This window comes from Pseudomonas sp. NPDC012596 (assembly GCF_042902325.1).
Classification (GTDB): domain Bacteria; phylum Pseudomonadota; class Gammaproteobacteria; order Pseudomonadales; family Pseudomonadaceae; genus Aquipseudomonas.
This window is the reverse complement of sequence record NZ_JBIBEB010000018.1, coordinates 1-55,361: the sequence shown is the minus strand read 5'-3', so window position 1 is coordinate 55,361 and position 55,361 is coordinate 1. Positions and strand designations below refer to the sequence as shown.

The window sequence follows — 55,361 nt, the reverse complement described above, 5'->3', positions numbered from 1 at the left end:
GTTTTATTGCTGTTATGCCTCACCCTGCTGCCGGCCCTTGGCCAGGCGGCGGGCAAGACCGTATACGGTCTCAACGAATACGCCCGCCTTGGCGACCTGGACCTCGAGGTGGCCGCCAAGCTCGACACCGGCGCCAAGACCGCGTCCTTGAGTGCCCGCGACATCAAGCGCTTCAAGCGCAACGGTGAGAGCTGGGTGCGCTTCTACCTGGCCATCGACGCCGCCCATTCGCACCCGATCGAACGCCCGCTGGCCAGGGTCAGCAAGATCAAGCGCCGCGCCAGCGACTATGATTCGGAATCGGGCAAGGCCTATACCGCCCGGCCGGTCATCGAACTCGAAATCTGCATGGGCCAGGCCTTGCGCACCATCGAAGTCAACCTCACCGACCGCAGCGCGTTCCAGTTCCCGCTGCTGATCGGTTCCGAGGCGCTCAAGCACTTCGACGCGCTGGTCGACCCAAGCCTTAAATACGCGGCCGGCAAACCTGCCTGTGCCACCGACGCTCCTAAAGCAGAGTAATCCCGATGCGCTCTCTTACCCTCCATCTGAAAGTCCTGATCACCGTCCTGGTGTTGCTGGGCGTGGCGGTCACGGCTTATCAGATCTTCTTCCTCGGCATCCCGGTGACCGAGGATGAAACCGACGACCTGTGGAACATCGACGCCAAGGTCGAGTTCGTCGCCAGCACCAAGGACCCGGTCAAGGTACAGATGTTCGTGCCGCCGCTGAACCGTGACTACGTCAGCCTCAACGAGAGCTTCATCTCCAACAACTACGGGGTCAGCGTCAACCGGGCCGATGGCAACCGCAAGGTGACCTGGTCGGCCCGCCGCGCCAGCGGCAACCAGACCCTCTACTACCGCCTGGTGCTGACCAAGCGGTACAGCAACGAAAAGACTACCGTCAAAGGCCCGACCTTCCGTGACAGCCTGGCGGTCGAAGGCCCCGAGAAGATCGCTGCCGAAGCCCTGATGGCGCCTATCCGCCAGCATTCGGCCGACGTCGAAACCTTTGTCAGCGAGACCATCAAGCGGGTCAACAACCTCAACGACGACAACGTCAAGCTGCTGCTGGCCGGCGACACTTCGTCGATGAAAAAAGCCCAGGTCATCGACCTGCTGCTGTCGATTGCCCACGTGCCGATGGAGAAAGTCCACACCATCCGCCTGGTCGCCGATACGCCGCAAACCCCTGAGCTGTGGCTGCGCAGCTTCAACGGCAACGACTGGCTGTACTTCAACCCGGACACCGGCGAGCAGGGCCTGCCCAGCGACCGCCTGCTGTGGTGGACTGGTGACGATAACCTGATCACCGTCGATGGCGGCAAGAAAGCCAACGTCACCTTCAGCATGAACAACAGCGAGATGAACGCCATCCGCCTGGCCAAGCTGACCGACGAGAACACCGACGCCGACTTCCTCGAATACTCGCTGTACGGCTTGCCGCTGCAGACCCAGCAGACCTTCATGATCATGGTGATGATCCCGATCGGCGTGCTGGTGATCCTGGTGCTGCGCAACCTGATCGGCATCCAGACGCTGGGCACGTTCACCCCCGTTCTGATCGCCCTGGCCTTCCGTGAGACGCAACTGGGCTTCGGCATCGTGTTGTTCACGGTGATCACGGCGTTGGGCCTGTCGTTACGTTCCTACCTCGAGCACCTCAAACTGCAGATGCTGCCACGCCTGTCGGTGGTGCTGACCTTCGTCGTGGTCCTCATTGCCGCCATCAGCCTGTTCAGCCACAAGCTGGGCCTGGAGCGCGGCCTGTCGGTGGCGCTGTTCCCGATGGTGATTCTGACCATGACCATCGAACGCCTGTCGATCACCTGGGAAGAACGTGGCGGCGGCCATGCCATGAAAGTGGCCATCGGCACCCTGTTCGCTGCGTCGCTCGCGCACCTGCTGATGATGGTGCCGGAGCTGGTGTACTTCGTCTTCACCTTCCCGGCGGTGCTGCTGATTCTGGTGGGCTTCATGCTGGCGATGGGCCGTTACCGCGGCTACCGCCTGACCGAGCTGGTGCGCTTCAAGGCATTCCTGAAGAAGGCTGACGCCTGATGTTTGGCCTGATCAAGACGTGGAAAGCCCTGGAGGCCCGGGGCATCATGGGGATCAACCGGCGCAACGCGGACTATGTACTGAAGTACAACAAGCGCAGCCTGTACCCGATCGTCGACGACAAGATCATCACTAAGGAGCGCGCACTGGCCGCCGGCATTCACGTGCCGGAAATGTACGGCGTGATCGAGACCGAGAAGCAGATCGACAAGCTTCACGAGATCATCGGTGGGCGCAACGACTTCGTCATCAAGCCGGCCCAAGGCGCCGGCGGTGACGGCATTCTGGTGATTGCCGACCGCTTCGAGGATCGTTACCGCACCGTCTCGGGCAAGATCATCAGCCACGAGGAAATCGAGCACCAGGTCTCGAGCATCCTCACCGGCCTGTACTCGCTGGGCGGGCACCGCGACCGCGCGCTGATCGAATACCGGGTAACCCCCGATCAGATCTTCAAGAGCATCAGTTACGAAGGCGTGCCGGATATCCGCATCATCGTGCTGATGGGCTACCCGGTCATGGCCATGCTGCGCCTGCCGACCCGCCAGTCCGGCGGCAAGGCCAACCTGCACCAAGGCGCCATCGGCGTGGGTGTGGACCTGGCCACTGGCGTGACCCTGCGCGGCACCTGGCTGAACAACATCATCAGCAAGCACCCGGACACCACCAATGCGGTGGACGGCGTGCAACTGCCGAACTGGGACGGCTTCATGAAGCTGGCAGCCGGCTGCTATGAGCTGTGCGGCCTGGGCTACATCGGCGTGGACATGGTGCTGGACCAGGACAAAGGGCCGCTGATTCTCGAACTCAACGCCCGCCCCGGCCTGAACATCCAGATCGCCAACGACACTGGGCTGACCCAGCGCACCCATGCCATCGAAGCGCACATCGAGGCGCTGGCCAAAGAGGGTGTGACCGAGGATGCCGAGCAGCGCGTACGCGTGACACAGAGCCTGTTCGGCCACGTGCATCCGCGCTGAGCCAGTAACGACGGGGCCCGCTTCGCGGGGCAAGCCCGCTCCCACAGGTACAGTGTTGCGCTCAAGGGGCACGCTGTAGCTGTGGGAGCGGGCTTGCCCCGCGAATGGGCTGCAAAGCAGCCCCGGGCCGCAACCCAATGGTTGAATGTCGCGCCCAGTGCTAGGCGCATTTCCTGCACAGGTCTACAATCGCCCTCCTCGCTTTTACATCGCCGTCCACACTGATGCCGACCTGCACGCTTTATCCCCTGCCCTACCAGCCCGACCCTGCCGCCTATTTCGCCCGCCTGCGCCAGGCGCCCGGGGCGATCTTGCTCGACAGCGCCCGCCCCGGCGCCGAGCGAGGCCGCTTCGACCTGCTTAGCGCCTGGCCACTGCAACACCTGCAGGCCCAGCCCGGCGAAGCGGGCCGCGCCTTCCTGCAGCGCCTGCGTGACGGCCTGCATCAACTGGGCGAGGCGCAGTTGCCCGACGGTATCGAGCTGCCGTTTGCCGGCGGCCTGATCGGCTACCTTAGCTACGACTTCGGCCGCCGCCTGGAGCATCTGCCCAGCCTGGCCGTGGATGACCTGGGCCTGCCCGACGCCCAACTTGGGCTGTACGCCTGGGCGCTGGTAACCGACCATCTTCTGGGTACCAGCCAACTGGTGCTCCACCCTGGCCTTGCCACTGAAGAACGCGAACGCCTGATCGCCCTGTTCGAAGCACCCGACAGCGCTACGGCTGGCGATTTCAACTTGCTCGCCCCGATGCACGGCGATCTGCAGCCCGAGCACTATCAGGCGGCATTCGATCACGTACAGCGCTACATCCAGGCCGGTGACTGCTACCAGATCAACCTGACGCAACGCTTCCGCGCCCCCTGCAAAGGTGACCCGTGGCGCGCCTACCAGGCCCTGCGCAAAGCCTGCCCGACGCCGTTCTCCGGCTACCAGCAACTGGCCGACGGCAGCGCACTGCTCAGCTTCTCCCCCGAACGCTTCATCCGCGTCAGCCAAGGCCAGGTCGAAACCCGGCCGATCAAGGGCACTCGCCCGCGCTCGGCCGACCCAGCCATCGATGCGCGCAACGCCGAAGAGCTGCGCCACAGCCCCAAGGATCGTTCGGAAAACCTGATGATCGTCGACCTGCTGCGCAACGACCTCGGCCGCACCTGCCAGATCGGTTCGGTGAAAGTGCCCGAGCTGTTCAGCCTGGAAAGCTACCCCAACGTGCATCACCTGGTCAGCAGCATCACCGGCCAACTGGCCAGCGACAAAGACGCACTGGACCTGATCGGCGACAGCTTCCCCGGTGGCTCGATCACCGGGGCGCCGAAAATCCGCGCCATGCAGATCATCGATGAACTGGAGCCCAGCCGCCGCGCGCTGTATTGCGGCTCGCTGCTGTACGTGGATGTGCGTGGCGAAATGGACAGCTCCATCGCCATCCGCAGCTTACTGGTCAAGGATGGCCAGGTCAGTTGCTGGGGCGGCGGCGCAGTTGTGGCGGACTCCGACTGGCAGTCGGAATACGAGGAGTCGATTGCCAAGGTGCGGGTGCTGATGGAAACCCTGCAAAGCCTTTGAGGCGGCGTCTACTCCGCCATTTTTTGTTACCATCACCTCATTACGAGCGCACAGCGCCACAGCCTAGATGGAAACCGCCTGATGAGCCAACCCTTCGACGTCGCCGCCCTGGCCGCGACCTACGCCAGCAAGTCCCCCCAGGACATCCTCAAGCTCGCCTTCGAACATTTCGGCGACGATCTATGGATCTCGTTCAGTGGTGCCGAGGACGTGGTGCTGGTCGACATGGCCTGGAAGCTGAACAAGCAGGTCAAGGTATTCAGCCTCGACACTGGCCGCCTGCACCCCGAGACCTACCGTTTCATCGACCAGGTGCGCGAGCAATATAACCTGCCGATCGAAATCCTCAGCCCTGACCGCGCCAAGCTCGACCCGTTCGTCAAGGAAAAAGGCCTGTTCAGCTTCTACAAGGACGGCCACGGCGAGTGCTGCGGCATCCGCAAGATCGAGCCACTGCGGCGCAAACTCGCCACCGTCAGCGCCTGGGCCACCGGCCAGCGCCGCGACCAGAGCCCGGGTACCCGCAGCCAGGTCGCCGCACTGGAAATCGACAGCGCATTCTCCACACCCGATCACACCCTGTACAAATTCAACCCCTTGGCGCAGATGACCAGCGCGGAAGTCTGGGGCTACATCCGCATGCTCGAGCTGCCGTACAACAGCCTGCACGAACGCGGCTTCATCAGCATCGGCTGCGAACCGTGCACACGCCCGGTGCTGCCGAACCAGCACGAGCGCGAGGGCCGCTGGTGGTGGGAAGAGGCGACCCAGAAGGAATGCGGCCTGCACGCCGGCAACCTGATCAGCAAGGCCTGATTCGCAGGCAAACAAAAACCGGCCCTTGGGCCGGTTTTTTCATGCGCTACGTACTCAGTGCACCGGCAACTCTACGCCTTCGAACAGCTCTTCGAGTTCCTGCTTGTTGTGGCACTGGATGGCCTTGGCCATCACTTCACGGGTCAGGTGCGGGGCGAACTTCTCGATGAAATCGCACATGAAGCCGCGCAGGAAGGTGCCGCGACGGAAGCCGATCTTGGTGATGCTGGCTTCGAACAGCTCGCTGGCATCCAGGGCGACCAGGTCACTGTCGAGTTTGGTATCGACCGCCATCTTGGCCACGATGCCCACGCCCAGGCCCAGGCGCACGTAGGTCTTGATCACGTCGGCGTCGGCGGCAGTGAATACCACCTTCGGCGTCAGGCCGCGATGGTTGAACGCTTCGTCCAGCTTGGAGCGGCCGGTAAAACCGAACACGTAAGTGACGATCGGGTATTCGGCAACCGCCTCCAGGGTGAGCTTCGGCAGTTTGGTCAGCGGGTGGCCCTGCGGCACTACCACGCAGCGGTTCCACTTGTAGCACGGCATCATGATCAAGTCGCCGAACAGCTCCAGCGCCTCGGTGGCGATGGCGAAATCGACGGTGCCGTCAGCGGCCATTTCGGCGATCTGCATGGGCGAGCCCTGGTGCATGTGCAGGGCCACTTCCGGGTACTGCTTGATGAAGCTGCTGATCACCGGCGGCAGTGCGTAGCGCGCCTGAGTGTGAGTGGTGGCGATGGACAGCGTGCCCTTCTTCTCGTTGGAAAACTCCTGGGCGATCTGCTTGATGCTCTCGACCTTGCGCAGGATTTCGCCAGCCGTATTGATGATGCGCTCACCCGCCGGCGTCACGCGAGTCAGGTGTTTGCCGCTGCGGGCAAAGACTTCAACACCCAGTTCATCCTCGAGTAGGCGGATCTGCTTGCTGATCCCCGGCTGAGAGGTATACAGACTCTGCGCCGTCGCGGAGACGTTGAGGTCGTGGTGCGCCACTTCCCAGATGTAGCGCAGTTGTTGAAGCTTCATAGGTTTCCCTCGAATCAGCGGTAAGTCAGCGGCAGCAGGCAGCGACGAGATATAACTATATTAGTGGTTAACGAAATAAAACTAGAACTATTTTGTTACACGCCACGCCGAAATAGCCTACTGCCAGCTTCACGTTTTCCTACGGCCGAGATGCTGCGAGAGCGGCACCATGTACACCGGCACCGGTGACAACTGCAGCAAACGCACCGCCGTGCGGCCGATCGGCACATCCACCCCGGCGCCCGCACTGTGGCTACCAAAGATCAGCAGGTCGACACTCAGCCGCTGCGCCTGCTCGAGGATCACCTGCGCGGGGTCACCCTGACGCACCCGTACCGCCTTGATCACTGCAAGGTCCGCGTCCTCGCCCAACTCTTCGCGAAAGTTCTCCAGCACCCGCTGCTCGATGTTGGCCATCACGGTATTGACGCCCTCGCTGTGCAGTTCATCCAGCGTCTGTTCGTCGAGGTAGCTTTGCAGGAGGGATTCGGCGAACTGGCCCATCGGTTCCACCGCGTGAATCACGTACAGCTCCGCGCCAAAGGTGCGGGCCAAGGCCAGGGCATGTTGCATCACGAAAGGGGCATAGACACCGAGGTCGGTGGCGTACAGCATGGAGCGGATCATTCGACCTCCTCGACTGCCGTTGCGGCAGAGCAAGCTACAGCTTAGCAGCGCGCCGCAGCCTCGCCTGGCCGTCTGGCGCACTGCTGCCGCGGGCTGCAGGAGGGTTCAGCCAGCGCGATTGGCGCGGTCGATGAAGGCCAGCGCCTGGTAAAGCATCTGCATGCGCGGCAGGCTGCAACCCGCCGCGCGTGCCCGGGCCAACGGCTCGGCATAAATGGCCTGCAGTTCCAGAGGGCGTTGCCCAGCGTGATCGTGGTACATGCTCGGCCAGTAGTCAGGCATCTGCTCGGTGACACGGAACAGGTGGTCGGCATAGCCCTCGGGCAGTTCATGGCCACAGGCTGCAGCACCCTGTACCACTTCAGCCATCAAGGCCTGGATGAGTTCGCGCGTGTCGGTGTCAGCCATCAACGGCGTGGTGCTGGCACCCAATAACACCGACAGGCCATTGTAAGGCACGTTCCACACCAGCTTCTGCCAGCGTGCCTGGCCAAGGTTGTCCATGGCCTGCGAGTCGACACCGGCGGCACGGAACAGCGCGGCCCCTTCCTCGACAATCGCAGCACCGCCGTCATCGGCCGGCCCACTGTGATACCCCAGGTTGACCGCACCCAGCGCCTGATGGCGGATCACACCCGGGCTCAGGCGGTTGACACAGATAAAGCACAGGCCGCCCAGCAGGTGCAGGCTGCCCGGCAAGGCCGGCCGCAACTGTTCTTCCACCCCCAGCCCGTTCTGCAGCAGCACCACCTTGGCATCAGCTGCGGCTGCCTTTGCAATCAGCGGTGCAAGCTCGGCATTGCTGGTGGCCTTGGCGCCCACCAGCAGCCAATCGCACGGCGGCATGTCGGCGGCACTGGCATAGGCCTGCACCGCTATTTGTACATCCCCATGCAGCGCGCTTTCCAGCTTCAAGCCTTGCTCGCGAACCACGGCGTATTCGCTTCGCAACAGAAAATGCACATCGAAACCGGCGCGCGCCAACATCAGCCCATAGAAGCCTCCGATGGCACCACTGCCAATAATGCCGATGCGCGGTTTGCGAGGGCTCATGCGGAACTCCTGATTAGATGTCGGTGCGCTTTTTTACACCTTTTTGGGCGTTTAGCGCACCCTAATGGCAGCACAGGGCTGTTGCAGCAGGGAAAAACCCTGTACGGCCGCGGCATAGACCATTGTCGCGCCACCTGTAACGCGCTAAGGTTCGGCTCCCCGCTGCGAACATTCTTGCTGCTGGGCCGCACGGGGATTGCTGGCGGCCGGCACCGTGACCTGACGAGTAACACGATGGCTGATTTACCGATCGACGACCTTAACGTTGCCTCCAACGAGACCTTGATCACCCCCGATCAGCTCAAGAAGGAAATCCCCCTCAGCGCCAAAGCCCTGCAGACCGTGACTGCCGGCCGCGAAGTGGTGCGCAATATCCTCGACGGCAAGGACCATCGCCTGTTCGTCGTAGTCGGCCCGTGCTCCATCCACGACATCAAGGCCGCGCACGAATATGCCGATCGCCTGAAGGTGCTGGCTGAGGAAGTTTCCGACACGCTGTATCTGGTGATGCGCGTGTATTTCGAGAAGCCGCGCACCACGGTCGGCTGGAAAGGCTTGATCAACGACCCGTACCTGGATGACTCGTTCAAGATCCAGGATGGCCTGCACATTGGCCGCCAGCTGCTGCTGGACCTGGCCGAAAAAGGCCTGCCGACTGCCACCGAAGCGCTCGACCCGATCTCCCCGCAGTACCTGCAGGACCTGATCAGCTGGTCGGCGATTGGCGCCCGCACCACCGAGTCCCAGACCCACCGTGAAATGGCATCGGGGCTGTCCTCGGCGGTCGGCTTCAAGAACGGCACCGATGGCGGCCTGACCGTGGCCATCAACGCATTGCAATCGGTGTCCAAGCCGCATCGCTTCCTCGGTATCAATCAGGAAGGCGGCGTGTCCATCGTCACCACCAAGGGCAACCCTTACGGCCATGTAGTGCTGCGCGGTGGCAACGGCAAACCTAACTACGACTCGGTCAGTGTCGCCCTGTGCGAACAGGACCTGGCCAAGGCGAAGATCAAGGCCAACATCATGGTCGACTGCAGCCACGCCAACTCCAACAAGGACCCAGCCCTGCAGCCGCTGGTCATGGAGAACGTCGCCAACCAGATCCTCGAAGGCAACCAGTCGATTATCGGCCTGATGGTCGAAAGCCACCTGAACTGGGGTTGCCAATCGATCCCGAAAAACCTGGAAGAACTGCAATACGGTGTATCGGTCACCGACGCCTGCATCGACTGGGCCGCCACCGAGAAGACCCTGCGCAGCATGCACGCCAAGCTCAAGGGTGTACTGCCCAAGCGCCAGCGCGCCTGAGCTTCGCTTTAAACCAAAACGCCGGGGCCGCTTTGCGGCCCCGGCGTTTATAGATGTGCGGCTTGTGCTGCAGCGCTCAAGCCTTGCTCGAGTGGCGCTGCTGGCGCTCCATGTAACGCTCTACATAAGAGCACGAAGGGATCACCGTGTAGCCCATCTGGTCGGCGTACTCCAGGGCCTTTTCGGTCAGCGCTGCAGCAATACCACGGCCGCGCAGGGCGTTGGGTACGAAGGTGCGATAGATATCCAGCGTCTGCTTGCCCAGGTCCATGTACGTCAGGTAGGCACGATGACCGTCCACGTTGGTCTCGAACTGATGACCGGCCTGGTCATGGTGGATGGTCAGCGCTTCAGTCATCACTACTCCTCGCAGGTCATTTCGGCTGACCCTTACCTTAACCGACAGTGGTTTTATCCGGCGAAGGAACCTCTACGCCACCTCATGCCCCTTGGACCGCGGGCGGTTTGCAATGGTTCTACCGGGCCGGGCCCCCAAATAGTAGGCGCGACAGGCGGGATTGCTCAAGGTGGCGGCTGTTAAAAAGTAGCAGTAACAGGGGAATCCCATGCCCTGCGCGCCCCGCAACAACAGCCGGATGTTCATGGGCTTAAGACGCTGACGGACCGTTTAAGTCACCCTTAGTTCAACAAAAAAGTTCCCGTACTACAAATGCTTGCGACACCTGGACGGTTTTCTCAAAAACCGCCTGCAAATCGTGACGGCAACGCCATCAGCAACAATTTTTTTGCAGTTCTTGCGCTCAGTCAGTTTACTTACTACAAGTAATGGGTACTATGTACGCCGGCCAGTTTCTCTTTCCTGAGAGATGGCTATTTAATAGAAAGTCCTTGAAGGGGAACACGATGAACAACGTTCTGAAATTCTCTGCTCTGGCTCTGGCCGCAGTTCTGGCTACCGGTTGCAGCAGCGTATCCAAAGAAACCGAAGCTCGTCTGACTGCGACTGAAGACGCAGCAGCTCGCGCTCAAGCTCGTGCTGACGAAGCCTACCGTAAGGCTGACGACGCACTGGCAGCCGCTCAGAAGGCTCAGCAGACCGCTGACGAAGCCAACGAGCGCGCTCTGCGTATGCTGGACAAAGCCAGCCGCAAGTAATAATCCTCACGGATTGTTAAGAAGCCGATCCACTTGTGGGTCGGCTTTTTTATTGCCGTAACAAAAGCATATGGCGCACATGAAAAAGCCTGCGCCAAGGGTTAACCTGGCGCAGGCTCCGGATGTGTCGCTTAAGGCTTACTGCAACTCTGGTGGGATGCTCGACACCATCGGTGCTGCACCCTGATTATCGACCGGCACGGCAATTTCAACCGGCATGCCATCTTCGGCGGCGACCACATCGCGCACCATGTCCCAGTTCATGCGCAGGTTGTTCGCCAGGTCTTCACGCTTGAGCAGGGCATTGATGACCGCAGTGTGCTTGTCCACCACCGACGGGTTGCCTTGGTCATCAAGCGGTGTGTGCGCCTCGAGATATACCTTGCCGCCACTGATGCCGAACTTGTAGGGCTCGTTGATGATACGCACCGGCGTACCCACCGGGACCATCTTCGACAGTTCAAGCACATTGTTGTTGAGCATGCGGAAGCAACCATGGCTAGTGCGCATGCCGATGCCGAACTTCTTGTTGGAACCGTGGATCAGGTAACCGGGCACACCCAGGGTGAACTTGAACGGCCCCAACGGGTTGTCCGGGCCTGCTGGCACCACAGTGGGCAGGATGTCACCGTCGGCGGCGTGCTCGGCACGGATCGAGGCTGGCGGGGTCCAGGTCGGGTTCGGGGTCTTGGCGGTGATCTTGGTGTTGGCGATGGGCGAGCCCCAGCCTTCACGGCCGATGCCCAAGGGGTAGGTGTGCACTACGTTCTGCCCTTTCGGGAAGTAGTACAGACGGTATTCGGCAAGGTTGATGACCACCCCTTCACGCGGCCCGGGCGGCAACACGTAACGGGTCGGCAGGATGATCTCGGTACCGGCGCCCGGCAGCCAGGGGTCGACACCCGGGTTGGCGGCGATCATTTCCAGATAGCCGAGGTCGTTGGCGGTGCCGATGTCGGCGAAGGTGTCCTCGTACTTGGCCTTGATCACCTGCACCTGGCCGACGACGTCTTCACCGGGCGGCGGCAGCGGCAGCTCCAGTGCAACGGCGGGGCCAGCTACCAGCAGGCTGGCCAGGGTCAGGCAACGGGTGACGGCGGGAAAGCGCGGCAACATCCGGTAAATCCTTCGAAAGGTGGGACAAGAGGATCGATTGTACACCCGCCCCGAGCCAAGCGGGAGGCATTGGCGGCCTTCAAGCGTTTCAGATGATGAAAGGCGCGAGGAGTTCCTGTGCCAATGGCCCCTTCAGAGCTCTGGCCAAACCGGGCGCATGCCACGCCGCTGGGCGTCGAGGATCGCCCGGCACAGGTCGCACAGGCGGCCATCCCGGTAGATCGAGCGCTGCACGCCAGACCAGCGCGGTTGTGCCGGCAGCAGCCCGCCGCACAGGGTACGATCGACCGGCACTCCCAACTCGAGTTGGCGGGCGGCCAGATGGACGCGGATTTCCTGGCAAGCGAACAGGTCGAGCTGCTCATCGGGCTCGATCAGTTGGTAGGCATACAAGGACCAGGCAGGGCGCGGCATTGGGGGCTCTCGAAACGGGGGGCGCAACATTATCCGAAAGCCGGCCCCGTTTAAAGCGTCACAGCAAGGGTTTTATCGCCGGCCAGGCATTTTCCAGCAACCGCTGCTGCGCGCCTTGTGCCGGGTGGATGCCGTCGGCCTGCATCAGCTCGGGCACACCCCCTACGCCCTCAAGGAAAAACGGCACCAACGGCACCTGCTTCTCCGCCGCCAGCTGTTCATACACCTTGGCAAAGGCCGTGGTATAGCGCACCCCGTAATTGGGCGGCAGGCGCATCCCCAGCAGCACCACCTTGGCACCCGATTTGCGCGAGCGCTCGATCATCGAAGCAAGATTTTGTTGCAATTGCTCTGGCGGCTGCCCCCGCAGGCCATCGTTGCCGCCCAGCTCCAGCACCACAAGGCTTGGCTTGTGCGCTGCAAGCAGCGCCGGCAGCCGCGCCTGGCCACCTGCACTGGTGTCGCCGCTGATCGACGCATTGATCACCTTGTCGTCGAAACCTTCGTCCTTGAGCCGGGTCTGCAACAAAGAGACCCACCCTTGGCGGGTATCCAGGCCAAAACCGGCGCTGATACTATCGCCAACAATCAGCAGTGTTCCCGCCGCCGCGCTCTGGGCCAGGCAATACAGAGCCAGACCGGCACTCAACCACCACACTCGCATTGGATTCTCCATGGGCCCCAGCATTCTCGTTGCGCAGAACCTTAGCAAAGTGGTCCCCAGTGCGGAAGGTGACCTGACCATCCTGCACGCGCTCTCCCTCGACCTTGCCCAAGGCGACAGCCTGGCCATTGTCGGCGCTTCAGGCTCGGGCAAGTCGACCCTGCTGGGGCTGCTCGCCGGCCTCGACCGCCCAAGCGCCGGGCAGGTGACCCTCGCCGGCCATGACCTGGGCCCGCTGGATGAGGACCAGCGCGCCCGCGTGCGCGCCGAACACGTCGGTTTCGTGTTCCAGTCGTTCCAGTTGCTCGACAGCCTCGACGCGCTGGAAAACGTCATGCTGCCGCTGGAGCTGGATGGCCGCCGCGATGCCCGCGAACAGGCGCGTACCCTGCTCGAGCGTGTTGGCCTGGGCAAGCGCCTGACCCACACGCCACGCCAGCTGTCCGGCGGCGAGCAACAACGGGTGGCGATCGCCCGCGCCTTCGCCGCCCACCCTGCGGTGCTGTTTGCCGACGAACCCACCGGCAACCTCGACAGCCACACCGGTGAGCGCATCAGCGACCTATTGTTCGAACTGAACAAGGAACGCGGTACCACGCTAGTGCTGGTGACCCATGACGAACGCCTGGCCAGGCGCTGCCGGCGTCTGATCCGCCTGGAGGCCGGCCACCTGGTCGCGCCGGTGGAGGCCTGATGACACACATGCCGTTGTCTCGCCTGTGCGGCCTGGCCTTGCGCCAGCTGCTGCGCGATATCCGCGCCAGCGAAGTACGCGTGCTGTTCTTCGCCCTGCTGGTGGCCGTAGCGGCCAGCACCGCCATCGGGTATTTTGGTGCCCGCCTGAACGGCGCCATGCAGTTGCGCGCCAGCGAGTTCCTCGGCGCCGACCTGGTATTGCAAGGCAGCGCCCCGGCGCGTGACGATCAGGTCAACGCCGGCAAGGCGCTGGGGCTGCGCCACGCCCAGGTCGTGGAGTTCACCAGCGTGGTCGGTGGCGACAGCGGCATTCAGCTGTCGAGCATCAAGGCCGCCGATGGCGCCTACCCCTTGCGCGGGCAGGTCCGCAGCGCCGCCGCACCCTATGCCGAGGAAACACCGGGCGGCGGCCCGGCACCAGGCGAGGTGTGGATCGAGCCGCGCCTGCTGGCGGCCCTCGGGCTGAACATTGGCGACAGCATCGACGTCGGCATGAAAACCCTGCGCATGAGCCGCGTGCTGACCTACGAGCCGGACCGCGCCAACAACTTCTACAGCCTGACCCCGCGGGTGATGATGAACCTGGCCGATTTGCAGGCCACGGGGGTCATTCAACCGGGTAGCCGGGTCAGCTATCGCGACCTGTGGCGCGGCGATGCACAAGCCTTGGCGCACTACCGCGAAGGGCTGGAAAAGAACCTGGCAGCCAACCAGCGCCTGCTCGACACCCGCGATGGCAACCGCCAGATAGGCGGTGCCCTGGGCAAGGCCGAACGCTACCTGAACATGGCCAGCCTGGTGGCGGTGCTGCTGGCGGGCGTCGCCGTGGCCATGTCGGCCAGCCGGTATGCGACGCGCCGCCTCGACGCCAGCGCCCTGCTGCGCTGCCTTGGGCTTTCCCGCCACCAGGCGCTGGGGCTCTACTGCCTGCAACTGGCGATGCTCGGGCTGGTAGCCGCATTGGCGGGTGCCCTGCTCGGCTGGCTGGCGCAACTGGGCTTGTTCCGCCTGCTACACGGGCTGCTGCCGAGCGTGGTGCCACCGGGCGGGGTCGCGCCAGCACTGGCAGGCATCGCCACTGGCCTGGTCGCCCTGGCCGGCTTCGCCCTCCCCCCGCTTGCGGCCCTCGGCCAGGTGCCGCCGCTGCGCGTACTGCGCCGTGACCTGCTGCCGGTGCCAACCAGCAGTTGGCTGGTGTATGGCGCCGCCCTTTTCGCGCTGGGGCTGATCATGTGGCGCCTCAGCCTCGACCTGCTGCTGACCTTCGCCCTGCTCGGTGGCGGGCTGATTGCCGCGCTGGTACTGGGCGGCCTGTTGCTGCTTGGCCTGCGCAGCCTGCGTAAACTGCTGGCCGGCGCCCCACTGACCTGGCGCCTGGGCCTGGGCCAGCTGCTGCGCCACCCCCTGGCGGCCGCTGGCCAGGCACTGGCGTTTGGCCTGATCCTGCTGGCGATGGCACTGGTCGCGTTGCTCCGCGCAGAGCTGCTGGACACCTGGCAGGCACAGCTACCCAAGGATGCTCCCAACCATTTCGCCCTGAATATTCTGCCCGACGACCGCGAGCCTTTCGCCCAGCGCCTGCGTGATGTCAATGCGGCCTCGGCACCGCTCTACCCGGTGACACCTGGCCGGCTTGTGCAGATCAACGAGCAACCCGTCCAGCAGATCGTCAGCAAAGACTCCGCCGGCGAGCGTGCGGTGCAGCGCGACCTCAGCCTGACCTGGGCTGCCGACCTGCCGACAGGCAATGCCCTGACGGCGGGAAACTGGTGGCAGGCACTGCCCTCCGCTGATGAAGTACCAGGTGTTTCGGTGGAGGCTGAACTTGCCGCCAGCCTGAAGGTGCAACTGGGCGACCTGTTGACCTTCGACATTGGGGGCGAGCAACGCCAGGCACGAGTCAGCAGCTTGCGCAGCGTGCACTGGGACAGCTTCCAGCCAAACTTCTACATGATCTTCCAGCCCGGCACCTTGCAGGGCTTGCCCACCACCTACCTGACCAGCTTCTACCTGGCGCCGGGTCATGACCTGGACGTTGTCGCGCTGTCGCGGGCGTTCCCGGCAGTGACCATTCTGCAGGTCGATGCCTTGCTGGAGCAGTTGCGCAGCATCCTCGCCCAAGTCACCCTGGCGGTCGAATACGTGCTGCTGTTCGTCCTGGCGGCGGGGCTGGCGGTATTGTTCGCGGGCTTGCAGGCAACACTGGACGAGCGCATCCGCCAAGGCGCCCTGCTGCGCGCACTGGGGGCGGCGCGGCCGCTGCTGGTGAAGGCGCGGCGTATCGAGTTCGGGTTGCTGGGGGCGGCCAGTGGTGCACTGGCGGCACTGGGTTGCGAGCTGATCACCCTGGTGTTGTACCGCTACGCATTCGCCCTGCAGTGGAGCCCGCACCCATGGCTGCTGGTGCTGCCCCTGGCGGGTGCACTGCTGGTGGGCGCGGCTGGGGTGCTGGGGACGCGGCGGGCGCTGAATGCCAGCCCGTTGGCGGTGCTGCGGGAAGGGTAGTCGCTGAGCTGCAAGCAAACTCAGATCTGCTTTAGCTTGCAGCTCAGTGGCCGTATGTGATGCTGTTCACGTACCAGTTGGCCTCGCCCGTGGGCGTGTGCACCACTACTTCATCGCCCTCCTCTTTCTTGAGCAGGGCACGTGCCATGGGCGAATCGATCGAGATGTAGTCGTTACGCCCATAGATCTCGTCGTAGCCGACGATGCGAAACTTCATGGTTTCGCCATCATCGTTCTCGATCTCCACCCAGGCACCAAAGAACACCTTGCCCTCTTGCTGGGGCGAATAAGCCACCACCCGTACGTCCTCGAGGCGCTTGCGCAGGTAACGGACACGGCGGTCGATTTCGCGCAGCAACTTTTTGTTGTACTGATAATCGGCGTTTTCGCTGCGGTCGCCGAGCGAGGCGGCCCAGGCCACCTTCTGGGTGATTTCCGGACGATACACCCGCCACAGATGGTCGAGCTCTTTCTTCAGCGCCTCATGGCCTTCAGTGGTGATGATGTTGGTGCTCAACAGCGCGCTCCTCAGCGTCGGGTAATCAAGCCCTGGCGCGCGATGCGAGTGAGGTGGCCAATGACCTCGGCGGCATCGCCCGGCGCTGGCGCCTGGATGACGGCCAAGTCGAAACGGTCGTTGCCGAACTGCTCCAGGCGGCACGTGGTTTCGGCAAACTGGATCAGAAAAGCGCGGGCCTGGCCCTTGCGGCGCGACAAGCCTTCGAGGTGACGCAAGAGGGTAGGCTGATGCTGGCCACCGAGCAGGATGCGCGGTGTGCGGGCCGCCTGGCTGGCAGGCAGTGGGCTCAAACAGACACTGGTACGTGGACAACTCATGGAGTATTTCTCCGCCTCGCGAATCCCGCTGGGCAGCGGTGGGAGGCGTCACCGAACCAGCGCTTTAGCGGTATTTCGGAGGGCCCGGAGCTGGGCTGTCCTGCGCCCCGCAAGTAGCTGTTTAAATCGGCGCAAGCGGTATGCTAGAGCTACAAGCGGCAAGCTGCAAGCCCCAAGCTGAAAGTGATCAACTTGAGGCCTGCAGCTTGTCTGCTATCAGCGGGCGATCAACCGGTCGACGGAGAAGCGGCCGGCGCCTTCGATCAGCACTGCGACGGTGCCGGCCAGCAGCGCCAGGGCGAACTCATAGCCATTGTTGGACATGAACAGGCCATTGCCGATGTGCACCGAGAAAATCGCCACTACCAGGGTTACGCTCAGTGCCAGTGCCGCGGGGCGGGCCAGCAGGCCGATCACCAGGGCCAGGCCGCCGAAGAACTCGGCGCTGCCGGACAGCAGGGCCATCAGGTAGCCAGGCGCCAGGCCGATACTCTCCATCCATTGCCCTGTGCCTTCCAGGCCGTAGCCACCGAACAGCCCGAACAGCTTCTGCGCACCGTGCGCCATGAAGATCAGACCGACCAGAATACGGACCACGCTCAGGCCCAGGCCGGCGCGGGTGGAGAGCAGTTGGGTGATTGCGTTGTTCATTGGGTGACTTCCTTGAAACTGGGATGTGGTGTTGGGATGGGCGCCATCATAATCAATCTGGTAGATATGAAAATCGCAAAAAACCCAACATAACAATCGACAGAATCGATTTGTCAGCGCTTGACTACGCGCTCCAGTGCAGCGCGCTCACGGTTGAACGCCAGGAAGTACTTGTTCACGCTGTTGACGAAGTTGACCGGCCCCATGCCTACCTGCTCCATGGCCACACGCTCGGTCTGGAAGAACCACTGGTTGCCATTGAGGCCTCGCTTGCGCGCTTCGGCGCGCATCGCCTGTACCCGCTCCGGGCCAAGGTTGTAGGCCGCCAGCACAAAGGCCATGCGCTCGCGCTCGTTGATTTGCGGGCTGGCAAAGAACTTGCGGCGGATCAGCGCCAGGTAGCGAGCGCTGGCCTGGACATTACCGTCGACCGTCGCGGTATTGCTGACCCCAACCCGCTGGGCAGCCGAGGGTGTGATCTGCATCAGGCCATGCGCCCCGCCACTGCCGCGCGCCGTCGGGTTGAGGGTTGATTCCTTGAAGGCCAACGCAGCCAGGTTGAGCCAGTCGATCTGCTGCGCCGCACCGTGCTTCTGCAGCACCGCGCGCACCGAGGTCAGCCGCTGCCGGTCCTTTTGCGCCAGTGGGTTGTGCACGCGGTACTGGCGCCGGTAGATACGCTCGAACGCTGCATCCTGGTTCTCGGGCGCGCGGTAGCCCTGCAGGAAGCGGTCGACGGTGGCCAGCAGCATCGGTGCATCACGTCGCACATACCAGCGCATGGCTTGCGGCTGGCCCAGTTGCAGCCGGGTGTCCAGGCGCAGCCGCGGCATCACCCTGGCCCAGCGTTGGGCGATTGGCCGCTCCACCACGGTCAGGTGATAAATGCCGGCCTGGACCATCTCCAGCACGTCTTCCACCGCCAAGGTCGAATCGACCCACTCGATCTTGACCGGTGGCCGCTTGCGCAGGGCCAGCTGCTGATTCACCTGCTGGATCAGTGCGCCGGCAGCGCTGGCACTGGTCAGGGCGACAGTGCGCCCGGACAACTGCTCGACACGGCTGAAACTGCGCTCGCCCTTGCGCCCGACCAGCCACAATGGCACCTGGTCCAGTACCGGGGCACTGCTGTTCACGCCACCGACCACCGCCGGGTCGAGCAATTCGCCGGGCGCGGCAAGGTCCCCTTCACCGCGCTGGAGGGCCCCGAGCAGTTGCTCCTTGGCCCGCGGAATGAGCTTGATGCGTATCTGTTGACCGTCGCCGGCTCGGGCATTGAGGTAATGCTCGAGCGCACGCAGGCGGTAGTACTCGATGCCGACGGGCTCGCCCTTGACCTCACCGGAACTGTTGCGGCTCTGGTTCACCAGCACCCGCAATACCTTGCTGCTACGCACCTGTTCCAGGTCGCGGGCCTTGCTCACCGGCACGTTCTGCTGCGGCCCCGGCACGCGTGCATAAGCGGGGCCGACGGTAATCAGCCCAAGCATCAGCAACAGGGTGAGCAGGTATCGCAGCATGCGAAAACGTGTCCAGGGTCGGTAGGCAGCGTCCATGAGGTACGAGCAGTTCGTGATAAATGACCGTAAAAGACCACGGCAACAGCCTGAAGTTCTTGGCTTTTTTCCGATTATCGCGCTTTTTGCTATGCTGGCCGTCCCGCGGCACGAGGTAGCACCATGCAACTGATCGATATCGGCGTCAACCTGACCAACAGCAGTTTCCACGACCAGCAGGCAGCCATCGTCGAGCGCGCCATCGAAGCTGGCGTGGTGCAGATGGTCCTTACCGGCACCAACCTTGCGGTCAGCGAACAGGCGCTGGAGCTGTGCCAGCAGCTCGACCCCGACAGCGGGCACCTGTTCGCCACCGCCGGTGTGCACCCGCACGACGCCAAGGCCTGGGATGCAAACAGCGAGCGGCAGCTGCGCCAGCTGTTGAATGAAGAACGTGTACGCGCCGTAGGCGAATGCGGCCTGGACTTCAACCGTGACTTCTCCCCTCGCCCACTCCAGGAAAAAGCCCTGGAGGCCCAGCTTGCGTTGGCTGCCGAGTTGCGCCTGCCGGTGTTCCTGCACGAGCGCGATGCCAGCGAGCGCTTGCTGGCGATTCTGAAGGGTTACCGTGATCACCTGCCGGCCGCCGTGGTGCACTGTTTTACCGGCGAGCGCGAAGCGCTGTTCGCCTACCTGGACATGGACCTGCACATTGGTATCACCGGTTGGATTTGCGATGAGCGCCGCGGCATGCACCTGCATCCGCTAGTCGGCAACATTGCACAAGGGCGCCTGATGCTGGAAAGCGATGCCCCGTACCTGCTGCCACGCAGCCTGCGGCCAAAACCCAAGAGCGGGCGCAACGAGCCAGCGTTTCTGCCCGAGGTGCTGCGCGAGGTCGCGCTGCACCGCAATGAAAGCGTTGAACTGACCGCGGCGCACACCACCGCTACCGCCAAGGCGTTCTTCCAGCTTCCCTGAGCGGCGCCGCACATAAACCATTTGTTGATACACATCAAAACCTCCCTGATGCGAGCGGGCACAATGATGGCACCTTGCCAATGCTGTTTCCGCTCAACTCAGAGAAGACCTACCCATGGGTGCCTGGCTTAGCAATATTTCCCTGAAATACAAATTCTGGGCCGTCAACGCGGTGGCCTTTGTCACGACTTTGATGCTGGTGCTCTATGCCGTGCACCTGGAGCAGCGAGCCCGCGCCGACGCCGCGCAGGCCCAGGCGCATTCCCAGGCCGAGCTGTTGAGCGCCTGGCCCGCAGGGCCTGCCCTGCCCCGCCAAGCCAACGTGATCGCCTGGCAGCCCGGCCAGACGCCGAGCTTTGCCGGCCAAAGCCTGGATGCCCTGCGGGATGCGCAAGGCTGGGTAGCCTTGCCAGCCGCCTGGGTCCTCGGCGACAACCCGTTGCGCGGCGCCGTGGTACTGCGCCATGGCGACCAGCAGGTGGCAGTCCTTGCCCAGGCCCCGAGCGTGCGCCAGGTATTCTTCGAGCGCTTCGTCAATTACGCCGTGTGCGTGCTGGTGCTGATGCTGGCAATGCTGTGTGCCTCGCAGTTGCTGATCCGCTTCCTGCTGAGCCAGCTCAACACCCTCAAGGACGTCATGCTGCACGTGGAAAAGACCGGTGACCTTGCGGCACGCGTGCCGTTGGCCTGCGGGGACGAAGTGGGCCAGATGGCCGGCGCCTTCAATGCCATGCAGTGCACCTACCACCGCGTGGTCAGCACCGTGGCACGTACCGCCGCGCAGCTCGACTCGGGCGCCGCGCGCCTGGCAACGAGCATGAACGACGTGCGCCACGGCATGCTCGGCCAGCAGAGCGAGACTGATCAGGCAGCCACGGCGATCAACCAGATGTCCGCCACCGTGCACCATATCGCCCAGCATGCCGGCGCCACTCGCGACCTGTCGCAGACCGCCGACACCCTCGCCGGCAGCGGCAAGGAGGTAGTCAACCGGGTGCAGGGCTCGATTGCCGGGCTGTCCAGCGGCGTGCAGCAGACCGCCGAAATGATCCGCCAGCTGGCCGAAGACAGCCAGAAGATCAATGGTGTGGTCAACGTCATCCACAGCATTGCCGAACAGACCAACTTGCTGGCACTCAATGCCGCCATCGAAGCCGCCCGCGCCGGTGACCTGGGCCGCGGCTTTGCCGTGGTTGCTGATGAGGTACGCAGCCTGGCCAAGCGCGTGCAGGCCTCCACCGACGAGATCACCGGCATGGTAGCCGACCTGCAGGCCGGTACCCGCGATGCGGTGGAATTCATGCAGGAGAGCTCCTACAAGGCGGACGATTGCGTGCGCCAGGCCCAGGAAGCCGGCGTGGCCCTGGCAGACATCACCGGCGCCGTGGCACAGATGCGCGAAAGCAACACACAAATTGCCGTCGCCGCCGAGCAGCAGAGCCAAGTGGCTGAAGAAATGAACCGCGCCGTGGTGAGCATCCGCGATGTCACCGAGCAGACCGTGCAGCAGACCGTCGATTCTGCCACCACCAGCAGCGAACTGGCGACCCTGGCCGGCGAGCTGAACAAAGCCATCGGCCAGCTCAAGCTATAGTCACCATAGCCAGCCTCGATTGGCTGTGATCACAGCGCCGCACTAAGCTTTGGGCATGACCGCGAGGAAATGCCCATGAGCAAACGACTGCCTAACTTGCCCGCCTGGCAATGGCGCGGCTACCACCACAACCATCGTCACCCGACCAACCTGGTGCTGCACCTGATTGCCGTGCCGCTGTTCATCCTCGGCGCGCTGCTGGTGCTGTCAGGCCTGTTCGCTCTGGACCTGAGCCAGATCGCCGTAGGCGTCATTGCCTTGATCGCCGGGTTAGGCCTGCAGCGCCACGGCCACCGCCTGGAGGCCGAGCAGCCAGAACCGTTCGCCAATCGCAAGGACGCCATGCAGCGCCTGCTGGCCGAACAATTCATCACCTTCCCACGCTTCGTGCTCAGTGGTGCCTGGTGGCGCGCCTGGCGGGAGCGGCACAAGCATCGTCGCTAGGCAAACACCGTTACCGTCTGCCGGCTCAAGGCCAGCAACGCTCCTTCTGCGGTCCACAGGGCGGCCGCTGCATGCCCGTAGCCGTCCCGGGCATGCTCGGTCTCGACGCAGTAGCGGCACCAGTCCAGCGTCGAAAGGCGCGCTACCGGCTGGATGAATTCGATGGTCCAGGTCAGCGTGCTGCCAGCCGCGGGTTGCTTCAGGTAAGGCATCAGGCTGGGTGGCCAGGCGTCCACCAAGGCCAGCAAGTGGGCTTCGTTGACCTGCTCCTCGGCAACATCGCGCAAGCGCACCCAGCCGCCCATGTGCCGTGATTGATTGCCGCTGAACGGCAGCCCGCCAACCGCCCAGCGCAAAGCGACGTGACGCATGAACTCCGGCGTGATGCCCTTGATGTACGGCAGCTCCGGGGCAGCATCCTCTAGCGCCTTCATCTCCATGGCGGGCACCGCCGGAACATCCACCACCGATGCCCGGCCAGCTCCGAAATTGCCCTGCACCAACGTCACCACCTGGCCATCCTGCACAGCGCGGCCCAGCAGCGTGCTGACCGCTTTGCCCTCGCGCAGCACCTCGACTTCAAAACGGGTGGGCACGTCGGGCGCCGCCGGGGCGACGAAACTGATGGCCAGGGAACGCACTGGGCGGTCATCGGAGAGTTTCAGGCGCATGGCCTCGTAGACCATGGCAGCCATCAGGCCACCGAAGGCAGCACGCCCCTGGGCCCAATTGGCCGGGATGCTGACCGCGTCCGGGTTTGCTCGCACGGCGTCGAGCAGTTGGTTGAAATTCATGGGCCGGCTCCTGCGTAAGGTGTCAGCCCATACTATCCAGCAAACTGCTCTCGATCAGCCCGCATATCGGTCATTTGCCGGGCTTGCGCCGCTCAAGCGCAGCCAGCAAGGCATCCAGCGTACCGTCGGCGGTGCGTTCGGCTTCGTGCAGCTCCTGCTCCCAATCCACCTTGCAGGGCGCAAGGTCCGCCTGCGCTTGAGCCTGCAGCAACCACTGCAGGTGGTCATGCCAGACACCCAGGTCGCCCTGGGCTTTCTTCAGCAAGCCCTGCAGCCGCTTGCCGGCATGGTCAAGCTGGGGATAGGCCTGGTCGCCGTAGCGCACGCGCTTGATCAGCAAGCGCAGGCGATGACGGTCATGGGCGGGGTCCTGCAAGGCTTCATGCAACTTGCGCCACTGCTTGACCAGGCGCTTGTCGACGCGCTTGCCCAGCGCCTTGGCCAGCCCCTCACGCCCCGCTGCACGCAGAAACAACGGGAACGCATCGAGAATAGACAGTACGCGGCCCAGTTGCGGGCTGGCGGCGACGCTGGCGAACGTTGCAGTGCGCCCCTGCAGGCGCCGTTGCCCGGCATCTGCCAAGCCCCGACGCAGCAGCTCGCCCGCCAGCACCTCGCGGTCACGCAACGGCGTGGTCAGCGTGCCAAGCGCCTTTGCAGCGGCCTCCAGCTGCTCTACCCCAGGCAAACCCGCAAGCGGGCGCAGCAGGCTGCGTAGCCGCCGCACGCCTATGCGCAGGTCGTGCAGCGCCTCGCTGTCGGTATCGGCAGCCAGGCGCTCGCGACACGCCAACAGGCGCACCTGCAAGGCCAGTACCTGGGCAACCACATGGTCGAGCATGGCAGACATACAGCGCTCCTTGGTCAGCGCCCGGCGCGCGACTCACGAATGTAGAAACGCGCCTTTTCGGCTTTCTTGCTGCAACCTTCAAAGCCCTCGAACTGCTGCTGGGTCTTGGCCCCGGTCAGCAGCGACAAGGCCTTGGAATAGCTGACAGTACCGGCAAACCCTTCTGCCTTGGCCAGGTCGAGCTCCTTCCAGGCGGCATCCAGCTGCGTCGCGCAGCTGTCACGGTAGGCCGTCTTGCCCGCACAGCCAGCAAGGGCCAGGGCAATCAGAGGAAGGCAGATCCAGGCTTTCATCGGTGGTACCTCAACAGGTTGAAATAGAGTGGCTGTTCGACGCCCGGGCACCTGAAAAGTGCCGCGCTCGGCGTGTTTTGCCTAGAGTCTACATTGAAGCACAGGCGGCGCTCGGTGCATTGTAGGACCATTGTTGCAAAGGCCCGGGGATGATCATGAGCAAACGTGTAGCACTGGTGTTGGGATCGGGGGGCGCTCGGGGTTATGCCCATATCGGCGTGATCGAAGAAATCGAACGGCGCGGCTACGACATTGCCTGCATCGCCGGCTGCTCCATGGGCGCGGTAATCGGGGGAATCTACGCAGCGGGCAAGCTGGACGAATACCGCAACTGGATCGAAAGCCTGGATTACCTGGATGTGCTGCGCCTGGTCGACGTCAGCTTCCGCCTTGGCGCCATCCGCGGCGACAAGGTGTTCGGGCAGATCCGCAAGATCGTTGGCGAAATCAACATCGAGCAACTGCGCATCCCCTATACGGCCGTGGCCACCGACCTGACCCACCAGCAGGAAATCTGGTTTCAGGAAGGCTGCCTGCACCAGGCCATGCGCGCCTCGGCAGCCATTCCCAGCCTGTTCACGCCGGTGATGCAGGGCAACCGCATGCTGGTCGACGGCGGCATCCTCAACCCACTGCCGATCGTGCCGGTGGTGTCGAGCCACTGCGACATGATCATCGCGGTGAACCTCAACTCCACCAACCAGAAGCAGTACCAGTTGCCGGTGATCGAACGGCCGGCAGCGTTCAAGATGCGCTTTGACTCGCTGCTCAGTTCGCTGGGCTCGCACCTGCCGTTCCGGCGCAAGCCGGCCGAAGAGCTAATGCGCATTGAGCAGGAAATTACCGCCGAAGGCTTGGTACCGCCCAACCCCTGGCTGGCCGATGCAGCCTCCCCGGAAGCACAGCAACCGGCGGCGGCACCGGAGAGCGAAGGCGCGCCCAAGTCGGCAACCGGGTCATTCATCATTGACAACGTTGGGCCCGCATCACTGCTTGACCTGATCAACCAGAGCTTCGAGGTGATGCAGACCTCGCTGGCGCAGTACAAGATCGCCGGATATCCACCGGATGTGCTGATCAACGTACCCAAGCGGGTATGCCGATTCTTCGAGTTCTACAAAGCGCCGGAGCTGATTGCGCTGGGCAGGGAGATTGCGCGGGATACGCTGGATAACTACGAGGGGGAAAAGCGCTAGCGTTGGTTCTGACACCACAAACGAAACAGGCCGCATTACGCGGCCTGTTTCGTTACACGGCATCCACTCAGTAGCGAGTGATGTCTGCACTGCCTTCCAGCTGCTTGCGGTACGCCGCGAAGTCCTGCTGGCCAGCGCGCGAAGCGAGGTAGCGGCGAATCTGCTGCTTCTCTTCGTCGCTAGCGGCGGCGCCTTCGTTGACGCCCTTGAGCTGCAGCACAACCAGGCTGCCATCAGCCAGGACGACACTGCCGTATTCCGGCTTGTCCTTGGCTTCTGGCTTGGCGAGGCGGAACAGCGCCTGCAGCTCGGCCGGGTCGATACCGTCCTGGCCGCGGGTGACTGCCTCGTAGGCCTTCCAGCTCTGCCCGTCGTGGGCGGTGCCGGCGGCGATCGAGCCGTCTTTCAGGCCAGCGATCAGCTTGTCCGCCTTGGTCTTGAGTTCGGCAGTCGCCTTCTCCTTGGCCAGGTGTTCGCTGATGTTCTTGGCCACGGCTTCCAGCGGCATCTGCTCAGGCTTGCGATGCTCCTTGACGCGCAGCACCACGGTGGTTTCCGGGTCCAGCTCGATGGCGGTGCTGTTGGCAGCCTCCTCCAGCACTTCCTCGGAGAACGCAGCCTGGATCACCGCACGGTTGGCAGTGATACCTTCGCCACCTTCACGGCCGAATGGCGCCGAGGTATGCACCTTGAGGTTCAGGTCCTGGGCCGGCTGGGCCAGGTCGGCAGCCTCGTAGGCGGCATCCTGCAGCTGCTTGCTGGCATCGACGTAACGCTGCTCGACCAGTGGAGTCTTCAGGTCACGCGTGAGCTTGTCCTTCAAGCTGGCAAAGCTCGGCACTTCAGGCGCCTGCTTGCCCAGCAGCTTGATCAGGTGGTAACCGAACTCGGTACGTACCGGGGCCGAGACCTGGCCATCGTCGAGCTTGTAAAGGGCCTCTTCGAAGGCTGGGTCATACACCCCAGGGCCGGCGAAGCCGAGGTCACCGCCGGTGTTGGCGGAACCTGGGTCCTGGGAGAACTCTTTCGCCAGCTTGGCGAAGTCTTCACCCTTGGCCAGACGCTGCTCGACTTCTTCGACGCGGGCTTTGGCCTGGGCATCGCTGACCTTGTCGTTGACCTCGATGAGGATGTGCGCGGCATGGCGCTGCTCGGCAAGGTTGGCGATGTCTTTTTCGTACTGCGCCTTGAGCTCGTCGTCGGTGACCTTGACCTGGTCGAAGAACGCCGACTTCTTCAGCTCGACGTAATCGATGACCACTTGATCAGGGGTCATGAACTCCTTGGCGTGCTGCTCGTAGTGCGCCTTGACCTCGTCATCGCTGACCTTGACCGCCGCCGGGTTGGCCTTGAAGGTCAACGAGGCGAAGTCGCGGGTCTGGTTTTCCAGGCGGGCAAAGGCGTCTACCTGCTTGTCGGTGACGAAGCTGCTGCCGGCAATACCGGTGCGCACCTGGCCGATCAGCATTTCTTCGGCGAGCATCTCGCGGAACTGCATACGGCCATAGCCCATCTGGCGGATGACCTGGTCGAAACGGTCGGCGTTGAACTTGCCATCAACCTGGAATTCCGGGGTTTGCAGGATCACTTGATCCAGCGCGGCCTCGGAGAAGGCGAACTTGGCGTCTTCGGCACCCTGCAGCAGCAGCTTGCGGTCGATCAGCCCTTTGAGCGCGGCGTCGCGCAGCAGTTTTTCGTCCAGCAGCGCCGGGTCGAAATCTTTGCCCAGTTGTTGCATCAACTGGCGACGCTGCATGTCGGTCGCCTGGCTCAGCTCGTTCTGGCTGATGGTCTGGCCGTTTACCTTGGCGGCGTCCTGGCTATGGGTGGCGGCCTGGAAAATGGCCTCGAAGCCGGTCAACGCCATCAACACAACGATGAGGCCGATGATGGTCTTGGCAATCCAACCTTGTGAATTGTCCCTGATATTTTGCAGCATGCGTCCCCCAGAAACGGCTGTACCACTGCGTCGACAACCGCGGAGCGTGGGTAGAATCCTGATAAAAGAAAGGCGCATCCGAGGATGCGCCTTTTCTTAGCAAACGTGTCAGGCGGGAACGTTTGCGACCCGCCTTCTGCGTGCTCGAACCTGGCAAGGCCCGGTCCGGCTGAAAGAGACGACTTAGTTGACGGCGTCTTTCAGGCCTTTGCCAGCCTTGAAACCTGGAACCTTGGCGGCAGCGATCTTGATTGCGTTACCCGTTTGCGGGTTACGGCCGGTGCGCTCAGCGCGCTCTTTGACCGAGAAGGTCCCGAAGCCAACCAGAACGACGTCGTCGCCTGCTTTCAGGGCACCAGTTACGGAGTCGATCACAGCATCCAGAGCCTTACCTGCGGTAGCTTTGGAAATGTCAGCCGATGCAGCGATAGCGTCAATCAGTTCCGACTTGTTCACTCTAAGTCCCCTTTTTCTCTATTTGAGTTTGTTTCTAAGTATGTAATGAAAAGCTTATGAAACGTGCGCTGGGTGGCTTGTTGACAATAGCGTGCCGCTTTATAGCAAGGCCCCGAAAAAACTGTCAAGGAAAGCCCCCCAGCTAAAAACTACTAATGCGTGCTAATTCGTTCCTTAGCATCGCCGTCGCGCTTTTCATCTTTCGCGACAATCTCGGGAGCCACATCTGGCAAGGGCTCCGGGGCGTATTGCAGCGCAATTTGCAGGACTTCGTCAATCCATTTGACCGGTTTGATCTGAAGATCCTGTTTGATATTTTCCGGAATCTCCTTCAGATCGCGAACATTCTCCTCCGGAATGATCACCGTCTTGATCCCCCCACGGTGTGCCGCCAGCAGTTTTTCCTTCAACCCGCCGATGGCCAACACCTGGCCACGCAGGGTGATTTCGCCGGTCATGGCCACGTCGGCACGTACCGGAATCTGCGTCAGCGCGGACACCAGCGCGGTGCACATGCCGATACCGGCGCTCGGGCCGTCCTTCGGCGTGGCGCCCTCGGGCATGTGGATGTGCACGTCGTGTTTCTCGTGGAAGTCGGCGGCAATCCCAAGGCTGCGGGCACGGCTACGGACCACGGTCTGCGCGGCAGTGATGGATTCGACCATCACGTCACCCAGCGAGCCGGTCTTGATCAGCTGGCCCTTGCCTGGGATGACCACCGACTCGATGGTCAGCAATTCGCCGCCCACCTGGGTCCATGCCAAGCCGGTAACCTGGCCGATCTGGTCCTGCTGCTCGGCCAGGCCGTAGCGGAACTTGCGCACGCCCAGCAGGTGTTCGAGCTGCTCACTGGCAACCTTGACCTTGACCTGCTTCTGCCCGGCATGTTCCTTGACCACCTTGCGGCAGACCTTGGCAATCTGCCGCTCGAGCCCTCGGACACCGGCTTCGCGGGTGTAGTAACGGATGATGTCGCGAATCGCCGAGACGTCGACCTCCAGCTCTTCCTTCTTCAGCCCGTTGGCCTTGACCTGCTTGGGCACCAGGTACTTGACCGCAATGTTGATCTTCTCGTCCTCGGTGTAGCCCGGCAGGCGGATGACTTCCATGCGGTCAAGCAGCGCCGGCGGGATGTTCATCGAGTTCGAGGTGCACAGGAACATCACGTCCGAGAGGTCGTAGTCGACTTCCAGGTAGTGGTCGTTGAAGTTGTGGTTTTGCTCGGGGTCGAGCACTTCCAGCAGCGCCGAGGCGGGGTCGCCACGCATGTCGCTGCCCATCTTGTCGATCTCGTCGAGCAGGAACAGCGGGTTGCGCACACCCACCTTGGTCATTTTCTGGATCAGACGGCCAGGCATCGAACCGATGTAGGTCCGGCGGTGGCCACGGATCTCGGCCTCGTCACGCACGCCGCCCAAGGCCATGCGCACGAACTTGCGGTTGGTCGCGGCAGCGATCGACTCGGCCAGCGAGGTCTTGCCCACGCCAGGCGGGCCAACCAGGCACAGCACCGGGCCACGGATCTTCTTCACGCGCTTCTGCACGGCGAGGTACTCGAGGATCCGCTCCTTGACCTCTTCCAGGCCATAGTGGTCGGCATCGAGGATTTCCTCGGCCTTGGTCAGGTCCAGGCGCACCTTGCTCTGGGCCTTCCACGGCACCTGCACCAGCCAGTCGAGGTAGGACCGTACCACGGTGGCCTCGGCCGACATCGGCGACATCTGCTTGAGCTTGTTCAGCTCGGCCTGGGCCTTGGCCAGGGCGTCTTTCGGCAGGCCAGCGGCTTCGATGCGCTTTTTCAGCTCTTCGACTTCGTTGTGGCCTTCGTCGCCATCGCCGAGCTCTTTCTGAATGGCCTTCATCTGCTCATTCAGGTAGTACTCGCGCTGGCTGCGCTCCATCTGCTTCTTGACCCGACCACGGATACGTTTCTCGACCTGCAACAGGTCGATCTCGGCATCCAGCATGGCCAGTACGTGCTCGACACGGGTCGACAGGTCGACGATCTCGAGAATTTCCTGCTTCTGCTCGATCTTCAGCGCCATGTGCGCGGCCATGGTGTCGACCAGGCGCCCAGGCTCTTCGATGCTGTTGAGCGACGACAGCACTTCGGCGGGCACTTTCTTGCCCAGCTGCACGTATTGCTCGAACTGCGACAGCAGCGTGCGCACGAAGACTTCAGACTCGCGTTCGGCGGCGTCGGTTTCGTCGATCAGGGAAACTTCGGCACGGATGTGCCCTTCTACTTCGGTAAAGCGTTCAACGGCGCCACGCTGCTCGCCCTCGACCAGCACCTTGACGGTGCCATCCGGCAGCTTCAGCAGTTGCAGCACGGTTGCAACGGTACCGACGCGATACAGGGCGTCTTCGCCCGGATCATCGTCGGCAGGGTTCTTCTGGGCCAGCAGAAGGATCTGCTTCTCGCCAGTCATCGCAGCCTCAAGGGCCTCGATGGACTTCTCACGCCCCACAAACAGCGGGATGACCATGTGCGGATAAACGACGACATCGCGCAATGGCAAAAGAGGCAAGTCGAGGGTGGTCTTCATGATTTCGCCTCTACAGCGGCCTTATGGCCGGAAACCGGTGGAAATATTGCTTGGACCTAATGTGGGGGCACGCTTGGGAAATTACAAGCGCTTGCATAGGAAAAGCAGAAAGGGGCCCGTAGGCCCCTTTCTTGCTTGCTGGCAACAGCCGACTCAGGCGTCGGGTGCGACCTTGGCTTGCGGCTCGCTGTTTTCGTAGATCATCAGCGGCTGTGAAGTGCCTTCGATGACGCTCTCATCGATCACCACCTTGCTGACATCCTTCTGCGAAGGAATCTCATACATGGTGTCGAGCAGCACGCCTTCGAGGATCGAACGCAGGCCACGGGCGCCGGTTTTGCGTTCCAGGGCCTTGCGTGCAACGGCCTTAAGCGCATCACTACGGAACTCGAGGTCGACGCTTTCCATCTCGAACAGCTTGGCGTACTGCTTGGTCAGGGCGTTCTTCGGCTCGGTGAGGATCTGCATCAATGCAGCCTCATCCAGCTCGTCGAGGGTCGCCAGAACCGGCAGACGGCCGACGAACTCAGGGATCAGGCCAAACTTGACCAAATCGTCCGGCTCGACTTCACGCAGCGATTCACCGACCTTCTTGCCCTCTTCCTTGCTGCGTACTTCGGCGCCAAAACCGATGCCACCTTTGGTGGAGCGGTTCTGGATGACCTTTTCCAGGCCCGAGAAGGCGCCACCGCAGATGAACAGGATATTGCGGGTATCAACCTGCAGGAACTCCTGTTGCGGGTGCTTGCGGCCCCCTTGCGGCGGAACGGAGGCCACGGTGCCTTCGATCAGCTTCAACAACGCCTGCTGCACGCCTTCGCCCGAAACGTCACGAGTGATGGACGGGTTGTCCGACTTGCGCGAGATCTTGTCGATCTCGTCGATGTAGACGATGCCCATCTGGGCCTTCTCCACGTCGTAGTCGCACTTCTGCAGCAGTTTCTGAATGATGTTCTCGACGTCCTCACCCACGTAACCGGCTTCGGTCAGGGTGGTGGCGTCAGCAATGGTGAACGGCACGTTCAACAGGCGTGCAAGGGTTTCGGCGAGCAGGGTCTTGCCCGAGCCAGTTGGCCCGATGAGCAGAATGTTGCTCTTGCCGAGTTCGACCTCGTCACCCTTCTTGTCACGCTGATTCAGGCGCTTGTAGTGGTTGTACACCGCTACGGCCAGCACCTTTTTCGCGCGCTCCTGACCAATCACGTACTGGTCCAGGATGCCGCTGATTTCTTTCGGCGAAGGCAATTTGTGCGCGCTGCTTTCGGCCTGGGCTTCCTGCACCTCCTCACGGATGATGTCGTTGCACAGGTCGACGCACTCGTCGCAGATAAATACCGAGGGCCCGGCAATCAGTTTGCGCACTTCGTGCTGGCTTTTGCCGCAGAAGGAGCAATAAAGCAATTTGCCGCTGTCCTCGCCGTTACGGGTGTCAGTCATTCGATCGATCCAATCCGGTAGGCTTGCAACACAAGATGAAGGCAATTGCGGGCTTTTTCAAGTCCGCAGGTAGGCGCTTTCGACGCCTACCTGCTCTGACACCTGGGTTCAGGAGGCCAGTTGCCGCTTGTCGTATACCGAGTCGATGAGGCCATACTCGGCCGCGCGCGAGGCGCTCATGAAGTTGTCACGCTCAGTATCACGCTGGATGGTCTCGAGATCCTGGCCGGTGTGGTAGGCCAGCAGCTCGTTCAAACGCGCCTTGATGCTGAGAATTTCCTGGGCGTGGATCTGGATGTCGGTGGCCTGACCCTGGAAGCCGCCGAGCGGCTGGTGGATCATGACGCGCGAGTTCGGCAGGCAGTGACGCTTGCCCTTGGCACCCGCGGTCAACAGGAAGGCACCCATGCTGCAGGCCTGGCCGATGCAGATGGTCGACACGTCCGGCTTGATGAACTGCATGGTGTCGTAGATCGACATGCCGGCCGTCACCGAACCGCCTGGGGAGTTGATGTAAAGATGGATATCCTTGTCCGGGTTTTCCGCCTCGAGGAACAGCATCTGCGCCACTACCAGGTTGGCCATGTAGTCTTCTACAGGGCCCACCAGGAAGATCACTCGCTCCTTCAACAAGCGCGAGTAGATGTCATAGGCGCGTTCGCCGCGGGCGGACTGCTCGATAACCATCGGGACCAGGCCGCCTGCGGCCTGGATGTCAGAGCTCTGCTGAATATAAGAATTGCGGGACATGTCCTGCGCTCACTCCCAAATAGTCATGGCTTGAATACGCACAAGCCAGCGCGAAGGCTGGCTTGTGGGGTTTCCTACGAGAGAACCGTATTACTCAGCTTCGGCAGGAGCCTGTACTGGTTTTACGGCTTCTTCGTACGAGACCGACTTGTCGGTCACAGTCGCTTTCTGCAGAACAGTATCTACAACTTGCTCTTCCAGCACAACCGAACGCACTTCGTTCAGTTGCTGGTCGTTTTTGTAGTACCAGGAGATGACCTGCTCAGGCTCTTGGTAAGCCGAGGCCATTTCTTCGATCATTTCGCGAACCTTGCCTTCGTCCGGCTTCAGGTCGTACTGCTTGACCACTTCGGCGACGATCAGGCCCAGCACCACACGGCGCTTGGCTTGCTCTTCGAACAGCTCGGCCGGCAGTTGCTCAGGCTTGATGTTGCCACCGAACTGCTGAACAGCCTGGACGCGCAGGCGGTTGACTTCGTTTTCCAGCAGGGCTTTCGGTACTTCGATCGGGTTGGCGGCCAGCAGACCGTCCATGACCTGGTTTTTCACCTTGGTCTTGATCGCCTGACGCAGCTCACGCTCCATGTTCTTGCGAACTTCGGTGCGGAAGCCTTCCAGGGTCGATTCCTTGATGCCGAACTGGGCGAAGAATTCTTCGTTCAGCTCTGGCAGCACAGGGGCCGAAACGCTGTTGACGGTGATGGTGAACTCGGCGGCTTTGCCAGCCAGGTCCAGGTTCTGGTAGTCCTCAGGGAAGGTCACGTTGACAACGCGCTCTTCGCCTGCCTTGGCGCCAACCAGGCCGTCTTCGAAGCCCGGGATCATGCGGCCGGAACCCAGTACCAGCTGGGTGCCCTGGGCCGAACCACCGGCGAAGGCTTCACCGTCGATCTTGCCGACGAAGTCGATGTTGACCTGGTCGTCTTTCTCGGCAGCGCGCTCGACGGCCTCGAAGCGGACGTTCTGCTTGCGCAGCACTTCCAGCATGTTGTCCAGGTCGGCGTCAGCCACTTCGGCGCTCAGGCGCTCGACGTTGATCGACTCCAGGCCGGAAACAGCGAACTCCGGGAACACTTCGAAGATGGCGACGAATTCCAGGTCCTTGCCCTTCTCGAAGGACTTCGGCTCAACGGCCGGAGCGCCAGCCGGGTTCAGCTTCTGCTCGACGATGGCTTCGTAGAAGGAAGCCTGGACCAGGTCACCGAAGGCCTCTTGGCGAGCATCGGCTTCGAAACGCTGACGGATCACGCTCATCGGCACTTTGCCTGGGCGGAAGCCCGCGACTTTGGCGCGCTTGGCAGTCTGCTGCAGACGCTTGTTGACTTCGTTCTCGACGCGCTCGGCCGGAACGGCGATGGTCATGCGGCGCTCGAGAGCGGAAGTGTTTTCAACAGAAACTTGCATGGATATTCCTCGTTGCACAGACGTTAGCCGGCGATAGCCCGACTCCAGAATCAAGGGCAAGCATTCTAGTGAGTCACGCACCAGAAGTCACCCCACTCGGGACGACGGGAAACCACGCCGGTCGATTAGCTTGCAAGGCCCGCACGGCTTGCCGCCGGGCCTCTTTATATAAGTAGGCTGCGCAACGCCGTCGGCGGCGCGCAACCGAAATACCTTGTCAAACAACTGCAGCGTGTGAAAACGCCCTTATTGCGGGTCGATCTCGTTGAACTGGCAGTACTCTTCCCACTCCATGCCCAACGCCTCGGCCACTTCGCGGTGGGTCTCCAGGCGCATGGCTTGCAGCTGCTCGGGGGTTTCAGCGATCAGTTGCAGCGCCAGCTCCCAAGGCTGCAGGCCCTGCTCGTCGGCGGCATCCTCGAACGCCCACTGGATCTGCTGAGCCTGCTCGCGCGCATCCAGCTCACTGATCTCTTCGAGCAGTTGCGGGTTGGCATCGGCGAAGCGCTGCAGCGCCAGGGCCTGGCGGGCTTCTTTTGCAATCATCGGGCTATTCCTCTACCGACCTGTCAGTCGGTGTTTCAACCGGCTGAAATCTATCAGCTTTTATTGGGGTGTCACCAGAGGATTACAAGGGGGTTGCGCGATGTTTTTTGTGGGCGTACGCCTTGAGTTTTGAGGTGCGAAGCGCTTGCCTTGGGATCTTCAGCGCCCTTGAGATCGAGCGCCGCCCGCGCGGCGCTTCGCGGATCGCTTGCCTTGGAATCTTCAGCGCCCTTGAGATCGAGCGCCGCCCGCGCGGCGCTTCGCGGGGCAAGTCGGATCGCCGCACCGCCGCTCCCACATTTGTTGCAACGTGCCGTTCCAGTCAGGCCATGGTTGTCCGCCTTGGCGCATGGCTGAAGACAGACGGGGCGGCGGCAGCGCCAGCCGAAACATCGCGTCATGCCAACAAGGCTGACAACTATGCCTATCAGGCCATGGCACGTTGCAACAAATGTGGGAGCGGGCTTGCCCCGCGAAGCGCCGCGCGGGCGGCGCTCGATCTCAAAGGCACTAAAGACCCCAAGGCGGGCGCTTCGCGAAGCGCCGCGCGGGCGGCGCTCGATCTGCGCATCACCGCACAACCCAAGCCATGCACCCCAAAAAACCAAAAACCAAAAACCAAAAAAGCCGCAATCAGCGGCTTTCTCTCACAAGCTAAATAAACAAACAGCCAGCACAACGCAAAAAAAACAAAGGCGCCCGATTTTACAATCAAGGCGCCTTTAAAAATATGGGGTGGACGATGGGAATCGAACCCACGACAACCGGAATCACAATCCGGCGCTCTACCAACTGAGCTACGCCCACCATAGTGCAGTGTTGCGGTACAGCTTACAGAAGCATGGTGCGGACGAAGAGACTCGAACTCTTACAGCTTGCGCCGCTGGAACCTAAATCCAGTGTGTCTACCAATTTCACCACGTCCGCGTAACGCTTAAAACAAAGGCGCCAGATCTACATCGAGGCGCCTTCGCAAAATATGGGGTGGACGATGGGAATCGAACCCACGACAACCGGAATCACAATCCGGCGCTCTACCAACTGAGCTACGCCCACCATATCGCTTTACAGACTTACTTGCTTGCCCAAGCTGCCTAATGGCGCACCCGGCAGGACTCGAACCTGCGACCATCCGCTTAGAAGGCGGATGCTCTATCCAGCTGAGCTACGGGCGCTTAAGCGTGAAGCCTAACCGAACGAGCAGCAAACAAACCACTCATTCTGCCCGACCTCGCCAACCAGTGCTAGGCTGTGCCCGACAAGTGCGGCGAATCTTATAGACGAGCTAGAAAACCGTCAACACCTTTTTCTAAAAAACTCAAAATATTTAAGGGGTTAGAGGATTTGCCCGACCACCCGCCTTTGCCCTCGGGCCATGTCGTGCGAGAATGCGCCCTCTTTATTGTTCCTTTCTCGATGGTTAATCACGCGTCTATGACTGCACACCTAATCGATGGCAAGGCGATCGCCGCCAACCTGCGCAAGCAGATCGCTCAACGTGTCGAGGAGCGTCGCCAGCAAGGCCTGCGCACGCCTGGCCTGGCAGTGATCCTGGTCGGCACCGACCCCGCCTCCCAAGTCTATGTCTCGCACAAGCGCAAGGACTGCGAAGAGGTCGGCTTCATTTCGCAGGCGTTCGACCTGCCCAGCGAAACCACGCAGCAAGCCCTCACCGAGCTGATCGACCGCCTGAACGACGACCCGGCCGTGGACGGCATCCTGCTGCAACTGCCGCTGCCGGCGCATCTGGATGCATCGCTGCTGCTCGAGCGCATCCGCCCGGACAAGGACGTCGACGGCTTCCACCCGTACAACATCGGCCGCCTGGCCCAGCGCATCCCGCTGCTGCGCCCGTGCACCCCGAAAGGTATCATGGCCCTGCTGGAAAGCACCGGCCAGGACCTGTATGGCATGGACGCGGTGATTGTCGGCGCATCCAACATCGTTGGCCGCCCGATGGCCATGGAACTGCTGCTGGCTGGCTGCACCGTGACCGTCTGCCACCGCTTCACCAAGGACCTCGCTGGCCACGTCGGCCGTGCCGACCTGGTGGTGGTGGCTGCCGGCAAGCCGGGCCTGGTCAAGGGTGAGTGGGTCAAGGAAGGCGCCATCGTCATCGACGTCGGCATCAACCGCCAGGACGACGGCAAGCTGGTCGGCGATGTGGTCTACGAGACCGCCCTGCCCCGCGCCGGCTGGATCACCCCGGTGCCGGGTGGTGTCGGCCCGATGACACGAGCGTGCCTGCTGGAAAACACGCTGTACGCGGCCGAAGAGCTGCATAAGTAAGTAGCAGTGACATGAAAACGGCACCTCTGGCAGGTGCCGTTTTTTTTGCCTGAACGTTATCGGGTGGCCGTACTGGCCCTATCGCCGGCAAGCAAGCTCCTACAGGTTCGGATGATTTGCTCAACCCGTGGGAGCCGGCTTGCCGGCGATGGCGCCCACCCGGTCTCTAGCTGGTCACTTGCGCGCCGCCTCCCACGACTTCAGCAGTTCGCTGTAGCTGACCGTCTCGCCCTTGGGCTTCTCGTTGGCCAGCTTCGGTTTCGGCGCACCCGGCTGGTCGAACCAGTACTGGGCATCTTTCTCCGGGTTCATCTTCGGCGCACAGGTGGCCTGGGCGTTGGAGCGCTGCAACCGCTCCATCATCCTGTCCTGGTCGCGGGCCAGGCCATCCAGCGCCTCCTGCGGGGTTTTCTCACCACTGGCCACCTCAGCGATATGGCTCCACCACAACTGCGCCAGGCGTGGGTAGTCCGGTACGTTGGTGCCGGTCGGGGTCCATTGCACGCGCGCAGGGCTGCGGTAGAACTCCACCAGCCCGCCGAGCTTGGGCGCAAGGTCAGTCATGGCCTGGGAGTTGATGTCCGACTCACGAATCGGCGTCAGGCCGACGATGGTCTTTTTCAACGACACGGTCTTGGAGGTGACGAACTGCGCGTACAGCCACGCGGCCAGGCGCTGCTTCTCGGGGGTCGATTTGAAGAAGGTCCAGGACCCAGTGTCCTGGTAGCCCAGCTTCATCCCCTCTTCCCAGTACGGCCCCTTGGGCGACGGTGCCATACGCCATTTTGGCGTACCGTCGGTGTTGACCACCGGCAGCCCCGGCTTGGTCATGTCGGCGGTGAACGCTGTGTACCAGAAGATCTGCTGGGCGATGTTGCCCTGCGCCGGTACCGGGCCGGCCTCGGAGAAGGTCATGCCCTGCGCTTCTTTCGGTGCGTACGCGCGCATCCAGTCGACGTATTTCTGCGTGGCATACACCGCTGCCGGGCCGTTGGTGTCGCCGCCACGGGTAACGCTGGAGCCCACCGGGTGGCAGTCCTCCACGCGAATACCCCACTCGTCTACCGGCAGCCCATTGGGCAGGCCTTTGTCGCCGCCACCGGCCATCGAGAACCAGGCATCGGTGAAGCGCCAGCCCAGCGAAGGGTCCTTCTTGCCGTAGTCCATGTGGCCATACACGCGCTTGCCGTCGATTTCCTTCACGTCCTCGGTAAAGAACTTGGCGATGTCCTCGTAGGCCGACCAGTTCACCGGCACGCCCAACTCATAGCCGTACTTTTCCTTGAACTTGGCCTTGAGCTCGGGCCGGTCGAACCAGTCGGCGCGGAACCAGTACAGGTTGGCGAACTGCTGGTCGGGCAATTGATAGACCTTGCCATCCGGCGCGGTGGTGAAGGAAATACCGATGAAGTCCTTGAGGTCCAGGGTCGGCGAGGTGTAGGCCTTGCCTTCATTGGCCATCAGGTCGGTGATTGACTCCACCTTGCCGTAGCGAAAGTGCGTGCCGATGAGGTCGGAATCATTTACCCAGCCGTCGTAGATGTTCTTGTCCGACTGCATCTGCGTCTGCAGCTTTTCTACCACATCGCCTTCCTGCAGCAGGTCATGGGTCAGCTGAATACCGGTGATTTCGCTGAACGCCTTGGCCAGCACCTTGGACTCATACTCGTGGGTGGTGATGGTTTCCGATACCACGTTGATCTTCATGCCACGGAACGGCTCCGCGGCCTTGATGAACCACTTAAGCTCCGCCAGCTGCTGCTCGGCCGTCAGGGTGGAAGGCTTGAACTCGCTGCCGATCCACTTTTTCGCCGCGTCTTCGTACTGGTCGGCCCACGCCGTACCCTGCACGCTGGCCAGCACCAGCAATGCGGCCAGGGTCAAATGTCGCCGATTGTGTTTGTTATGGAACATTGTGATCTCCCGATTGAGTTTTCCCCGGAGCCGTCGCTCAGCCCCAGCGCAGCACCACCACCAGCCAGCCCAGCGACAGCAGCGAGGCCACCCACAACGGCCAGTCGCTGGCACCGACTACCAGCAAGTGCAGGTAGGCGCTGACCAGCAGGCCGATGAACAACCGGTCGCCACGGCTGGTGACGATCGGCAGCAAGCCGCGCCGCTCCACGCAGGGGCGGCGCAGTTCGAGCAGGGTCATGCACAACAGCAGCACACCGACGGCGGCGAAGAACAGCGCCGTGGGCATGGTCCAGGCCATCCATTCCATGCGTCACCCTCCTCAGACCCGGCCCAGGGCAAAGCCCTTGGCCACATGGTTGCGGACGAACCAGATCACCAGCATGCCGGGCAGGATGGTCAGCACCCCAGCCGCTGCCAGCACACCCCAGTCAATGCCCGAAGCGGACACGGTGCGGGTCATCACCGCCGCAATAGGTTTGGCGTTAACCGACGTCAGGGTGCGCGCCAGCAGCAGTTCGACCCAGGAAAACATGAAGCAGAAAAACGCCGTGACACCGATGCCTGAGCCAATCAGCGGGATGAAGATCTTCACGAAGAACCGCGGGAAGCTGTAACCATCGATGTACGCGGTCTCGTCGATCTCTTTCGGCACCCCCGACATGAACCCCTCGAGAATCCACACCGCCAGCGGCACGTTGAACAGGCAATGGGCCAGGGCAACGGCGATATGGGTGTCGAACAGGCCGATGGACGAGTACAGCTGAAAGAACGGCAGCAGAAATACCGCCGGTGGCGCCATGCGGTTGGTCAGCAGCCAGAAGAACAGGTGACGGTCGCCCAGGAAGCGATAGCGCGAAAAGGCATACGCCGCCGGCAGTGCCACCAGCAGTGAAATGACCGTGTTCAAACAGACGTAGTACAGCGAATTGATGTAGCCGCTGTACCAGCTGGCATCGGTGAATATCACCCGGTAGTTGTCCAGCGTGAACCCCTGTGGCCACAGGGTCAGGCCGCCGAGGATTTCACTGTTGCTCTTGAACGACATGTTCAGCAGCCAGTAGATCGGCACCAGCAAAAAGAAGAAATACAGCAGCAGGGCCAGCGTCTTGCGCGTGCTCATGGCCTAGTCCTTGTCGGCGTGGGTCATGGCTGTGTAGAACAGCCACGACACCAGCAGGATGATCAGGAAGTACACCAGCGAAAACGCCGCCGCCGGGCCCAGGTCGAATTGCCCTACGGCCATGCGCGTGAGGGTCTGGCTGAGGAATGTAGTGGCGTTGCCTGGCCCACCACCGGTGAGCACGAACGGCTCGGTGTAGATCATGAAGCTGTCCATGAAGCGCAGCATCACCGCGATCAGCAGCACGTTCTTCAGCTTGGGCAACTGGATGTGCCGGAACACCGCCCAGGCCGATGCCCGGTCGATACGCGCGGCCTGGTAATACACGTCGGGAATGGCGCGCAGGCCCGAATAGCACAGCAGCGCCACCAGCGACGTCCAGTGCCAAACGTCCATCACCAGTACCGTGAGCCAGGCATCGAACGGGTCGCCGGCATAGTTGTAGTTGACCCCAAGCTTGGCCAGCGTGGCGCCCAGCAGGCCGATGTCGGCGCGGCCGAAGATCTGCCAGATGGTGCCGACCACGTTCCACGGGATCAGCAGCGGGATGGCCATGACGATCAGGCACACCGAGGCCATGCGCCCCTTGGTCGGCATGGTCAGGGCAATGCCGATGCCCAGCGGGATCTCGATCAGCAGCACGCACGCGGAATAGATGAACTGGCGCAGCAAGGCGTCGTGCAATGCCGGGTCGCGCAGCACCTGGCGGTACCAGTCGGCGCCGACGAAGTAGCGGCTGGACTGGTCGAAAATGTCCTGCACCGAATAGTTGACCACCGTCATCATCGGCATCACGGCGCTGAAAGCCACCAGCAGGAACACCGGCAGCACCAGCCACCAGGCCTTGTTGTTGGGCACCTTGTTCATGGCCCGGCCTCCAGCAGCACATCATCCACATACAGCATCAGCCACTGCGTCGGCAGGCTGACCCAGGCCTGGCCTACCGGCAACGGCCGATCCTCGGCCAGGCGCGCCTTGAGCGATACGCCGCCCAGCACCAGCGTGACGATGCGGTAGGTGCCCAGGTCTTCGACGTCCAGCACTTGGGCCGGGTACGCGGCATCGAATGGGCTGTCCCACAGCTGCACGAACTCCGGGCGAATGCCCACTTGCAGGCGCCCGCCCGGCGTCGCTGCCAAGCGCTCACGCAGGCCATCGGGCAACGGCAGGTGGACGCCCCCGAACACCACCCCTTGCGTTTCGGCCTGCACATCGATCAGGTTCATCCCGGGGCTGCCAATGAAGTAGCCGACGAAGGTGTGCCGTGGCCGCTCGAACAGCTCCCGTGGCGTGCCGAACTGGACGATGCGCCCGCCGTGCATCACTGCGATCTTGTCGGCGAAGGTCGAGGCTTCCAGCTGATCGTGGGTGACGTAGATCATGGTGATGTTGAACTGCTCATGGATCTGCTTGAGCTTGCGCCGCAGCTTCCATTTCAGGTGCGGGTCGATCACCGTGAGGGGCTCGTCGAAGAGGATCGCCGAGACGTCGTCACGCACCAGGCCGCGGCCCATCGAGACTTTCTGTTTCTCGTCGGCACTGAGGTTGCGGGCCTTTTTCTTCAGCACCGCGGCCAGGTCGAGCACCTCGGCGATCTCCTCGACCCGGCTGCGCACCCGGCCCTCGTCCAGGCCTTGGTTGCGCAAGGGGAACGCCAGGTTGTCGAACACCGTCATGGTGTCGTACACCACCGGGAACTGGAACACCTGGGCGATGTTGCGCTGCTGCGGCGAAAGGTGGTTCACCGGCTTGCCGTCGAACAGCACTTGGCCATGGGACGGTGTCAGCAGGCCCGAGATGATGTTCAGCAGCGTTGACTTGCCGCACCCCGACGGCCCGAGCAAGGCATAGGCGCCGCCCTGCTCCCACACGTGCTCCAACTCATGCAGGGCATAGTCATTCGCATCGACGGGCTGGCGGCTGTAGCTGTGCGCCAACTGGTGCAAACGGATTTCGGCCATCAGGCACTCCTCGCCTGGCGTAGGCCCGGCGCCTGCACCAGTGCCCCGGTACTGTCGAAGACGAACAGCTTGTGGGTGGGGATGAACACACGAATCGGCGTATCCACCTGATATTCGTGTACCCCGGGCAGGTGCAGGACCATCCGCCAGTGCTCGTTACGCACGTGCAGAAAGGTCTCGGAACCACTGATCTCGGCCAGCTCAACCAGCACCGCCAGCTCCAGGTCATCGTCGTGGGCCGGCACCAGGCTGATGTGACTGGGGCGTACACCAAATTGATAATCGCCATCCACCAGGCGCTTCAGGTCGGCGCTGCGGGCAAAGTGCACCGCCAGGGCCAGGCTTACCTCGTTGCCACTGACGCGCCCGGGCACCAGATTGATCGGCGGCTCGGAAAACAGTTCGGCGGCCAGCACGCTGCAGGGCCGCTGGTAAACCGCGGAGGTAGGGCCGCTCTGGACGATGCGGCCCTCGTGCAAAAGGGTGGTGGTGCCGCCCAACGCCAGCGCTTCGTTGGGCTCGGTGGTGGCATACACGGCAATGCAGTTGCGCGCAGCGAACAGCTCGCGCAGCTCCTGGCGCAGCTCTTCGCGCAGCTTGTAGTCGAGGTTGACCAGCGGTTCGTCGAACAGGATCAGCCCGGCGTCCTTGACCAGCGCCCGGGCCATTGCCGTGCGCTGCTGCTGGCCACCGGACAGCTCCAGCGGCAAGCGCTGCAGGTAAGGGTCAATGCGCAGCATCTCGGCGGTTTCCTGCACCCGCCGGCGGATCTCGGGCTCGGCCAGGCGTGCCTGGCGCAAGGGTGAGGCGATGTTCTCGTAGACGCTCAGGTTCGGGTAGTTGATGAACTGCTGATAGACCATCGACACGTTGCGCCGACGCACCGGCACCCCGGTGACGTCCTCGCCCGCCATCAACACACGGCCATGCTCGGGTCGGTCGAGCCCGGCCATCAGGCGCATCAGGCTGGTCTTGCCGGCCAGGGTCCGGCCCAACAGCACGTTGAACGAACCGGGCTCGAAGCGCAGGGACGCGTCGATGACCCACGGTTGCCCGTCGACGCTGCGGCTGACCTGCTCCAACACCAGGGACATGGCGTGGCCTTCTTGTGATTGTTGTCTGCCAGGCACAGCCAAATCCGTGCCAGTTGCCCCACAGGGCTCTGGCGCGCGGCTTCCCCTGCGCAAGCCGGCCAGGTGCCGTTCATAACTGAACAGTTTGGCTGAACACCTGAACAGCGGCGGGTTTGACATTGAACAACCCTGAACGACACTGAACAGCGGTCGGCTGAAAACAACAATCACACAGGACAGGCCCATGGCCACATCCGCTTCGACCCATGCCCAACTGATCCAGGCTTCCTGGGCCCGCTGCCGCGAGTTCGGCCTGCAGCCGCAGAGCGCGCCAGACTTCGATTGCCTGACCCACGGCGAACTCAGCGCCCTGCTGGAACGGCGCCAGGCACTGCTGCAACTGACCCGCGATACCGTGCTGCCGCAGTATGCGCACCTGCTGGGCAATGCCAGCTACCTGGTGATGCTCGCCGACGCCAGCGGCTGCCTGCTCGACACCTGGGGTTCGCGACGCTTCATCGACCCTCAACACCAGCACGGCTTCAGTACTGGCGCCCACTGGCACGAACGGGGCGTGGGCACCAACGCGCTGGGCACCGCGCTGGCCTGCGCGCAGCCCATTCATGTAGGGCAGGACGAACACTTCCTGCGCCAGAACCGCTACATGGCCAGCGCCGCAGCGCCGCTGTTCGACGCCCAGCGCCAACGTGTCGGCGTGCTCGACGTGGCCAGTGACGGCTACCTGCCGGCCAGCCAGACCCTCGGCCTGGTGCGCATGATGAGCCAGAGCCTGGAGAACCGGCTGATCCTTGCGCAGCACGGTGACCAGCACGCGCAACTGCTGTTCAACAGTGCCTCGGACAACCTCGACAGCCCCTGGGCCGGGTTGCTGATCTTCGATGAGCGCGGCCAGGTGCTCGCCGCCAATCACCGCGCCGACAGCCTGCTCGGCGGCAACCCGCTGCGCCGGAACCTGGAGCAGCTGTTCCAGATGCCCATGCGCCAATTGCTCGCCCATGCCCAGCAACAGCCATTCGCCCTGCAGGCTGCCGGGCGCAACCGCTTCCACTGCCAATGGCAGGCGCCCCGGCAAAGCCCTACGCGCCCGGCCCCTCGTGCGGGCGACCCGCGCCTGGACAAAGCCCTGACCCAGGCCAGCCTGCTGCTGGAAAAGGACATCCCGGTCTTGGTCCAGGGTGAAACCGGCGCCGGCAAGGAAGTCTTCGTCGACACCCTGCACCGCGCCAGCAGCCGTGCCCACCAGCCGCTGATCGCGGTCAACTGTGCGGCCATTCCCGCGGAGCTGGTCGAATCGGAACTGTTCGGCTATGACAAGGGGGCCTTCACCGGTGCCCACCACAAGGGCAACCCCGGGCTGATTCGCAAGGCCAACCACGGCATTTTGTTCCTCGACGAAATCGGCGATATGCCGCTGCCGACCCAGGCCAGGCTGCTGCGTGTACTGCAGTCGCGCAGCATCCAGCCACTGGGCAGCGGCGAACCGGTGACGGTGGACATCCGCGTGGTCTCGGCAAGCAACCGGGACCTGGCCGAAGAAGTGCGCGCCGGGCGCTTCCGCCAGGACCTCTACTACCGCGTGGCCGGGCTGACCCTGACCCTGCCGGCTTTGCGCGAGCGCAGCGACCGCCGCGAGCTGATCGAGCAGGTTCACGCACGGTATCTGGAGCCAGGCCAGCCACGCCAATTGCCTGCGGCCACGCTCGCCCTGCTGCTGCGCCACCCGTGGCCCGGCAACCTGCGGCAATTGCACAGTGTGTTGCAGGTAGCGCTGGCCTTGGCCGGGGCGCAGCCGATCGGCACCGAGCACCTTCCCGACAGCTTCCTCGCCCAGGCCAGCGAACTGCCCGCATGTGCGACCGTATCCGCACACGAAGCAGCGTCGGGCGACCTGGCCGACCTGCTGCAGCGCTGCGGCGGCAACCTGTCTTCACTGGCGCGCCTGCTGGGCATCAGCCGCACCACCCTGTACAAGCGCCTGCGCGAACAGGGCACGCTCAACGCTGCCCCGTGATGCTCACAGCCGATTCGGCTGTGAGGCACTCCAATTCAGCTGCAACCGCTGTATTCAGCCCCCTCCAGCACCCCTGCTCGAGCTGCATCTGTCAGAAAATATACCTACAGCCCACCCTGAATGCCTGCCCGACATTCCGGTGCGTCGCTGCAGGGAGAATGTGATGACCCGCTTCATCGATGTGCAAGACCTCGCCCGCCTGGCCAATCGCAAGGGCCTGGCCACCTGCATGGTGGAGATGGCCGAGTACATTCGCCAGGACTACCTGCGCTGGCACGCCTTCGAAAAATGCCCGCGCCTGGCCAACCACTCAAAAGACGGCGTGATAGAACTGATGCCGGTGGCCGACGCCAGCCTGTACGCCTTCAAATACGTCAACGGCCACCCGAAGAACACCCGCCATGGCCTGCCCACGGTCATGGCCTTCGGCGCGTTGAGCGACGTCGATTCCGGCCTGCCGCTGCTGCTCAGCGAAATGACCCTGGCCACCGCAATCCGCACCGCCGCCACCTCGGCCTTGGCCGCCCGCTACCTGGCGCGCGACGACAGCCGTAGCATGGCGCTGATCGGCAATGGCTCGCAAAGCGAGTTCCAGGCCATCGCCTTCAAGATGCTGCTGGGCATCGATGAAATCCGCCTGTACGACATTGACCCCGCGGCCACGGCAAAACTGGTGGCCAACCTGTCGGGCCGGCCTGGGCTCAAGCTGATCGTCGCCCCCTCGATCGCCGACGCGGTGCGTGGAGCCGACATCGTCACCACGGTGACGGCGGACAAGGCCTACGCGACCATCCTTACCCCAGACATGATCGAGCCGGGCATGCACCTGAACGCGGTCGGCGGCGACTGCCCCGGCAAGACCGAGCTGCACCGCGACATCGTCGAGCGGGCCCGGGTGATCGTCGAGTACGAACCGCAAAGCCGCATTGAAGGCGAGATCCAGCAGATGCCTGGCGACTCGCCTGTCACCGAGTTCTGGCAGGTGGTGGCGGGCGTTGCCAAGGGCCGTGAAAGCGTTGAACAGGTCACCCTGTTCGATTCGGTAGGCTTTGCCCTGGAGGACTACTCAGCGCTGCGCTATGTGCTGGATACAGCGCGGGCTCTGGGTATCGGCCGGGAGATCGAGCTGGTGCCGACGCTGGAGAACCCGAAAGACTTGTATGCGCTGCTGCAGCCACGCGTGGTGGAAATGCGCCCAGCGCAGCAGGCCGACAGCGCCTGCGCTTGAATAGACGGGGCTGCCTCGCAGCCCAATCGCCGGCAAGCCGGCTCCCACAGGGCTGGGCTGCCCCCCAGGGGCCCTGCAGAGCCTTGATTCAGCGGAATCATTGTGGGAGCCGGCTTGCCGGCGATTGGGCCACCTCGTAATTGAGGAAGGTCACCCGATAAGCGCCTACCCTGTCCTTGCCCCTTTTTGCAAAGAAGCCGCGCGCATGGACACCAAGGACGCCACCCAGCCCCCGCTGGACCGTATCGACCACGCCATCATCGACGTGCTGCGCGTCGACGGTCGCATCACCTTCGAAAAACTCTCGAGCCTGGTTCACCTCACGCCGCGCCCGTGCCTTGAGCGTGTGCGCAAGCTGGAGCGGCGCGGGGTGATCCGCGGTTATGGCGCCATCCTCGATCTGCAGAAGATCGCCCCGGGGCTGTCCCTGCTGGTGCTGGTGGCCTTGTCCAACCAGAGCGGGCGGGCCGCGCAAAAAGCCTTCGAAGCGACCATGCAGCACTGCCCGCAAGTCTATGAGTGCCAGCTGATCAGCGGCCACTTCGATTACAGCCTGCGCATGCGCTGCCGTGACATGGAACATTACCGGGTGCTGAGCGAAACCTGGATGAACGACGACGCGCTGCACATCGACAAACTGGTCGCCCACCCCGAGCTGGCCTCGGTCAAAAGCATGGCGCCGCAGCCCTGAGCTGCAGCAGTTGGCAGGCTGCTTGCTAAGACAACCCAGGCATCGGCAAAAGGCGCCTGGTTGCGCGAATTCATAATCCACAGCACGCACCGAATTAGAGCCCGCCAAGCCAAATTGCCCCACAACTGGTCAGACCGGTAAGGCCAAAAACCCTTGCAAAGGAGGATTTTTCGCGCTTTTATGGTCCCGCGCTGAACAAACCGGTAAGACCACAAAAATAATTAAGTCCTGCGCTCTTTCGCCCCGTGCGGCACCGAAGCAAGGACACCGATCAGAGATCACTCCCATGCTCAAATGGTGCTCGCGTTCGATCTTCCTGCAAGTCGTGCTCGGCCTTGCCCTCGGCATCGCCTGCGGCCTCAGCTTCCCCGACCTTTCCCTGCAACTCAAACCCCTCGGCGATGGCTTCATCAAGCTGATCAAGATGCTGATTGGCCTGATTGTCTTCTGCGTGGTGGTCAGCGGCATTTCCGGTGCCGGCGACCTCAAGAAAGTCGGCCGCATCGGCCTCAAATCGGTGATCTACTTTGAAGTGCTGACCACCATCGCCCTGGTGATCGGCCTGATATTCGCCTTCAGCAGCGGCATCGGCAGTGGCGCCAATATTCACCTGGACCAGCTGTCCACCGCCGACGCCAACGGCCTGGCCGAGCGCGGCCAGCATATCCATGGCGCTACCGCGTTTTTCATGGACTTGATCCCGACCTCGGTGGTCGGCGCCTTCGCTGACAACAACATCCTGCAGGTACTGCTGTTCTCGGTGCTGTTCGGCAGCGCGCTGAACCTGGTGGGCGACTCGGCCGCCGGCATTTCGCGGCTGATCAACGAGCTCAGCCATGTGATTTTCCGCATCATGGGCATGATCGTGCGCCTGGCGCCGATCGGCGTGTTCGGCGCCATTGCCTTCACCACCAGCAAATATGGCCTGGAGTCGCTGCAACACCTGGGTGGCCTGGTGGCCCTGTTCTACCTGACCTGCGCCGGCTTCGTGCTGATCATCCTGGGCACCGTGATGCGGGTGTCGGGCCTCAAATTGCTGCCGTTCATCAAGTACCTGCGTGAAGAGCTGACCATCGTGCTCGGCACCGCCTCCTCCGACGCCGTGCTGCCGCAGATCATGCGCAAGCTCGAGCACCTGGGGATCGGCAGCTCCACCGTGGGCCTGGTGATCCCGACCGGCTACTCATTCAACCTGGACGGCTTCTCCATCTACCTGACCCTGGCCATCGTGTTCATCGCCAACGCCACCGGCACCCCCTTGGAGATGACCGACCTGCTGACCATCCTGCTGGTGTCGCTGGTGACGTCCAAGGGCGCGCACGGCATCCCGGGTTCGGCGCTGGTGATCCTTGCCGCCACCCTCACCGCCGTACCGGCGATCCCGGTGGTGGGCCTGGTGCTGGTGCTGGCGGTGGACTGGTTCATGGGCATTGGCCGCGCATTGACCAACCTGATCGGCAACTGCGTGGCGACCGTGGCCATTGCCCGCTGGGAAAAAGACATCGACCTGGAGCGTGCGCAGAACGTGCTCGACGGCAAACCCGGCTTCGCCCACGCACCGCGCAAGCCAGCCACCGCCCAGCAACAGGAATTCTGAGCCCACGAGGCCGGCGCTGCCGCCGGCCCTTTCCAGGAGCGAGCCGTGATCAGCTCATCAACCGTTGTCACTTCAGTGGTGGAAAAACTGCGCCAGGCCCTGGCCCGCGGGCAATGGCGCTCCGGCGACATGCTGCCCGGCCAGCGCGAACTGGCCGAGCAGCTGGGTATCAGCCGGCCGAGCCTGCGCGAGGCGGTGACCGTGCTGGAAACCCTGGGCCTGGTGCGTTCGCTGCCGGGCAAAGGGGTGCTGGTGCTGGAGGCCGAAGCCGCGCAGCTGGAACCCGGCGTCGACACCGCCGCTGCGGCCAGCCTGGCCGACGTGCTCGAGCTGCGCTACACCCTCGAACCCTTCATCGTCGGCCTGGTGGCGCAATCGGCCAACAGCCAGGACATCGGCCAACTGCGCCTGACCCTGATGGACATGCGCGAAGCCCTGGATGCCGACGACAGCGATGCCGGGGCCAAGGCGTACATTGCCTTCCATGAGGCGCTGTTCGCCCTGACCACCAACCCGATCTTCCAGAGCGTCGTGCAGCAGACGGGCAACGCCCTCAAGCAAAGCGCCAGCATGCTGCGCAACTCCCCCGAGCACCTGGCCGCGCGGCTCAAGGAAAACGAAGCAGTGGTTCGCGCCATCCGCGACCGCAACAGTGCCCAGGCCAGCGCCCAGATGCGCCAGCACATCCTCGCCGAAGGCCTGCGCATGGGCATCGAACTGAACATCCCGGATGACCATCCGCGTCCATGACCCCAGGAGAGCGACCATGACCGCCTGCGCCCACGCCGCCCCCCACCTGCCTGCCCTGCTCGCCGTCGGCGAAACCCGCCTGTCGGCCGAGCAGATCTACCCGCGCCTGTTCGACGCCATCCTTGAACAGCGCCTGCCCCCCGGCAGCCTGCTGCCCGAACAAGCACTGGGCAACGCCTTTGGCGTCAGCCGCACGGTAATCCGCCGGGTGCTCGGGCGCCTGTCGGACCAGCAAGTGGTGGTGCAGCGCCCCAGCCACACCGCACACCTGGCCGCCCCCGACCCACAACAGGCGCGCCAGGTGCTCAGCGCCCGGCGGTTGGCCGAAACCACCCTGATCAGCCTGGCCGCGCAACGCGCACGGCCGGCGCACATCCGCCAATTGCGCGCACTGGTCGAACGGGAACGCCACCATCACGAACGGGGCGAACGCTGCGCGGCGATCCGCCTGGGTGGCGAGTTTCACCTCAAGCTCGCGCAAGTGGCGGCCAACGCGCCGCTGGCGCGGTTTCTCAATGGCCTGGTGCCAATGACCTCGCTGATCATTGCCCGCTATGAATCGCCTTGTTGCGACCATTGCGCCTGGGAAGAACACACAGCGATCATCGATGCCGTCGAGGCCGGTGACAGCACGGCAGCACTGGCGCTGATGCACGAGCACCTGAACCGCCTGGAAGAAAAACTCGACCTGGAGCAGTGACACGATGGGCTGCACTGCAGCCCGCCCGAGCCCCTCTTATACTCGGGTAACCCCCCAAGCCTCTTACCCAGGAAGGCGGTCGCGTGAGCACGCGCATCCTCTTGCTGCTTTGCCTTCTGCTGGCCCTCGCTGCCTGTGCCGGCAAGCGCCCGCCTGCCCCGCCGCCGCCTGCCGTACTCACCCCCGCCGCCTGGCAACGCATCGACCAAGAGCTGATCGATGCCTCGGTGGGCGCTGCCGGCTCTGCCAACGACTATGCGCGGCGCTCGATGCGGGTGTGGAAGGAGCAGGTGCAACAACGTACCGAAAGCGACTTCATCCCGTGGTTCACAGGGTACTGGACCCAGCAATGGCTGACGCTCAAGGTAGCCTGGTACAAGCTCGACAGCGGCCAAGGCCGTGAGCCTGCGGAAAAACGCCTTGCCCTGTACCTGCAGGAGCAGTACCACAAAAGGGTGATCGAGCCCGTGGCCGAGCAGATCAACCCCGAAGGTATCCGCGACCGTGCCAGCGAGTTGTACCTGCAACTGTTCGGCCAGCAACTGCAGGGCATCATCCAGCGCTACAACGCCCCGCCCGACCAGCTCAGCCAGCGCCTCAACCGCATCCCCGCCATCAACCTGGGCCCGCCGCCGGCGCGCAATGCCAGCCTTTATCAATTGCTCAAGGCCAAACCGCTCGACCAGCAACCCGCCTGGCTCGCCCTGCGCGAGCACTTGCATCAACAAGCCAGCAAAGGGCCTGGGAAAACCGATGTGGGCCTGTCGTCGGTAGCCAACCGCGCCAGCGAAAAACTCGGCGCAACCCTGGCCCCGCGCGGCATCGCCAGTGCCGTGGCGAGTGCGGTGGGCAAGGTGGCCGGGGCGATGATTTCGATCGCGGCGGCAGGCTACGGCATGATGACCCATGACCGCGAGCACCCGGAGATGGTCGAGCAGCTGCGGGTGATCCTCAACGTGGCGCTCAACCAGGAATGGCAGGAGCTGATGGAGAACCGCCAGAGCGGCGCAATGGCGGGGGTGTACTACCTGTCGGGGCAAGTCGAGGACAGCTTGCTGTTGGCCAGTGCACCGCGGGCACAGGGGCAAGAACAGCAACCGCAGCCGGCGCGGCAGGCGCCATTATTGATTCGCCTGCCGCCTTAGCGGGTGGTTTTACCGGCCGCTCAGGCCGTGGCCATGGCCGATGTCGGCAAGCCGAAGATCCGGTCGAACGCCCAGTTGTAGGCGAACGTGTAGCACGGCACCAGGATGATGAACGCCAGATCCACCAGGAACGCCTCCACCAGGCTCATGCCAAGCCACCAGGCGATCAGCGGGATCAGGTATACCACCAAGGTCAGCTGGAAGCCGATGGCATGCGCCACCCGCCGCGCCACGCTGCGCCCGCGCTTGGCCTGGCGGCTCTCCCAGTACTCGAACAGGCTGTTGTAGATCAGGTTCCAGAGCATGGCGATGGTGGTGATCATCACCGCCAGCGGCCCGGTGTGCGAGGCCTCGGTATCCGACAGGTAGGCCAGCCCCAGGGTCGACATGCACAGGCCGATCAATTCATAGAAGGTCACGTAGACCAGTTTGCGTTTCAGTCCCTGCACGGGTTTACCTCATGTGACAAAAAGCGAAGGGGCGCAAGGATGCTTCAATCCGCTTGACAGAAAAAGTCGGTAGCTTTCAGATTGACTGACAGGAGGCTGCCATGAACTTTTCCAGCGACAACATTCAGCTGTTTCTTGCCGTGCTCGACCGCGGCTCATTCTCGGCTGCCGCCCGCACCCTTGGCCGGGTGCCTTCAGCGGTCAGCATGGCCATCGGCAACCTTGAGGCGGAGTTGGGCTACGCCTTGTTCGAGCGCGGCCCGCGCGAGGTGCGCGCCACTGCCCAGGCACTGGCCCTGGAGCCGCACGCCAGGTTGATCGCCGAACAGCTCGGGCTGCTGCAGGTGCATGCGCTGGAGCTGTCCCAGGGCCTGGAAAGCAGCCTGACCCTGGCTGTGGTCCCGGACATCGACCACCGCCCGCTGCTGGCGGCCATCGCCACGCTCGGCGAGCGCTTCCCGTTACTGGACATCCAAGTGCTCAGCGCCCCCCAGGAAGAAGCGCTGCAACTGCTCGACAGCGGCCGCGCCGACCTGTGCCTGGCGTTTGCCGGCCTGCAGGTGGATGCGCACCGGGGGTTTCAGCACATCGGCGTGGAGTCGCTGGTGGCGACGCTGTCACCGGCGCACCCGGCACTGCGCGACGGGCGCATCCAGTACCTCGAAGACCTGATCAATGTGCGCCAGATCCTGGTGCGCAGCCGCGACCTGCCATTGGCCGACCCGCGCGCGCTGATCGGCGCCGCGCACTGGTCCACCGACAGTTTCGACCTGGCGCTGCAAATGGTCGAAGCCGGCCTGGGCTGGGGCGACTTACCCGTGGCGCGGGTGGCGCCGCTGATCGACGCCGGGCGCCTGGTGCGCCTGAAATTTCGCAATACCCGCAACGAATTGCAGCTGCCGATTCATGCCTGTTGGCGCAAGCGGCAACCGCTACGCCAGGCCGCGCGTTTGCTGATCGAACAGCTAGCCAAACGCTAGCGCACCGTCCGTCGAAATCGCCTCAGCTAGATGACGTAAGTGTTTCAATTTTTTAGGCGAATAGCCGATATCAGAGTGGACAGGCCCGCCATCGCGCCACGAGCGCGCGGCGCCCTCCCCTCAATGGCTCAAGGTCTCGAAACATGAACCTGAAATTTCGCCACAAGATCCTGCTCAGTGCCTGCGGCGTCGTGGTGCTGGCATTTGCCCTGTTCACGCTCTACAACGATTACCTGCAACGCAACACCATCCGCCAGAATATCCAAGCATCGGTGCAACAGGCCGGCGCACTGACTGCCAGCAGCGTGCAGAACTGGATGAGCGGGCGCATCCTGGTGCTGGAAAACCTGGCGCAGGACATCGCCGAACAAGGGGCTGGCGACACCCTGGCGGGGCTGATCGAGCAGCCCTCCTACACGCGAAACTTCCTGTTCACCTACCTGGGCCAGGCCAACGGCGTATTCACCCAGCGCCCCGACACGCAAATGCCGGCCGGCTATGACCCGCGCCAACGGCCGTGGTACGCCAGCGCAGCGAACGCTGGGCAAACCGTGCTCACCGCCCCCTACCAAGGCGCTGTCGGCGGCCTGATGGTAACCATCGCCACGCCGGTGAAAAGCAAGCAAAACGGCGAGCTGGTCGGCGTGGTCGGCGGCGACGTGACCCTCGACACCCTGGTGCAGATCATCAACTCGGTCGATTTCGGCGGCATCGGCCACGCCTTCCTCGCCGACAGCAGTGGCCAGGTGATCGTCAGCCCGGACAAAGACCAGGTGATGAAGAACCTCAAGGACATCTACCCAGGCGCCGGCCTGCGCGTTGCAGCCGACATGCAGGACGTCACCCTCGATGGCCAGCAGCGGTTGATTTCCTTTGCCCCGGTGGCCGGCCTGCCCTCGGCCCAGTGGTACATCGGCCTGTCGATCGACAAGGCCAAGGCCTACGCCGCACTCGCCCAGTTCCGCACCTCGGCGATTATCGCGATGCTCATCGCCGTGGCCGCCATCGCCGGCCTGCTGGGCCTGCTGATCCCGGTGCTGATGCGCCCGCTGACCACCATGGGCCGCGCCATGCGCGACATCGCCGAGGGTGAAGGCGACCTGACCCGCCGCCTGGACGTGCAGCACAAGGACGAGTTCGGCGAATTGGCCACCTCGTTCAACCACTTCGTCGAGCGCATCCACACCTCGATCACCGAAGTGTCCTCGGCCACGCGGCTGGTGCACGACCTTTCCGAGAAAGTGGTCAATGCATCCAATGCCTCGATCATCGGCTCCGAAGAGCAGAGCATGCGCACCAACAGCGTCGCCGCGGCCATCAACGAACTGGGTGCCGCCACCCAGGAAATCGCCCGCAACGCCGCCGACGCCTCGCAACATGCCAGCGGCGCCAGCGAGCAGGCCAATGGCGGGCGGCAGGTGGTCGAAGAAGCGATCAATGCCATGACCGCTTTGTCGCAGCGCATCAGCGAATCGTGTGAGCAGATCGAAACGCTCAATGCCAGCACCGACGAAATCGGCAAGATCCTCGACGTGATCAAGGGCATCTCCCAGCAGACCAACCTGCTGGCGCTCAACGCCGCCATCGAAGCCGCCCGCGCCGGCGAGGCCGGGCGTGGCTTTGCGGTGGTCGCCGACGAGGTTCGCAACCTGGCGCACCGCACCCAGGAATCAGCCGAAGAAATCCACCGCATGATCACCAGCCTGCAGGTGGGCTCTCGCGAAGCGGTGCACACCATGAACACCAGCCAGGTCTCCAGCGAACAGACCGTGCAGGTTGCCAACCAGGCCGGTGTGCGTTTGGCCAGCGTGACCCAGCGCATCGGCGAGATCGATGGCATGAACCAGTCGGTGGCAACCGCAACTGAAGAGCAGACTGCCGTGGTCGAGAGCCTCAACCTGGACATCACCCAGATCAACGCGCTCAACCAGCAAGGGGTGGAGAACCTCAACCAGACGCTGCAGCATTGCGATGCGTTGGCCCAGCAGGCCGGGCGGCTCAAGCAACTGGTGGGCAGCTTCCGTATCTGACGGCGTCGACGGGGGGCTGCCATGCAGCCCCTACAACCGCCTTGCCGAGTGTGCGGCCAGGCGCGCCCGGTTATAACCTAATAACGAACAAGTCTATTTGGCTATAAAAACTACCTATATGCTGGCACCCATCCGATCACGGGCTAAAGCTGGGCAGTCGAGTAGCGTATGGATGTAGGTTCTTTCGGTTTCACCATTGCCGGACTGGTTGTGGGTTTCATCGTCGGCATGACCGGCGTCGGTGGCGGTTCGCTGATGACTCCGATTTTGCTGTGGTTCGGCATCAGCCCGGCCACTGCCGTGGGCACCGACCTGCTCTACGCCGCCATCACCAAGGCCAGTGGCGTCTGGGTGCATGGCCGCAACAAGAACATCGACTGGAAGATCACCGGCTGGCTCAGCCTGGGCAGCGTGCCGGCTGCCGCCCTGACCCTGTGGTTCCTTAGCACCCTGCACACCGACACCTCGGCGCTCAACGCCGTCATCAAGCAGGGCCTGGCCGTGGTGTTGATCCTCACCGCGCTGGCGATCCTGTTCAAGACCCGCCTGCAGGCATTCGCCAATCGCCATGCCGGTGACCATTACTCGCTCAGCGACCGCAGCCTGAACATCCTCACCGTGCTGACGGGCGTGGTGCTGGGTGTGATGGTCACGCTCACCTCGATCGGTGCTGGCGCACTGGGCACCGTGGCGTTGTTCCTGCTGTACCCCTTCCTGGTCACCCGCCGCCTGGTGGGCACCGAGATCGCTCACGCCGTGCCACTTACGCTGGTTGCAGGGCTTGGCCACGCCGGCATGGGCAACATGGACTGGTCGCTGCTGGGCTACCTGCTGCTCGGCTCGCTGCCAGGCATCTACCTGGGCAGCCACCTCACCGGGCGCATTTCTGACCGCGTGCTGCGGCCTTGCCTGGCGGCGATGCTGCTGTTGATCGGGTATAAGTTGGCGTTTTGAGGGTATCGAGCGCCGCCCGCGCGGCGCTTCGCGAAGAGCTTGCCTTGGGATCTTCAGCGCCCATGAGACCGAGCGCCGCCCGCGCGGCGCTTCGCGAAGCGCTTGCCTTGGGATCTTCAGCGCCCATGAGACCGAGCGCCGCCCGCGCGGCGCTTCGCGAAGAGCTTGCCTCGGAATCTTCAGCGCCCTTGAGATCGAGCGCCGCCCGCGCGGCGCTTCGCGGGGCAAGCCCGCTCCCACATTTGTTGCAACGTGCCATGGCCTGATAGG

53 protein-coding genes, 4 tRNA genes and 1 pseudogene (1 of these 58 running past the window's edge) are annotated in these 55,361 nt (G+C 63.0%); 26 read left to right on the top strand and 32 right to left on the bottom strand.

The window, feature by feature from the left end; all coding sequences use genetic code 11:
- The 5 genes from ACFY68_RS20475 to ACFY68_RS20455 all read left to right on the top strand — a co-directional run.
- Positions 1 to 522, top strand: the 3' portion of a protein-coding gene (locus ACFY68_RS20475) for an ATP-dependent zinc protease (RefSeq protein ID WP_387530991.1). 15 nt of this gene lie to the left of the window's left edge; the window shows 522 of its 537 coding nt (coding positions 16–537); its start codon lies off the left edge, out of view; the stop codon is at positions 520 to 522.
- 5 nt (positions 523 to 527) lie between these two features.
- Positions 528 to 2,063, top strand: a complete 1,536-nt coding sequence (locus ACFY68_RS20470; protein WP_387530988.1) for an inactive transglutaminase family protein — start codon at positions 528 to 530, stop codon at positions 2,061 to 2,063.
- The gene (locus tag ACFY68_RS20465; protein ID WP_346615456.1) at positions 2,063 to 3,043 is read left to right on the top strand and encodes an alpha-L-glutamate ligase-like protein; all 981 of its coding nucleotides are present in this window, start codon (positions 2,063 to 2,065) and stop codon (positions 3,041 to 3,043) included. The genes ACFY68_RS20470 and ACFY68_RS20465 overlap by 1 nt, the downstream gene beginning before the upstream one ends.
- Before the next feature lie 224 nt (positions 3,044 to 3,267).
- Positions 3,268 to 4,611 (top strand): aminodeoxychorismate synthase component I, encoded by a 1,344-nt coding sequence (pabB, locus tag ACFY68_RS20460; protein WP_387530985.1) that lies wholly within the window; start codon positions 3,268 to 3,270, stop codon positions 4,609 to 4,611.
- An 81-nt stretch (positions 4,612 to 4,692) separates the two neighbouring features.
- Complete coding sequence (locus tag ACFY68_RS20455) at positions 4,693 to 5,427, top strand: phosphoadenylyl-sulfate reductase (protein WP_346615454.1); 735 nt, start codon at positions 4,693 to 4,695, stop codon at positions 5,425 to 5,427.
- Between the two features lie 54 nt (positions 5,428 to 5,481).
- On the opposite strand, the gene cysB is transcribed toward ACFY68_RS20455, so the two are convergent.
- The 3 genes from cysB to ACFY68_RS20440 all read right to left on the bottom strand — a co-directional run bounded on the left by cysB (position 5,482) and on the right by ACFY68_RS20440 (position 8,136).
- Positions 5,482 to 6,456 (bottom strand): HTH-type transcriptional regulator CysB, encoded by a 975-nt coding sequence (cysB, locus tag ACFY68_RS20450; RefSeq protein WP_027593928.1) that lies wholly within the window; start codon positions 6,454 to 6,456, stop codon positions 5,482 to 5,484.
- A 129-nt stretch (positions 6,457 to 6,585) separates the two neighbouring features.
- Positions 6,586 to 7,083 carry a universal stress protein gene (locus ACFY68_RS20445; RefSeq protein ID WP_346615453.1) on the bottom strand — a complete coding sequence of 166 codons (498 nt, stop codon included), beginning with the start codon at positions 7,081 to 7,083 and terminating at the stop codon, positions 6,586 to 6,588.
- A gap of 105 nt (positions 7,084 to 7,188) precedes the next feature.
- Positions 7,189 to 8,136 carry a putative 2-dehydropantoate 2-reductase gene (locus ACFY68_RS20440; protein ID WP_387530980.1) on the bottom strand — a complete coding sequence of 316 codons (948 nt, stop codon included), beginning with the start codon at positions 8,134 to 8,136 and terminating at the stop codon, positions 7,189 to 7,191.
- A 234-nt stretch (positions 8,137 to 8,370) separates the two neighbouring features.
- Here ACFY68_RS20440 and ACFY68_RS20435 point away from each other — a divergent pair, with 234 nt between their 5' ends.
- Positions 8,371 to 9,447 (top strand): 3-deoxy-7-phosphoheptulonate synthase, encoded by a 1,077-nt coding sequence (locus ACFY68_RS20435; protein ID WP_346615451.1) that lies wholly within the window; start codon positions 8,371 to 8,373, stop codon positions 9,445 to 9,447.
- A 76-nt stretch (positions 9,448 to 9,523) separates the two neighbouring features.
- Here ACFY68_RS20435 and ACFY68_RS20430 read toward each other — a convergent pair whose 3' ends face one another.
- On the bottom strand, positions 9,524 to 9,805 hold the full coding sequence (locus ACFY68_RS20430; RefSeq protein WP_387530976.1) for a GNAT family N-acetyltransferase: 282 nt from the start codon (positions 9,803 to 9,805) through the stop codon (positions 9,524 to 9,526).
- 506 nt (positions 9,806 to 10,311) lie between these two features.
- Here ACFY68_RS20430 and oprI point away from each other — a divergent pair.
- Entirely contained in the window at positions 10,312 to 10,563 is a 252-nt protein-coding gene (oprI, locus tag ACFY68_RS20425) for an outer membrane lipoprotei OprI (RefSeq protein ID WP_003259780.1), read from the top strand.
- A 138-nt stretch (positions 10,564 to 10,701) separates the two neighbouring features.
- Here the strand turns inward: oprI and ACFY68_RS20420 are convergent, their stop codons facing one another.
- From ACFY68_RS20420 to ACFY68_RS20410, 3 genes are all read right to left on the bottom strand, one after another.
- Positions 10,702 to 11,679, bottom strand: a complete 978-nt coding sequence (locus ACFY68_RS20420; protein ID WP_346615449.1) for a L,D-transpeptidase family protein — start codon at positions 11,677 to 11,679, stop codon at positions 10,702 to 10,704.
- A gap of 132 nt (positions 11,680 to 11,811) precedes the next feature.
- A complete protein-coding gene (locus tag ACFY68_RS20415; RefSeq protein WP_346615448.1) occupies positions 11,812 to 12,093 on the bottom strand; it encodes a hypothetical protein in 282 nt (93 codons plus the stop codon).
- Positions 12,094 to 12,151: 58 nt separating this feature from the next.
- Entirely contained in the window at positions 12,152 to 12,757 is a 606-nt protein-coding gene (locus tag ACFY68_RS20410) for an arylesterase (protein ID WP_387530965.1), read from the bottom strand.
- A gap of 10 nt (positions 12,758 to 12,767) precedes the next feature.
- Here ACFY68_RS20410 and ACFY68_RS20405 point away from each other — a divergent pair, with 10 nt between their 5' ends.
- Positions 12,768 to 13,451, top strand: a complete 684-nt coding sequence (locus ACFY68_RS20405; protein WP_346615446.1) for an ABC transporter ATP-binding protein — start codon at positions 12,768 to 12,770, stop codon at positions 13,449 to 13,451.
- Positions 13,451 to 15,958, top strand: a complete 2,508-nt coding sequence (locus ACFY68_RS20400; protein ID WP_387530962.1) for an ABC transporter permease — start codon at positions 13,451 to 13,453, stop codon at positions 15,956 to 15,958. Before ACFY68_RS20405 ends, ACFY68_RS20400 begins: the two co-directional genes overlap by 1 nt.
- A gap of 43 nt (positions 15,959 to 16,001) precedes the next feature.
- Here ACFY68_RS20400 and greB read toward each other — a convergent pair whose 3' ends face one another.
- From greB to ACFY68_RS20380, 4 genes are all read right to left on the bottom strand, one after another.
- Positions 16,002 to 16,475 carry a transcription elongation factor GreB gene (greB, locus tag ACFY68_RS20395; protein WP_387530959.1) on the bottom strand — a complete coding sequence of 158 codons (474 nt, stop codon included), beginning with the start codon at positions 16,473 to 16,475 and terminating at the stop codon, positions 16,002 to 16,004.
- 11 nt (positions 16,476 to 16,486) lie between these two features.
- Positions 16,487 to 16,795 carry a hypothetical protein gene (locus ACFY68_RS20390; RefSeq protein WP_346615440.1) on the bottom strand — a complete coding sequence of 103 codons (309 nt, stop codon included), beginning with the start codon at positions 16,793 to 16,795 and terminating at the stop codon, positions 16,487 to 16,489.
- A gap of 216 nt (positions 16,796 to 17,011) precedes the next feature.
- Positions 17,012 to 17,446: a DoxX family protein gene (locus tag ACFY68_RS20385; protein ID WP_346615439.1), complete on the bottom strand. Its 435-nt coding sequence runs from the start codon at positions 17,444 to 17,446 to the stop codon at positions 17,012 to 17,014.
- A gap of 113 nt (positions 17,447 to 17,559) precedes the next feature.
- On the bottom strand, positions 17,560 to 18,966 hold the full coding sequence (locus ACFY68_RS20380) for a transglycosylase SLT domain-containing protein (protein ID WP_387530954.1): 1,407 nt from the start codon (positions 18,964 to 18,966) through the stop codon (positions 17,560 to 17,562).
- 159 nt (positions 18,967 to 19,125) lie between these two features.
- Between ACFY68_RS20380 and ACFY68_RS20375 the strand changes: the two genes are divergently transcribed.
- From ACFY68_RS20375 to ACFY68_RS20365, 3 genes are all read left to right on the top strand, one after another.
- Positions 19,126 to 19,923, top strand: a complete 798-nt coding sequence (locus ACFY68_RS20375) for a TatD family hydrolase (RefSeq protein ID WP_387530952.1) — start codon at positions 19,126 to 19,128, stop codon at positions 19,921 to 19,923.
- Between the two features lie 115 nt (positions 19,924 to 20,038).
- Entirely contained in the window at positions 20,039 to 21,517 is a 1,479-nt protein-coding gene (locus ACFY68_RS20370) for a methyl-accepting chemotaxis protein (protein ID WP_387530949.1), read from the top strand.
- Between the two features lie 75 nt (positions 21,518 to 21,592).
- Entirely contained in the window at positions 21,593 to 21,961 is a 369-nt protein-coding gene (locus ACFY68_RS20365; RefSeq protein ID WP_387530946.1) for an Mpo1-like protein, read from the top strand.
- Here ACFY68_RS20365 and ACFY68_RS20360 read toward each other — a convergent pair.
- The 3 genes from ACFY68_RS20360 to ACFY68_RS20350 all read right to left on the bottom strand — a co-directional run bounded on the left by ACFY68_RS20360 (position 21,958) and on the right by ACFY68_RS20350 (position 23,898).
- Entirely contained in the window at positions 21,958 to 22,755 is a 798-nt protein-coding gene (locus ACFY68_RS20360) for an acyl-CoA thioesterase (RefSeq protein WP_387530943.1), read from the bottom strand. The genes ACFY68_RS20365 and ACFY68_RS20360 overlap by 4 nt on opposite strands.
- Positions 22,756 to 22,825: 70 nt before the next feature.
- Positions 22,826 to 23,605, bottom strand: coding sequence for a CHAD domain-containing protein (locus ACFY68_RS20355; RefSeq protein WP_387530940.1), 780 nt, complete (start codon positions 23,603 to 23,605; stop codon positions 22,826 to 22,828).
- A gap of 14 nt (positions 23,606 to 23,619) precedes the next feature.
- A complete protein-coding gene (locus ACFY68_RS20350; RefSeq protein ID WP_346615432.1) occupies positions 23,620 to 23,898 on the bottom strand; it encodes a hypothetical protein in 279 nt (92 codons plus the stop codon).
- A gap of 155 nt (positions 23,899 to 24,053) precedes the next feature.
- On the opposite strand from ACFY68_RS20350, the gene ACFY68_RS20345 reads away from it, so the two are divergent.
- On the top strand, positions 24,054 to 25,094 hold the full coding sequence (locus ACFY68_RS20345; RefSeq protein WP_346615431.1) for a patatin-like phospholipase family protein: 1,041 nt from the start codon (positions 24,054 to 24,056) through the stop codon (positions 25,092 to 25,094).
- 67 nt (positions 25,095 to 25,161) lie between these two features.
- On the opposite strand, the gene ACFY68_RS20340 is transcribed toward ACFY68_RS20345, so the two are convergent.
- The 7 genes from ACFY68_RS20340 to ACFY68_RS20310 all read right to left on the bottom strand — a co-directional run bounded on the left by ACFY68_RS20340 (position 25,162) and on the right by ACFY68_RS20310 (position 34,175).
- On the bottom strand, positions 25,162 to 27,033 hold the full coding sequence (locus ACFY68_RS20340; protein ID WP_387530936.1) for a SurA N-terminal domain-containing protein: 1,872 nt from the start codon (positions 27,031 to 27,033) through the stop codon (positions 25,162 to 25,164).
- A 183-nt stretch (positions 27,034 to 27,216) separates the two neighbouring features.
- A complete protein-coding gene (locus ACFY68_RS20335; protein WP_027593949.1) occupies positions 27,217 to 27,489 on the bottom strand; it encodes an HU family DNA-binding protein in 273 nt (90 codons plus the stop codon).
- 152 nt (positions 27,490 to 27,641) lie between these two features.
- A complete protein-coding gene (lon, locus tag ACFY68_RS20330; RefSeq protein ID WP_387530932.1) occupies positions 27,642 to 30,038 on the bottom strand; it encodes an endopeptidase La in 2,397 nt (798 codons plus the stop codon).
- Between the two features lie 153 nt (positions 30,039 to 30,191).
- The gene (gene clpX, locus ACFY68_RS20325) at positions 30,192 to 31,475 is read right to left on the bottom strand and encodes an ATP-dependent Clp protease ATP-binding subunit ClpX (protein WP_346615428.1); all 1,284 of its coding nucleotides are present in this window, start codon (positions 31,473 to 31,475) and stop codon (positions 30,192 to 30,194) included.
- A 108-nt stretch (positions 31,476 to 31,583) separates the two neighbouring features.
- Positions 31,584 to 32,225: an ATP-dependent Clp endopeptidase proteolytic subunit ClpP gene (gene clpP, locus ACFY68_RS20320; protein WP_012271562.1), complete on the bottom strand. Its 642-nt coding sequence runs from the start codon at positions 32,223 to 32,225 to the stop codon at positions 31,584 to 31,586.
- Positions 32,226 to 32,315: 90 nt separating this feature from the next.
- Complete coding sequence (tig, locus tag ACFY68_RS20315; RefSeq protein WP_346615427.1) at positions 32,316 to 33,629, bottom strand: trigger factor; 1,314 nt, start codon at positions 33,627 to 33,629, stop codon at positions 32,316 to 32,318.
- Between the two features lie 246 nt (positions 33,630 to 33,875).
- On the bottom strand, positions 33,876 to 34,175 hold the full coding sequence (locus ACFY68_RS20310; protein ID WP_387530928.1) for a DUF6388 family protein: 300 nt from the start codon (positions 34,173 to 34,175) through the stop codon (positions 33,876 to 33,878).
- Between the two features lie 122 nt (positions 34,176 to 34,297).
- On the opposite strand from ACFY68_RS20310, the gene ACFY68_RS20305 reads away from it, so the two are divergent.
- Positions 34,298 to 34,837, top strand: coding sequence for a hypothetical protein (locus ACFY68_RS20305; RefSeq protein ID WP_387530926.1), 540 nt, complete (start codon positions 34,298 to 34,300; stop codon positions 34,835 to 34,837).
- A 69-nt stretch (positions 34,838 to 34,906) separates the two neighbouring features.
- Here ACFY68_RS20305 and ACFY68_RS20300 read toward each other — a convergent pair.
- From ACFY68_RS20300 to ACFY68_RS20285, 4 genes are all read right to left on the bottom strand, one after another.
- Positions 34,907 to 34,982, bottom strand: a tRNA-His gene (locus tag ACFY68_RS20300).
- Positions 34,983 to 35,017: 35 nt separating this feature from the next.
- Positions 35,018 to 35,102, bottom strand: a tRNA-Leu gene (locus ACFY68_RS20295).
- Positions 35,103 to 35,155: 53 nt separating this feature from the next.
- Positions 35,156 to 35,231: transfer RNA gene (locus ACFY68_RS20290), tRNA-His, on the bottom strand.
- Between the two features lie 42 nt (positions 35,232 to 35,273).
- Positions 35,274 to 35,350 (bottom strand) — tRNA-Arg (locus ACFY68_RS20285).
- 259 nt (positions 35,351 to 35,609) lie between these two features.
- On the opposite strand from ACFY68_RS20285, the gene folD reads away from it, so the two are divergent.
- Positions 35,610 to 36,464: a bifunctional methylenetetrahydrofolate dehydrogenase/methenyltetrahydrofolate cyclohydrolase FolD gene (gene folD, locus ACFY68_RS20280; RefSeq protein WP_346615781.1), complete on the top strand. Its 855-nt coding sequence runs from the start codon at positions 35,610 to 35,612 to the stop codon at positions 36,462 to 36,464.
- A gap of 174 nt (positions 36,465 to 36,638) precedes the next feature.
- Here folD and ACFY68_RS20275 read toward each other — a convergent pair whose 3' ends face one another.
- The 6 genes from ACFY68_RS20275 to ACFY68_RS20250 are packed head-to-tail and all read right to left on the bottom strand — an operon-like array spanning position 36,639 to position 42,556.
- On the bottom strand, positions 36,639 to 38,378 hold the full coding sequence (locus tag ACFY68_RS20275; RefSeq protein WP_387530923.1) for a carbohydrate ABC transporter substrate-binding protein: 1,740 nt from the start codon (positions 38,376 to 38,378) through the stop codon (positions 36,639 to 36,641).
- A 37-nt stretch (positions 38,379 to 38,415) separates the two neighbouring features.
- Positions 38,416 to 38,688, bottom strand: a complete 273-nt coding sequence (locus tag ACFY68_RS20270) for a DUF2160 domain-containing protein (RefSeq protein ID WP_387530920.1) — start codon at positions 38,686 to 38,688, stop codon at positions 38,416 to 38,418.
- 12 nt (positions 38,689 to 38,700) lie between these two features.
- Positions 38,701 to 39,501 carry a carbohydrate ABC transporter permease gene (locus ACFY68_RS20265; protein WP_346615784.1) on the bottom strand — a complete coding sequence of 267 codons (801 nt, stop codon included), beginning with the start codon at positions 39,499 to 39,501 and terminating at the stop codon, positions 38,701 to 38,703.
- Between the two features lie 3 nt (positions 39,502 to 39,504).
- Complete coding sequence (locus ACFY68_RS20260; protein ID WP_346615785.1) at positions 39,505 to 40,368, bottom strand: sugar ABC transporter permease; 864 nt, start codon at positions 40,366 to 40,368, stop codon at positions 39,505 to 39,507.
- Positions 40,365 to 41,462, bottom strand: a complete 1,098-nt coding sequence (locus ACFY68_RS20255; RefSeq protein WP_387530915.1) for an ABC transporter ATP-binding protein — start codon at positions 41,460 to 41,462, stop codon at positions 40,365 to 40,367. Before ACFY68_RS20255 ends, ACFY68_RS20260 begins: the two co-directional genes overlap by 4 nt.
- Positions 41,462 to 42,556: an ABC transporter ATP-binding protein gene (locus ACFY68_RS20250; RefSeq protein ID WP_387530912.1), complete on the bottom strand. Its 1,095-nt coding sequence runs from the start codon at positions 42,554 to 42,556 to the stop codon at positions 41,462 to 41,464. Before ACFY68_RS20250 ends, ACFY68_RS20255 begins: the two co-directional genes overlap by 1 nt.
- Before the next feature lie 223 nt (positions 42,557 to 42,779).
- On the opposite strand from ACFY68_RS20250, the gene ACFY68_RS20245 reads away from it, so the two are divergent.
- The 7 genes from ACFY68_RS20245 to ACFY68_RS20215 all read left to right on the top strand — a co-directional run bounded on the left by ACFY68_RS20245 (position 42,780) and on the right by ACFY68_RS20215 (position 50,678).
- Positions 42,780 to 44,567, top strand: a complete 1,788-nt coding sequence (locus ACFY68_RS20245; protein ID WP_387530909.1) for a sigma-54-dependent Fis family transcriptional regulator — start codon at positions 42,780 to 42,782, stop codon at positions 44,565 to 44,567.
- A gap of 163 nt (positions 44,568 to 44,730) precedes the next feature.
- Positions 44,731 to 45,795 (top strand): ornithine cyclodeaminase, encoded by a 1,065-nt coding sequence (locus tag ACFY68_RS20240; protein ID WP_387530906.1) that lies wholly within the window; start codon positions 44,731 to 44,733, stop codon positions 45,793 to 45,795.
- A gap of 205 nt (positions 45,796 to 46,000) precedes the next feature.
- The gene (locus ACFY68_RS20235) at positions 46,001 to 46,486 is read left to right on the top strand and encodes an Lrp/AsnC family transcriptional regulator (RefSeq protein WP_387530903.1); all 486 of its coding nucleotides are present in this window, start codon (positions 46,001 to 46,003) and stop codon (positions 46,484 to 46,486) included.
- 286 nt (positions 46,487 to 46,772) lie between these two features.
- Positions 46,773 to 48,083, top strand: coding sequence for a C4-dicarboxylate transporter DctA (locus tag ACFY68_RS20230; RefSeq protein WP_387530900.1), 1,311 nt, complete (start codon positions 46,773 to 46,775; stop codon positions 48,081 to 48,083).
- 45 nt (positions 48,084 to 48,128) lie between these two features.
- A complete protein-coding gene (locus tag ACFY68_RS20225) occupies positions 48,129 to 48,833 on the top strand; it encodes a FadR/GntR family transcriptional regulator (protein ID WP_387530897.1) in 705 nt (234 codons plus the stop codon).
- A 16-nt stretch (positions 48,834 to 48,849) separates the two neighbouring features.
- On the top strand, positions 48,850 to 49,533 hold the full coding sequence (locus ACFY68_RS20220) for a GntR family transcriptional regulator (protein ID WP_346615793.1): 684 nt from the start codon (positions 48,850 to 48,852) through the stop codon (positions 49,531 to 49,533).
- A gap of 83 nt (positions 49,534 to 49,616) precedes the next feature.
- Complete coding sequence (locus ACFY68_RS20215; RefSeq protein WP_387530894.1) at positions 49,617 to 50,678, top strand: hypothetical protein; 1,062 nt, start codon at positions 49,617 to 49,619, stop codon at positions 50,676 to 50,678.
- Positions 50,679 to 50,698: 20 nt separating this feature from the next.
- Here ACFY68_RS20215 and ACFY68_RS20210 read toward each other — a convergent pair whose 3' ends face one another.
- The gene (locus ACFY68_RS20210; protein ID WP_346615795.1) at positions 50,699 to 51,127 is read right to left on the bottom strand and encodes a PACE efflux transporter; all 429 of its coding nucleotides are present in this window, start codon (positions 51,125 to 51,127) and stop codon (positions 50,699 to 50,701) included.
- Between the two features lie 101 nt (positions 51,128 to 51,228).
- On the opposite strand from ACFY68_RS20210, the gene ACFY68_RS20205 reads away from it, so the two are divergent.
- The 4 genes and pseudogenes from ACFY68_RS20205 (at position 51,229) to ACFY68_RS20190 (ending at position 55,091) form a co-directional block, all read left to right on the top strand.
- Positions 51,229 to 52,107 carry a LysR family transcriptional regulator gene (locus tag ACFY68_RS20205; RefSeq protein WP_387530890.1) on the top strand — a complete coding sequence of 293 codons (879 nt, stop codon included), beginning with the start codon at positions 51,229 to 51,231 and terminating at the stop codon, positions 52,105 to 52,107.
- A 143-nt stretch (positions 52,108 to 52,250) separates the two neighbouring features.
- Positions 52,251 to 53,279 (top strand): annotated as a pseudogene (mcpA, locus tag ACFY68_RS20200) (methyl-accepting chemotaxis protein McpA); the annotation flags it as partial.
- Between the two features lie 117 nt (positions 53,280 to 53,396).
- On the top strand, positions 53,397 to 54,137 hold the full coding sequence (locus ACFY68_RS20195; RefSeq protein ID WP_387531155.1) for a methyl-accepting chemotaxis protein: 741 nt from the start codon (positions 53,397 to 53,399) through the stop codon (positions 54,135 to 54,137).
- Positions 54,138 to 54,305: 168 nt separating this feature from the next.
- Entirely contained in the window at positions 54,306 to 55,091 is a 786-nt protein-coding gene (locus ACFY68_RS20190; protein WP_346615798.1) for a sulfite exporter TauE/SafE family protein, read from the top strand.
- The last annotated feature ends 270 nt before the right edge of the window (positions 55,092 to 55,361 follow it).

Coding starts and splice junctions, on each gene's coding strand:
- ACFY68_RS20370 (WP_387530949.1), top strand. CDS start 20,039: ATGGGTGCCTGGCTTAGCAATATTTCCCTGAAATACAAATTCTGGGCC.
- ACFY68_RS20270 (WP_387530920.1), bottom strand. CDS start 38,688: ATGGAATGGATGGCCTGGACCATGCCCACGGCGCTGTTCTTCGCCGCC.
- ACFY68_RS20360 (WP_387530943.1), bottom strand. CDS start 22,755: ATGAATTTCAACCAACTGCTCGACGCCGTGCGAGCAAACCCGGACGCG.
- ACFY68_RS20310 (WP_387530928.1), bottom strand. CDS start 34,175: ATGATTGCAAAAGAAGCCCGCCAGGCCCTGGCGCTGCAGCGCTTCGCC.
- ACFY68_RS20235 (WP_387530903.1), top strand. CDS start 46,001: ATGGACACCAAGGACGCCACCCAGCCCCCGCTGGACCGTATCGACCAC.
- ACFY68_RS20430 (WP_387530976.1), bottom strand. CDS start 9,805: ATGACTGAAGCGCTGACCATCCACCATGACCAGGCCGGTCATCAGTTC.
- ACFY68_RS20345 (WP_346615431.1), top strand. CDS start 24,054: ATGAGCAAACGTGTAGCACTGGTGTTGGGATCGGGGGGCGCTCGGGGT.
- ACFY68_RS20220 (WP_346615793.1), top strand. CDS start 48,850: ATGACCGCCTGCGCCCACGCCGCCCCCCACCTGCCTGCCCTGCTCGCC.
- ACFY68_RS20400 (WP_387530962.1), top strand. CDS start 13,451: ATGACACACATGCCGTTGTCTCGCCTGTGCGGCCTGGCCTTGCGCCAG.
- oprI (WP_003259780.1), top strand. CDS start 10,312: ATGAACAACGTTCTGAAATTCTCTGCTCTGGCTCTGGCCGCAGTTCTG.
- ACFY68_RS20415 (WP_346615448.1), bottom strand. CDS start 12,093: ATGCCGCGCCCTGCCTGGTCCTTGTATGCCTACCAACTGATCGAGCCC.
- ACFY68_RS20445 (WP_346615453.1), bottom strand. CDS start 7,083: ATGATCCGCTCCATGCTGTACGCCACCGACCTCGGTGTCTATGCCCCT.
- ACFY68_RS20385 (WP_346615439.1), bottom strand. CDS start 17,446: ATGAACAACGCAATCACCCAACTGCTCTCCACCCGCGCCGGCCTGGGC.
- ACFY68_RS20455 (WP_346615454.1), top strand. CDS start 4,693: ATGAGCCAACCCTTCGACGTCGCCGCCCTGGCCGCGACCTACGCCAGC.
- ACFY68_RS20375 (WP_387530952.1), top strand. CDS start 19,126: ATGCAACTGATCGATATCGGCGTCAACCTGACCAACAGCAGTTTCCAC.
- lon (WP_387530932.1), bottom strand. CDS start 30,038: ATGAAGACCACCCTCGACTTGCCTCTTTTGCCATTGCGCGATGTCGTC.
- ACFY68_RS20275 (WP_387530923.1), bottom strand. CDS start 38,378: ATGTTCCATAACAAACACAATCGGCGACATTTGACCCTGGCCGCATTG.
- cysB (WP_027593928.1), bottom strand. CDS start 6,456: ATGAAGCTTCAACAACTGCGCTACATCTGGGAAGTGGCGCACCACGAC.
- ACFY68_RS20390 (WP_346615440.1), bottom strand. CDS start 16,795: ATGAGTTGTCCACGTACCAGTGTCTGTTTGAGCCCACTGCCTGCCAGC.
- clpP (WP_012271562.1), bottom strand. CDS start 32,225: ATGTCCCGCAATTCTTATATTCAGCAGAGCTCTGACATCCAGGCCGCA.
- ACFY68_RS20365 (WP_387530946.1), top strand. CDS start 21,593: ATGAGCAAACGACTGCCTAACTTGCCCGCCTGGCAATGGCGCGGCTAC.
- clpX (WP_346615428.1), bottom strand. CDS start 31,475: ATGACTGACACCCGTAACGGCGAGGACAGCGGCAAATTGCTTTATTGC.
- ACFY68_RS20380 (WP_387530954.1), bottom strand. CDS start 18,966: ATGCTGCGATACCTGCTCACCCTGTTGCTGATGCTTGGGCTGATTACC.
- ACFY68_RS20440 (WP_387530980.1), bottom strand. CDS start 8,136: ATGAGCCCTCGCAAACCGCGCATCGGCATTATTGGCAGTGGTGCCATC.
- ACFY68_RS20250 (WP_387530912.1), bottom strand. CDS start 42,556: ATGTCCCTGGTGTTGGAGCAGGTCAGCCGCAGCGTCGACGGGCAACCG.
- ACFY68_RS20195 (WP_387531155.1), top strand. CDS start 53,397: ATGCGCACCAACAGCGTCGCCGCGGCCATCAACGAACTGGGTGCCGCC.
- ACFY68_RS20230 (WP_387530900.1), top strand. CDS start 46,773: ATGCTCAAATGGTGCTCGCGTTCGATCTTCCTGCAAGTCGTGCTCGGC.
- folD (WP_346615781.1), top strand. CDS start 35,610: ATGACTGCACACCTAATCGATGGCAAGGCGATCGCCGCCAACCTGCGC.
- ACFY68_RS20405 (WP_346615446.1), top strand. CDS start 12,768: ATGGGCCCCAGCATTCTCGTTGCGCAGAACCTTAGCAAAGTGGTCCCC.
- ACFY68_RS20355 (WP_387530940.1), bottom strand. CDS start 23,605: ATGTCTGCCATGCTCGACCATGTGGTTGCCCAGGTACTGGCCTTGCAG.
- ACFY68_RS20435 (WP_346615451.1), top strand. CDS start 8,371: ATGGCTGATTTACCGATCGACGACCTTAACGTTGCCTCCAACGAGACC.
- ACFY68_RS20190 (WP_346615798.1), top strand. CDS start 54,306: ATGGATGTAGGTTCTTTCGGTTTCACCATTGCCGGACTGGTTGTGGGT.
- ACFY68_RS20265 (WP_346615784.1), bottom strand. CDS start 39,501: ATGAGCACGCGCAAGACGCTGGCCCTGCTGCTGTATTTCTTCTTTTTG.
- ACFY68_RS20255 (WP_387530915.1), bottom strand. CDS start 41,462: ATGGCCGAAATCCGTTTGCACCAGTTGGCGCACAGCTACAGCCGCCAG.
- ACFY68_RS20205 (WP_387530890.1), top strand. CDS start 51,229: ATGAACTTTTCCAGCGACAACATTCAGCTGTTTCTTGCCGTGCTCGAC.
- ACFY68_RS20240 (WP_387530906.1), top strand. CDS start 44,731: ATGACCCGCTTCATCGATGTGCAAGACCTCGCCCGCCTGGCCAATCGC.
- ACFY68_RS20465 (WP_346615456.1), top strand. CDS start 2,063: ATGTTTGGCCTGATCAAGACGTGGAAAGCCCTGGAGGCCCGGGGCATC.
- ACFY68_RS20260 (WP_346615785.1), bottom strand. CDS start 40,368: ATGAACAAGGTGCCCAACAACAAGGCCTGGTGGCTGGTGCTGCCGGTG.
- ACFY68_RS20410 (WP_387530965.1), bottom strand. CDS start 12,757: ATGCGAGTGTGGTGGTTGAGTGCCGGTCTGGCTCTGTATTGCCTGGCC.
- ACFY68_RS20245 (WP_387530909.1), top strand. CDS start 42,780: ATGGCCACATCCGCTTCGACCCATGCCCAACTGATCCAGGCTTCCTGG.
- ACFY68_RS20470 (WP_387530988.1), top strand. CDS start 528: ATGCGCTCTCTTACCCTCCATCTGAAAGTCCTGATCACCGTCCTGGTG.
- ACFY68_RS20340 (WP_387530936.1), bottom strand. CDS start 27,033: ATGCTGCAAAATATCAGGGACAATTCACAAGGTTGGATTGCCAAGACC.
- tig (WP_346615427.1), bottom strand. CDS start 33,629: ATGCAAGTTTCTGTTGAAAACACTTCCGCTCTCGAGCGCCGCATGACC.
- ACFY68_RS20420 (WP_346615449.1), bottom strand. CDS start 11,679: ATGTTGCCGCGCTTTCCCGCCGTCACCCGTTGCCTGACCCTGGCCAGC.
- ACFY68_RS20350 (WP_346615432.1), bottom strand. CDS start 23,898: ATGAAAGCCTGGATCTGCCTTCCTCTGATTGCCCTGGCCCTTGCTGGC.
- pabB (WP_387530985.1), top strand. CDS start 3,268: ATGCCGACCTGCACGCTTTATCCCCTGCCCTACCAGCCCGACCCTGCC.